This window comes from Herminiimonas sp., assembly GCF_030655415.1.
In genome coordinates, this window is record NZ_JAURVN010000010.1 from 1 (window position 1) to 57,671 (window position 57,671).

The following is a 57,671-nucleotide window of genomic DNA, read 5'->3' on the forward strand; positions in this document are numbered from 1 at the left end:
GAAAAGGTAGCTGGGCCAGTGTCGAAGAATTCAATAAGTCGCAACGACGGTGGTCCATTGCCGGCGTAGTACTCCTCGTCGCGTCAATTGCAATTAATGTCCTGCTGGGGTTTTACAAAGAGGGGCATAAGACACCGTTACCAAGAAATGAAGCAGTGGGAGGAATGGATTTGTCCATGCCACCAATCACATCAGAGAACGTGGCACCGGTTGAACATGTGCATGATGAAACTACCTTGGCTAACGTAGATAAAGAGGGAGTAGATTTATTAGAGACACGCTACGGTGACCTCACAACCAATGCGCAGGCCCAACTCATCCTCAATGGCCGTTTAGTAAAGCCAGCAGTCCAGGCGAATTCATCACTCTCGATCAAAGAGTCGTTCCGTATTGGAGAGGATCATCTTGTCCTTGTTGAAAATCGTGGTGGATCGGCATGTCCCGCACTCTTTAATTTCGTCGCAGTTCGGGCGAACGGCGCGCAGAGCTACCCGACATTCGGAACATGCACTGATATTTACCAGGTCGAGCGCATTGATAACTCCGTGGTCTTGACCATGCAGGGAGAGAGTAATCAGGCGCATCGATACGTATTTGTAAACGGCCTGCTTATAGACAATGGCAAACAAGTAGGAACGCAGCCAGCAAAAGATTTTTCTGTTGAGGCTGTCGTTGACGACCCGGACGGTTTCACAAACGTACGTGCACAAGCCAATGGAAAGAGCGCCATCATTGGGCGTGTCGAGAGTGGAGCTACATTCCAGACCCATCCGCAAAATTCGGATTGGTGGAAGGTGCAGACAGCAGGAGGCGCGGAAGGATTCATTCACCGTAGCCGCATCGTTTTACTGCAGCAGAGGTTCTAACATCCTTCAATCAAAAAGGCATCAGATAAGAGCCGTTCAGAACTTGCAATAACCCAACCCAAAATTAATCAAGACCGCTTCGGCGGTCTTTTTTATTTCCTTCTTCATATTCAACATAACAGGAACTGCGTCCCTTTCATGGTGGACGCACTCCTCTATCTGGAGGTCTTATGACAACTACCGTCAACGCATGCGCAGAGAAACAAGGACCCTATTCTCTGCGACCTTGGAGCGAATTTCTGCATGACCTAACAGCAGTAGATACGTGGATTGTGCACAGAGCGATTCAAATCTTGGATGAGCATGTGATCAAGCATGGCCCGAAGCTAGCTAGTCCACAGGACGTGAAGGACTACTTGCGACTGCAACTGATCAATGAACAACGAGAGGTGTTTGCGGTGCTGTTCATGGATGTTCAACATCGCGTGATTGCTTATGAACCACTGTTCTTTGGAACGATCCATCAGACGTCTGTCTATCCACGAGTAATCGTTCAACGCGCGATGTCGTTGAATGCTGCATCAATGATCTTGGCACACAACCATCCTTCTGGTAGCACAAAACCGAGTGATGCCGACAAGCAACTTACCAATCGGCTTAAATCGCTTCTGGAGTCGATCGACGTACGCGTACTAGATCATTTCATTATTGGTGATGAAGGCACATTCTCTTTTGCTGAGCACGGACTACTCTTTTAAACCCTATCTAACCACTAAACATCTAATCATTTTTTACATCTCTACCTATGTTATGCGAGACAGTAATACAGGTAATTGATGATGGAGATAGTGATCGTTGAATAACAAGAGCTACTAGAGGGGTGATATAAGGACGCGCACTTAACCTTTCTCCAATATTCTTTTAAAAAACATCCTGTATTCACTTCATCTCACACGCAGCCAGCGAATCAACTCGCTGGCTTTTTAACGTCGACATGAGGACAAATACAAATGGCAAGCTTCCATCACTCCATCAAGAGCGGCAAGAAAGGTACAGCAGCAAATCACGCTGCTTACATAAGTAGAAAGGGTAAATACAATCAACGCGATGACCTCGTGGCAACCGGGCACGGCAACATGCCCAAATGGACAAAGGACGATCCAAATGCATATTGGAAGGCGGGAGACAAACACGAACGTGCGAACGGTGCAGTGTACCGGGAGCATGAAATTGCACTACCTTCCGAGTTGAACCTTGAACAAAATCTGAATCTGGTCAATGACATAATCGCCAGCATCGTGGGCGATAAACCCTATCACTATGCGGTGCATTCACCTCGATCATCGATTCAAGGGGCAACCAACACACACCTGCATTTAATGTTTTCTGATCGTTTGGATGATGGCATTGACCGTTCACCCGAACTATTATTCAAGCGATACAACTCGGCACAGCCGGAAAAAGGAGGATGCAGGAAAGACAGTGGTGGAAAGAGCCCGATTGAACTTAGGGAAGAGATTATAAGAACGAGGCAGATGAGTGCGTATCTTCAGAACGATGCACTTGAAAGAAGCGGACATACAAGTAGGGTGGATCATCGGTCATTGAAAGACCGAGGCATAGCAAGGCCTCGAGAACGTCATCTGGGACCTGCACGTGTGCAAAACTTAACGCTTGCGGAGAAGCAGCAATTAATTGAATCAAGAAAGCTTTGAAATTAATCGTTCACTAGTTTTGAAATGCCTGCGATTCCTGCGATTAATCGCAGGAATCGCAGGCTAAATGAAAAATTAGAATTGAATTCTTGCATTGGTTGGACTAATAATCTCCTGGCGAATACATGGGAGACCTACTCTCTGATTTTATTTTAGCTTCCAATACATCCTCCCAAAACTGAGGATACTTAAAGTAAATATGGTTGGCATCACGGTATGAATATCCCATATAAACATGGCCGGTTTTAATGAGAACATTCAAAGCAGGCTCTAATTTTTCCTTTGCACGAATTGCATTGGGACCTCGGTTCATCACCATGTTTTTTGGGAATGACATTTTATAGCCGTCATACCACTGTTTTTGCAAATACTCGAGAAGCGTTTTCGCATCTAGCGTCTTTTGCGATGGAAACACTATTTTATATTGATCTGCATACCAATCCATAAGTGCTACGGCAGGTTCCAATACATCACCTGTAATTTCACCATCCCTGCCAGAGAAAAGATGAAAAATTGCCGCTATGCGACTTGCGTTTTCCATCATTTTGGATCCAAAGTCTTTGATGTCGTGCAGGTCACGTCCGTGTCCGAGCCTCGCTTCAATCATATTATTCTTTGCATGCCAAACTTGCTCCGCCTCCTTACTAAACGCTAAGATTATTCGATTGGATTCGGCAGATTCCCACCCAGCTTTCATTTTTTCAAGATACTGGATTACCCGTTCATGAAACAGAAATAGATAAGGCATCGGTCTTTTAACATTATTGCGTCTGTCGCCGACTATAGACTCTGGTTGACATACTAGGCATCGCGCGAAGTAACCAGATGCACGTAACATCAATCCATTCTTTTTGATATATTCCTTCCAAAGTTTGGGGGGGATCAGCATGGAAGATGCAATACGGCACGCCACTGCCCTCTTGCTTCGCCCCATTCTATCGACCATTAGCGTTTCTCCACTCCACGCTTGATTCAACTTTGATGGATTGGCTAACAGAGGTGAGTCCAGAATGACATATCCCTCTGGTGCTGAAAGGAAAAGTGAACGCCCCGTGCCTTCTAACATATCCATTAAGGGAGTCTCGGACATATCTTGAAAGCATATTCGGCGGCGTCGCCGTTTCATTGGCTTTTTCATTTCGTGAGAGCGCACCATTGCCTCTATTCCCTCTGTTGATTCATTGCGTGCAGCACTTCTTGATAATTGGCTATTTAAACCTTTCTTAAGTTGTTTCCAAATATTCAAATCGGCTTGAAAATGAATATCTGCTTCTTTATCTTCTTTGTCACAACGTTCATCAAACTCTTTGAACGGTTGACCCGCTGCATCATCCAGCCCAGATTTGCGATCCCCACTATCCGCAAATATTTTGATAAATAGTGAAAGCGGCGATATTTTTCCGTAAGGCAGTCGAACATCATATGACCCCTGAACCGTAGCTGACATGATGGCGAGGAATTGTCCGTAGGCCATTTCGATAGGCATCTCAACATTTGCAGCAACTTCAATAATTGCTCTTTGTATGTCTGATGGAAAATGCCGTAATGGACTAGACTCGTCAAAAAAATAATTCATATCCGCCCTCACGATTATTTCTTTCTTTCACGACTGCTGAGCCATGCATCAACTTCATTTTCCACCCACCCTACAGAGCTCTTTCCTAGCTTCATTGGGCGTGGAAATTCACAATCAAAGTAGACGCTACGAGAATTGAGTTTGTTGTAAACCGATGCGGTGCACATATTCGTTTTGGCAGTCAAATCTTTAATACTCAGGATGCGCATGGATTGATTTGGATAATATTGCATTAGTCCTCCTTAAATGAATGGGAGGCCATGATCGCGCGCGTTGAGGAAGGTTGGAAAGGCTGTCGGGGGCCTGATTCCCCGACTAAAATAGTCGGGTTAGAAGTTTTTAGATTTGATTGGAAAGCGGATAGGATGGTTGCGGCTACATAGATGATGTAGCGCGGAGATGCCTTTAACCAGAAAAAGAATTTATTACTTATTTTTGGTTTTAATTAAATTGAAGTGATTTGCGACGTCAGGTTCGCTGAGGTAGTTCTCAATGGTGCGATTTCTATCCTCTTGTTTAGCCATCCTTATGCCTTCAGTCTTTGCAAAAGCCATTACATCATCTTCTATAGCTCTAACAGCATCGGCAAGGGACTCCCATCCATCTAACGGCTTCCGTTGAAATGACAGATTTTGAGCGTACTGCTTTACTTTTGCCCATCCCGTCAGCTGCTTTTCTCTATTCTTTTTACCTTGCTCACTTGCCACTTTTTTCGCTGCATGCTTTTGCAAGTCCATTAGCTCATCATTAGACAAATCGCTCTCAGCTAAACCACGGAATTCAGCCAACGATCTCCCTGAAGTTACGTAACCACTCCAATATAAAGCGTCGGTGACGTATGACCATGCGAGTTCTGCATCATTGTCGGATAGGCTCTTTTTGTGGCGATACAAGTATGTAGCTGAAACCAAAATCGGTCCAAGCGGATGGTAAGCGATGTCATGCTCAGAAATTGACTGTAGTGATAGCAGGTGTTTGACAATCAGGAATGGATCGTCCAGCGTATCGATATCATTTAAGCTTATGAGTTCGAGTATCCCAAGAAATCCGTGCTCATCGTGAGACGGACTAAGGGACATATAACTTCGCCGTAATGTCGCTTGTACAGCCACGGCAAAAAAATGAAAATCTTTCAGAGAGCGATTATGTTCATGCACGTTCGTCATCCATTTGTTCAGCTGATGGGCCAAGTGATGGGCCGAAAAAGAAAAAATCCCGCAACTCGTTGAAATTGCGGGACTTTTTTTTAAAATTTGGCGGAGAAAGGGGGATTCGAACCCCCGGTAGGCTATGAACCTACACACGCTTTCCAGGCGTGCGACTTAAACCACTCATCCATCTCTCCTGAATTTGTTCTTCGCAGTGCTGCTTTTTAGCGAAGTCGCCGATTATAGCAAAATTTTCTCTAAAAAGGCCCACTTTCCCGCTCTGCCCTGCCATTACGGACAGAAAAAAGCCGTCGCGGCTTGTGGCTGAGACGGCTTTTGCACCAGAGACAAGAATTTATTGTGCCTGTTTGAGCTGTTCCAGAATTGCCGGATTCTCTAGGGTGGAGATATCTTGCGTAATGTCTTCATCCTTGGCTAGCACGCGCAACAGGCGGCGCATGATTTTGCCGGAGCGGGTCTTCGGCAGGTTGTCACCAAAGCGGATTTCTTTCGGCTTGGCAATCGGGCCGATTTCTTTCGCTACCCAGTCGCGCAATTCCTTGGCGATCTGTTTGGCTTCATCGCCTTCTGGACGGTTGCGCTTGAGGACGACGAAAGCGCAAATCGATTCGCCGGTTGTTTCATCCGGTTTGCCGACGACTGCTGCTTCGGCGACGATCGGATTGGCAACCAGTGCGGATTCGATTTCTGCCGTGCCCATGCGATGGCCGGAGATATTCAACACGTCATCGATGCGGCCGGTGATGGTGAAGTAGCCGGTTTCTTCATTGCGGATTGCGCCGTCACCTGCGAGGTACGTCGTGCCGCCGAGTTCTGGCGGGAAGTAGCTCTTGGTGAAGCGCTCTGGATCGTTCCAGATATTGCGGATCATCGATGGCCATGGGCGCTTGATGACTAACAAGCCACCTTTGCCATCCGGCAGATCGTGACCTGCATCATCGACAACGGCTGCGGTAATGCCAGGCAAAGGCAAGGTGCAGGAGCCCGGCACCATCGGTGTTGCGCCAGGCAATGGCGAGATGACGTGACCGCCGGTTTCTGTTTGCCAGAAGGTATCGGCAATCGGGCAGCGCTCGCCGCCGATATGTTTGTAGTACCACATCCATGCTTCTGGATTGATAGGTTCGCCAACCGAGCCGAGCAGGCGCAGGCTGCTGAGATCGTATTTGTCCGGATGCACTGCTGGATCGGCTTCGGCCGCTTTGATCAGCGAACGGATCGCGGTCGGTGCGGTGTAGAAAATCGATACTTTGTGCTTTTGAACCATGTCCCAGAAACGGCCAGCGTTCGGGAACATCGGTACGCCTTCAAACACGATCTGCGTTGCGCCACACGCCAGCGGGCCATAGGTAACGTAGGTGTGACCGGTGATCCAGCCGATATCGGCGGTGCACCAGTACACATCTTCCGGCTTGATATCGAAGGTCCATTTCATCGTGAGCATGGACCACAACAAATAGCCGGCGGACGAATGCTGCACCCCCTTTGGTTTGCCGGTCGAGCCGGATGTGTAGAGGATGAATAATGGATGTTCTGCACCGACGGCTACCGGTTCGCATTCTGCCGCCTGTTTTTCAACGAGGTCGTGCAACCAGATGTCGCGATCTTTGACAAAGGTGACGTCGCCACCTGTGCGTTGATACACGACGACATTGCGGATCGTGTCGCAACCGCCCATGGTCAATGCTTCATCGACGATGGATTTCAATGGCAATTGACGGCCACCGCGTACTTGATAATCGGCGGTCAGCACGGCGACTGCGCCGGCGTCGATGATGCGTTCTTGCAGCGATTTGGCGGAGAAGCCACCGAACACGACGGAGTGTGTTGCGCCGATACGCGCGCAGGCTTGCATCGCGGCGATACCTTCGATCGACATCGGCATGTAGATGATGACGCGATCGCCTTTTTTGATATCCAGCGATTTGAGGCCGTTCGCAAATTTGCAAACGTACTCGTACAACTCTTTATAGGTAGCGCGTTTGACTTTGCCGTCATCCGATTCAAAGATCAGTGCGACTTTGTCCGCGTTGCCGTTGGTCAGGTGGCGATCAAGGCAATTCCACGACACGTTCAGCTCGCCATCTTCGAACCATTTATAAAACGGCGCGTTGGATTCATCGAGCTTTTTGGTGAATGGCTTCGTCCAGTGAATGTTCTGTTGCGCGAGGCGCGCCCAGAAACCTTCGTAATCGTCGGACGCCTCCGCACACAAGGCACGATAGGCTTCCATGCCGCTGATTGCAGCGTTGTTGACGAAATCTTGGGGCGGATTAAATACCCGCTCCTCCTGTTTGAAGCTCTCGATGCTGGACATTGTCCCCTCCGTTACGGATTTTATTTGTTACTCACAATATGCTTCTACTCTTACTGAAGCCTTACACCAATCTGACGTTCAATTTGACTTTGGAACCAGCGCAAACAATTCAAGTCGAAAGTTGCCATTCTACCGAGGTGCACCGCAGCAAAAAGCGTGGGCGCGTGTAAAATGCAGGCTTCTATTCGTCATCTATTACCACATCAAATCTAAATGAAACCATCTTCTGCCGTCGACGAATCAAAATCAAAAAAACGCATCCATCCACTGGCGAGTTTTATTTTCATGACGCGCTGGCTGCAGCTGCCATTGTATATTGGTCTGATCCTGGCGCAATGCGTCTACGTATTTCACTTCTGGGTAGAACTGTCGGATTTGATCGGTGCGATTTTCGGCAATGCTGATTCGCTGAAACATATTCTGGACGTCGTCACCATTCCCGGCGCACAACGAGCAGAGAAGCTGACCGAAACCACCATCATGTTGGTCGTGCTTGGTTTGATCGACGTTGTGATGATCTCGAATCTGTTGATCATGGTGATCATCGGCGGCTACGAAACCTTCGTCTCGCGCATGAATCTGGAAAGCCATCCAGATCAACCAGAATGGTTATCGCACGTCAACGCGTCGGTATTAAAAGTCAAACTCGCAACGGCGATCATCGGCATCTCGTCCATCCATTTGCTGAAAACGTTTATCAACGCTTCGTCCTACGATGCAAAGACGCTGTACGCGCAAACCGGTATTCATATCGTCTTCCTGGTGTCGGCATTGGCGATTGCTTACGCTGATCGCATCATGGCGGAAACCAATTCACTGAATCAGCAAGCGCACTAATTCAACTCATTGAATCAACTTATTGAATCTACGTAGCCCAACCTAGTTCCACTAACGTTCAAAGCCGATACTGCCATGACCATCATTAAACAAGACGATTTGATCGAATCCGTTGCCGCTGCTCTGCAATACATCAGCTACTACCATCCGCAGGATTACATTCAGCACTTGGCGCGCGCGTATGAAGCAGAACAAAGTCCGGCAGCCAAGGATGCGATTGCGCAGATCCTGACCAACTCGCGCATGTGCGCAGAAGGCAAGCGTCCAATCTGCCAGGACACCGGCATCGTCAATGTCTTCTTGAAAATCGGCATGGAAGTAAAGTTCGAAGGTTTCGGCAAAACTTCAATCACCGATGCAGTGAATGAAGGTGTACGCCGCGCTTATAACGACCCGGATAATAAGCTGCGCGCATCGATAGTGGCCGACCCGCATTTCGCGCGCAAGAACACCGGCGACAACACACCTGCCGTGGTACACATGGAGCTGGTGCCGGGCAATACGGTGGACGTGCAAGTCGCGGCAAAAGGCGGCGGCTCGGAAAACAAAACCAAATTCGTCATGCTCAATCCTTCCGATTCGCTGGTCGACTGGGTCATGCAAACCGTGCCACTGATGGGCGCAGGCTGGTGCCCACCGGGCATGCTCGGCATCGGCATCGGCGGCACAGCAGAACGCGCAATGCTGATGGCAAAACAAGTGTTGATGGAAGACGTCGACATGTACGAGCTGAAGCAACGCGGCCCGCAAAACAAAACTGAAGAATTGCGTATCGAGTTGTGCGACAAGATCAATGCGCTCGGCATCGGTGCGCAAGGCTTGGGTGGTTTGACGACTGTGCTGGACGTCAAAATCATGATGCATCCTACGCACGCGGCATCGAAGCCAGTGGCGATGATCCCTAACTGCGCGGCAACACGTCACGCGCATTTTGTGATGGATGGCTCCGGCCCGGTTTATCTCGATCCGCCATCGCTGTCTGATTGGCCGGATGTGAATTGGGCACCGAATACCGAACTGTCGAAACGCGTTGATTTGAATACGCTGACCAAAGAAGAAGTCGCCTCGTGGAAGCCGGGTCAAACTCTGCTGTTGAACGGCAAAATGTTGACCGGTCGCGATGCTGCGCACAAGCGTATTCAAGAGATGCTGGCCAAAGGTGAAAAGCTGCCTGTCGATTTCACCAATCGCATTATTTATTATGTAGGTCCGGTTGATCCGGTGCGCGATGAAGTCGTTGGCCCAGCAGGCCCGACTACCGCAACCCGCATGGATAAATTTACCGAGATGATGCTGGCGCAAACCGGCTTGATCTCTATGGTCGGCAAAGCCGAACGCGGCCCGACTGCAATCGAAGCAATCAAGAAACATCAATCGGCGTATCTGATGGCGGTTGGCGGCGCAGCATACTTGGTATCGAAGGCAATCAAGACTGCCACCGTATTGGGCTTCGCCGATCTGGGGATGGAAGCGATTTATGAGTTCGACGTGACCGATATGCCAGTCACCGTCGCGGTCGATTCCACCGGCACTTCCGTCCACAATACCGGACCGAAGGAATGGAAAGAGAAGATCGAAAAAATTCGTTTGAATGAAATCCCAGTGTCAGCGGTTTGATTTTTCTTCTTATCCAATCACGCATTTAATACACGACGACATTGAGCTTCTCCGCCTACCCCGATCCTGTTGCTGCTGAAGCGCCTATCGGTATTTTCGATTCCGGCGTCGGTGCCTTGTCCGTCCTGCGTCACGTACAAGCACGCTTGCCATCTGAGCATTTGCTGTGTTTTGCTGACTCGGCTTACGCGCCATATGGCGGCAAATCGGATGCAGAAATTATCGAACGCACGCTAGCCGTTGCCAGCTTTCTGGTAACGCAAAAGGTCAAGGCCATCGTCGTCGCCTGCAATACCGCGACCGCGGCAGCCATCGACGCCTTACGTCAGCAATATCCTGATTTGATCGTGGTCGGCGTAGAACCAGGCTTGAAGCCGGCGGCAGTATTCAGCAAGAGCGGCAAGGCTGGCGTGCTGGCAACCGCTAGCACCTTGGCAAGCCATCGCTTCATTGCGCTGCGCGACCAGATAGCAGAAAGCACTGGCGTCACTTTCTTGACGCAAGCGTGCGTCGGTCTGGTCGATCAAATTGAAAAAGGCGAACTATCCTCGCCAGAAACCGCGCTGATGCTGGAGCGGTATGTCACGCCCTTGCTGCGCGGTGGTGCCGATACGCTGGCGCTAGGTTGCACGCACTACCCTTTTGTTCAGCCCTTGATTGAAGCGATTGCAGAGCGCGAGAGCGCTGTGCCGGTGACGATCATCGATACCGGCGAAGCCGTATCGCGCCAACTGGAAAGATTGCTGCAGCAACGCGGCTTGCAACGATTTGAGAATATGCCGGGTTCGCTGGCAGCATTTACGACTGGCAGCCAAAGCTCACTGGAAAATGCCTTCGCAAAATTGCTGAATTTGCATCCTCAAGTCACCGCGCTGAAGGCACAAGCGACGGCCTAAGCCAGAGTGATATTTGGCATTGAACGACTAATTTTTACTGCTTTGTTTATTTGATTTGCCAGCCGCGTATGAATTTTGTATAATGCGCAGCTGTCTTGCAAAACATCGCAAGTCGCTCGTAGTAAATCAATGGTGGCTGTAGCTCAGTTGGTAGAGTCCAGGATTGTGATTCCTGTTGTCGTGGGTTCGAGCCCCATCAGCCACCCCAAGAATTTTAGCCGTGCCCTATGTGAAAACATGCGGCACGGCTTTTTCTTTGATGCGTCAGATTTGTGGCGTCAGATTTAGGGTGCGAGCTTAGTTGATATCTTCATCCACAGTACTCGCGTGCTTGGTGTTGCTACCTTTTTCGCCCGGAATCGTTTCGTAATGAATCGTTGGGCTATCAGCGCGGCTCTCGCTATCGCGTAGCTCTTCATCGACATGACCAGTAAAGCCGGTGCGATTATCAAATCCGCCGCCGGTATCCGCAGACACCGTATTCGCTGCAACATACGAATCGCTGACGGCCTGACGTGCAGCATGATCTGGATAATCATCGGCAGAGCCGGCGTCTACTTTGGCAAATTTTTCTTCTAGATCGTTATTGGTATTTGGTATCGAGCGCATGATTTATCTCCTAAAGATGATTCCATCTGAGACTGCTGTGCGGACAAAAACTTTATGACTATCCGTGGCGGCGTAACACGTCGTTTTGATCTTTTTCGGGTGCTACAGTTGAATCGTTGTTACGCACTGGCGGCCCCTTTTCCTTGCGCGCTTTATCGACGCGGGTATCGACCTCATTCAGTTCAGCATCGATTTTTTGTAGCGGCGAATCTGGATTAGTTTTTTGATTACTCATTGATTTCTCCTTAAGACGAAATGACCAACTTTGATCTTATTCTCTTTGAGGAAAAGCGCTATCAGAGAAATAGATTTTCTCTTGTAGGACAAGCCAACGATGAACCAGAGCAACTGTGCACTCAAGAAACAAGCAACAAATTGCAGACGAAAAAAAACCGTCGCAAGCGACGGTTTTTAATTTCGCAAAGATGCGATTAATGTCCGGACAAAGCCGCTTCAGCAGCAGCGTTTTGTTTGCGGATTTTTTCTTTTTCAGCTTCTTCAGCGCTCAATGGAGCAGCTGGAGTTGCATCAGCGGCAGCAGGTGCCTCTACGGTTGCTGCTGGAGCTGCTTCTGTCGATGCCGATTTTTCCGAGTTACATGCGGTCAACGACAATGCCAGCAACAATGCTGCGAATAACGAAATTTTCATCTTGTTCCTAAATATGGGTGAGTGTTTTTTCAGACAAGGATCGCTGAAGAAACATGAGGCTGGCGTAGTTGTAATGCTCACGCCAAGCCACTAATTTATGTGCCCACTATAGTTAGGTGTAGCTGATCGGTAAATTGTGGAAGTCACCTAGTAGCCGCCAAAATTTAGATGTAAAAAAACCCACATCGCTGCGGGCTCTTTCATATTTTCATCAGCGTTTTTCCGGCCGATGATCTAGCAAAGTCAACTATTATTGGTGACCTTGTTAGGCTGCTTGATTGGGTGCCCATGTTGAGCAACATCTGCAGTTTGGCTGGCACGTGCATTATCAATCGCTGCATACTTCTTTTGCATAAGCCGTTCCATCTCTGTCACATCCTGTTCAAGCACCGGATTGCCAGGTGGATTTGCGTGATGATTATTTTCATCATTGCGATCGACTTGCTTCTTTAAATTAGGCATGGTCATCTCCTTGGTGTTTTGTAGACGTACCATAGCATCGCTACCCACGCAGTTGAATAGGACTAGCGCGCAATGGCTTGTAGGACAGAACGAAGCTGCACTATTTTCATGCAAGATTTCAGCATCCAGCAGCAAGGGTTCGAATATCAGGCTGCGTTATCATGGTCGCTTATTCTGTAACCCATTCCTACCCGCCATGACACAAATGCTGCTCGATACAAAGTTACTGGAAAATGTATTACAAGAATTTGCAGATGCTCGCAACTGGCAGCAATTTCACTCACCCAAGAATCTGGCGATGGCATTGACCGGTGAAGTCGGCGAGTTGGTGGAAATTTTTCAGTGGCGCAGCGAAGAAGAATCGTGGCAAGTTGCACAAGCGCCGGAGACCGCAGAACATGTGCGGCAAGAGTTGGCTGACGTTGCGCTGTATTTGATACGTCTGGCATCTGTTTTGAATGTCGATCTGAACGCGGCAATTCAAGACAAGCTGATCATGAACGCAAAGAAATACCCGCCACTGTAAAATTCGTGCTTGAGTATTTTTGCAATCATTATTGAATGCGATCAAACCCGCGTTGCTATAAAGTTATTAGCCAAGCTGTTACGCCAGTGGACACACAAGTTGCGGCACAAGTTCTTACAGCCGATATTTATTTTTTAGTTTTAGCTTCGCGCACGCGAGCAAGTTATAGATCAATCATCATTTCCATGACCGACACACCTTTCAGCAAACGTAGTAATCCCGCCAGCACTTTCACCGAATGGTTGCGCGAACAGAATCAGGAAAACTGGGACGCCGCGATCAATCATCGTTTTATCGATGAGTTATTTGCCGGCACTGTCGCTGACGATGTGCTGCAACATTATCTGGTGCAGGACTATCAATTCATCGATCGCTTTGTCGCACTGTTAGGAGCCGCGATTGCGAGCGCAGATCTTTTCACTTCACGCGTACGCTTCTCACGCTTTGCCGCGATGATTACCAGTGATGAAAATACGTACTTCCTGCGTGCCTTCGATGAACTTGGCCTGGTCGATAAATATCGAATCACACCGCCACTGACAGAGCCAACCAAAGCATTCCAGGCGTTGATGACGGAATCGGCTGAAAGCCGGATGTATCCACTGTGCCTGTCGGTATTGGTCGTTGCCGAATGGTTGTACTTAAGCTGGGCTGATCGCCCGGATGCAACATTGCCTGAACGCTTCATTCATGCGGAGTGGATTACGCTGCATAACAATCCGGCGTTTGCCGACTTCATAGGCTGGTTACGTTCAGAACTTGATCGCACCGGACCTTTGCTGGATGCGCAAGATCAAGCGCATTGCGCCGATATGTTCGGCCGCGCAGTTGCGCTGGAACGGGCATTTTTCGATCACGTCTACACACCGCTCACCTATTCTTGAATCTCTGCTCGCTCGCAGATTAAAACGCGAGCGGCTTGCAATCTTCGTTAAGGAACATCATGTCTTTTACCGCTGAAATCTGGCAAAAAAACGCCGCGCTGTTTGAAACCATACGCACCATGCCGTTCAATCAAGAGCTGGCTGACGGCACCTTGAGTCAAGAACGCTTCCGTCATTACATGATTCAAGATGCGCATTACTTAATCGCCTTCGGTCGTGCGCTGGCCGTCGCTGCGGCAAAAGCCGACAATACAGACGAGATCGTCCAGTTCGCGAATGGCGCACATACAGCGATCATCGTTGAACGCAGCTTGCATGCGGATTTCATGGAGCAGTTCAATGTCAGCCCGGCGACCTTTGCGGCAACGCCCTTGTCGCCGGCGACGCATCATTACAGTAGCTACCTGATTGCGACGGCGTGGAGCGCGTCTTACCCCGTCGCATTGGCTGCTTTGCTGCCCTGCTTCTGGATCTATGCGGAAATCGGCCGCGACATCCTCGCACGCGCCGCCAAGAACAATCCCTACGATTCGTGGATCAGCACCTATGCCGGCGAAGAATTCCACGCAGCAGTACGTGGTGTCATCGCGACTGTAGATCGTGTCGCTTCAGTTGCCAGCGCAGAAACGCGCCGCGACATGCACATTGCCTATACGCATGCGGCAAAACTGGAATGGATGTTTTGGGATTCTGCGTATCGCCTGGAGCAATGGCCGGTTTAATCACACCGAAAAAAACAATTTGTGAATGAATAGCATCAGGCCCGGTCGAACTCAGACACGGGCCTTTTTTACATGTGTTCTATGCAGATAAAATCCCTTATGATTTGCACGTATCGTGGCATCGTTATCGAGCCAGATCTACGTAGACATTCATCGTGAATCGCTAAATTTCTCTCACCACACAGGAGTGCACCATGGACGAAGAAAGCTTCAACATCAGCATGCGAAAATTCTTGAAGACGGTTGGCGTCGGTTCACAAAACGCCATCGAAAAAGCGGTGGAAAAAGCGATCGCCGAAGGTCGCATCAGCGGTACAGAATCTTTCCCTGCGAAAGTTACGCTGGAGATTGAAGGCATAAAACTGAATATCACTTTTGATGGGGAAATTCGCTTGCAGTAACTTTGCAGATTCTGCGGCGATCTTGCGCTGCAGAATGAAACGAAGGTAATCAGATACCGTCAATCAGGCGCACAGCAATGTCCGCCTGATTTTTTATTCGCGCTTTAAAAATATATTTTCATTCCCACTGCAATTAAGTGACAGAGCGCACAGAAGACAATCAGCCGAAGGTTTATTCTGCATCCTCTTGATTCAAACGATGCAAGCAAACACTTAATTACGGAGCATAAAATGGGTAGCAAATACTATAGAGGTTGGCTGGTCAGTGCGTCCGTACTTGCAGTTCTGTGCTTTTATATGGCTTTTTGAAAAGCTTGAGAAGACGAGCGAACGCGCGCCTGAGGGTAATGCGCTTGAGACAAAACAAGCCGTAAAATTAAGTCAAAAATTCAATGTCAGAACTCTGTTTCACTATTATTTAAAATATCAAAACAAAAGCAGCAGGCCTGATTTTCACAGGCCTGCTGCTTTTTTATGTATTTGAAAATCAGCGTTTAGGTCTTACCACTTATAAGGTGGAATCGCCATGGTCACCAGAGTATTGACCTCTGTCTGCGCGACGAATTTTTCAGCGCTTGTTTCCGCCGATACAGCAGCTGGATTCAACACGATGAACAAGCCACCAGCTACAGTGACGGCACATATAAACAGTGAGATGAAATGGCGTTTCATAATATCGCTCTCAATTCTTAAAAGTAGAGATCATTTCGAAGAAATGATCAGACAGCTGCTTCGTTTGTCATATCTGACACTGCAATCTGCGGGCCGAATGGCAGAACGTTTCCGCTCTCTGCAGCAGATTTCCCCAATCCCTTGGCAATCATTCTGGAATCCAGCCACGGATTCCTACGCACACGCGCTCTGGAATTCTCGGCACCTAATTCGGATACGAACTCTGGAGTGAATATGCGCGATTCAGTTTTTTTATATCCGACGAGGCTACTGCGTACAGCATCGCCCAGATATTTCATGGCTTTGTAACGTTTGCGGCGCAATACGCGCTCAACGGCATCTTCATGACGTTCTGCAATCTCGGCACAAGCCTTGATATAACCCGGCCACTCAACTGCGACTCGTTCTTTGAGTACAGCTGAGGCATCCGGTAAAGTTGTTTGAAGAATAGACATCATGCACCTCCTGATTTATTTCTTTCAATCGTTTGGTCGTATTCAGAGTGTCGAAATTCTGATTTTGGCCTTGCCTTTTTTCTCATTCAAAACGAGAAGGTCTGTTGCGGCATGGGAAGGATCGTATCTGCATGGCGGCTTTAGCAATATAGGACAGCGGCGCGAAAGCTTGTAGGAAAAGAGGAAGACTTTCGGCAAGAGAATAAATGTCTTATTGCAAACTTATTTTTAGGTGTCTTTAGTGCGCAAATCAGAGTTGCTTAGCCCTGCTTAATCAGGCTCCAATAGGACTCGCAGAACGGGTGTATCCATTCATGTGTACATGTATTTAGCCAATTTGTTGTACTCTTCTTTGCTCTGCATAATTTGAAATCGCTCCATGTCTGCCGACGAAGCCGCCGCACAATCTGCATCCCCTATTCCACCCCTTGCCATACCGGCCTTATCGCTCGCCGCCTTCGGTAGCGCGATTTCGCTGCGGGTGACAGATCCATTGCTGCCACGGCTGGCATCGGAATTTGGCATGTCGCTCGGCAATGTTTCTTATGTGATTACAGTTTTTTCGATTGCGTATGGTTTCTCGCAGTTGTTCTTCGGCCCGGTCGGCGACCGCTTCGGCAAATATCTGGTGATTGCCTGGGCGTGCATGGCCTGCGCCTTCACCGCACTGTTGTGCGCGCTGGCACCTAATTACCCTTTACTGATCATTGCGCGCCTGACTGCCGGGGCGACCGCTGCCGCCATCATTCCCTTATCGATGGCGTGGATAGGCGATGTGGTGCCGTATGACGACAGGCAACCGGTACTCGCGCAGTTCCTGATCGGGCAGATCATTGGTATTTCCGCAGGCGTATTGCTGGGCGGATTGGCGGCCGACTATTTCAGCTGGCGTCTGCCCTTCTTCGGCATCGCCTTCTACTTTGTCTTCGTCAGCTTGACGCTGTTTGCCTTCAATCGAAAACTGCCGGCCTACGCGCTCACCACGCACAAAGTCGCAGGCTCAGCCTTGCGCCGGATGATCAATGAATTTGGGCAAGTATTGGCCAAACCGTGGGCGCGCATCGTGCTGGTGACGGTATTTTTAGAAGGTGCATTTTTGTATGGCGCGTTCGCATTCATCGCTTCGCATCTGCATCGCGTCCACAATATTTCGCTGACCAATGCGGCCGCGCTAGTGATGTTGTATGGCTTGGGCGGTTTTCTGTATGCGACCACTTCACGCCGATTGGTGCGCAGTCTCGGTGAAAAGGGATTGTCACGCTGGGGCGGCATTATCGTTGCGGCAGCGTATTTGACGATTGGCCTTGCACCGGCCTGGTATTGGGCGATTCCCGCATGTTTCGCTGCAGGCCTTGGCTTCTACATGTTTCACAACACCTTGCAGATGAACGCTACGCAAATGGCGCCTGAACGGCGCGGCGCGGCTGTGTCCACCTTCGCTGCCTGCTTCTTCCTGGGCCAATCAGCCGGGGTCGGTTTGGCCGGACTTGCAGTGGAACAATTTGGTACCGCAGCGGTGATTTGCGTAGGAGCAATCGGTGTGGTGCTGACCGGACTCACTTTCAGCCGTTTAAAGCAAAAAGAGGCTTCCTGAACGTTCCGCATACATAACCACTCTTACATAAGTCCGTCATCGCCTAACTTGCCCGATCTGCTGTTAGCGATATACTAAGAGTGTACTTATCGCTAATCAGGAGGCCTTATGTATCGCAAGATTCTGGTCGCTTACAACGGCACATCAGAAAGCCGCTCCGCCTTGCAGGAATGTATAAGGCTGGCTCCTGATCCCTCAGCAGAAATTCATCTGCTCGCAGTCATCAATCCCCCACCCTCGGTCGTCATCGGTGAATATGCGATGGTCGCGATGGTCGGCATAGAAGAAGAAATTCTAGCCGAGAAGAAAAAAATGGAACACGAGTTGAGCGAAGGCGGCGCTTATCTGCGCGCAGCCGGCTTGCAAGTCCAGACCCATATTGAAATCGGTGAGCCGGTACCCACGATTGCAGACTTGGTCGATAAGCTAGGAATAGAACTGGTTATCGTCGGCCATTCACGTCATCAATCGCTGGCGATGCGCTGGTGGCGCGGTGCCACTGATGCATTGCTGGTTGAAAAAATACGCTGCAGCTTGTTGGTAGCGACTGATCCTAAAAAAGATGAAAAATTGAATTAATAATGCCGTTCTGCATTTTGAATATTAAAAATGCAAGACAAAGAAATCGCAATTGTTATCGCTTGAATAATGAAGTGATGACGAAGCCATAGCAAAGCATGTAGCCATCAAGAAATCGATACAGATTGTTACGAATTTTAAGTAGTCGAAAATGCTTGTGAAGCGTTAAATGTCATTATCAATATCGAGATTGCCATGAAAAAAATTATTGCACTGTGCGGGTTGGCAAGCGTCCTGACTATGGCAGCGACGTCGGCAATGGCCGGCGGTGTGAACTGGTCGGTCAATCTGGGCGTGGGCGGTTATTACCCGCCACCACCAGTTTATTACTCGCCACAGCCCGCCTACAACAACTATTCCAATTACTACGCACCACCGGTTATTTACGGTAGCCAGGTTCCTGTTTACAGCGCACCGCCACCAGTCGTGTATGCACCTGCACCGGTAGTTGTTTATGGCGGAGGATATTACCCACCTAGACCACGCTATGACAATTACTACGGTCCTCGCGGCGGTTACTATCGCGGTGGACCTCCTCGTGATTACCGAGATTACCGTCGCTGATATTTATCTGCGAATATAAAAAATGGCTAGTCGAATTGACTAGCCATTTTTATTTGCTACGTGCATTAGTTTGAAGCATTAGACACATTGATTACCAACGACCACGGCCGCGATAACCGCCACCACCGTAATAACGCGGGCCATAATAACCACGCGAACGATAACTAAGTCCAAAATTTACAGCCGGTGCAACATACACAGGTTGTGCCGCATACACCGGACCGCCGTAAACCGGTTGGTCGTAATAGCCAGTGTTATATGGGACGACTGCGCAGCCACCTAAAGCCGCGAGCCCTGCCAGCGAAATGACTAAACGCTTCGCTATACGTGCATTGAATGTTTTCATCGAAACAGCCTTTCTTCCAATAAGTGAAAAGAAAAAAATGCATCGTCTGTATGAGTGCTTACTCATGCACGCGTGCTTCTTTCTATTCCACTGCAAAAAATGCGCTGTAACGTTTGTAGCTCTAACAATATTGCGGCTTGTTGCGTAGTCATCTGATTGATGACTACGCCCTCCCAAGCTTGACGTTTTTACGCGTGCATTCAGTTTTAAAAAATTACTTAGCGACGATAATCACCGCGATCATAGCCAATGTATTCGCCGCGACGTCTATCATTTTGATAACGATCGCGATAGTCGTTGCGTTGACCATAGTTGTCGCGATAAACCGGTCTTGCATACACTGGCGCTGGACGATAATAAACAGGCTGTGCTTGTTGGTAATACGGTTTTTGCTGGTAATAGCCTTGCGACTGGTGACGTCCATAATTACGATCGTCGTTACGGCCACTGGAAGCACTGGCGCCAACTACTGCGCCCAGCACGCCGCCAATAATGGCTGCATCTTGACCACCAACACTATTGCCGATCACGGCACCGACTACTGCACCTAATGCCGTATTGACACCGCGATTATCCGCAGAAGCTGTCGTCGAGACTGCGGCTGTCGCCAGCAGAGCAATACCTATCCATTTTTTGTGCAGCATGATTGACTCCTGTAAGCCGTAGCGAAAACCAGATTTGGTTTATAAATCGCTTCGGCATGGAATCACTATATAGATCGCGTTAGGGAAATCCACGGGAGAAATAGTCTTTTACAACTGTAAAGAAGTATGAAGACGATGCGGATAAAAGGAAGAATGTCGTGCAGAAATACAGGAGAAAATCATGATGGAAATTGCATCAATTCTCCTACGGAAAATTAATGCAATTCACGAAACACTGAAGACGCAATATTAGAGATTAGCTTCGGAAACTATTTTCCACTGCGCGCCTTCTTTCGCCCAGTACTGGCGTTTGCGCGTGACGTGTTTGCCTTTGCCGATCACAGCTTCTTGAGTAAAAGCTGCAACGATCATTTCCTTTTGATCTTTGCCATCAGGATAACGGAACAAAGTCACGTCGCGCAGAGCGACATCAATTTTGCGCGCACCCAAAGTAGATTGCTGTAACTTGGTCAACCAGCCATCCAGAGTCTGGCCGCGTGGTGCTTTAAAGCTGCGCGAATAATGACGGCGCAAGCGATCTGGATCTGTACTTTCGACATCGACGCGCCATGATTCCAACATCTTGTTGGCGCTGAGTTTGTCGGCTTCCCATTTTGCCTTTGAGACAAACTTCAGATCGTCGCTGATGATGACTGGCGTATTGCCGACTTCAACCGTTGCCGACAACTCCTTCAAATCAGCATTGGTGAGAACCACGCAACCATCGGAGGACAAAGGTGGGCGACTGTAACTATCCGACGGCACGCCATGCAACCAGATCCCCGAGCCACTGCGACCATTCGCCTTGTCCCATTCATTCGGATAATTAATAGGCAAGGCACCAGGACCGTAAAAATCAGGCAGCTTTGCACCGGCTAAACGTGCGGTGATGTAGTAGACACCGAGCGGCGTCTTTTGATCGCCTTCCTTGAATTTCTCGACACCGAGTTTGCCTTGGCTAACGTAGTAATCGCTGACCAGTTTTAATTGGTCATTGCTACGCTCATACACATAGAGACGAGAACGTTTGGCATCGACCAGCACAATTTTTTTCTGATCATCGCGCATTTGCAGAATGACGCGCGGAATCAGGTTCGGGTCCGGGCGCTCGCGCAAAGACTTCAAGCGTACGATCGCTTCAGCGCGCAGATTATTGAGTTTGTCAGGCGGCGCATTAGGCGCGGCGCCAAAGGTCTTGATAGTTTGCGTATGCAGCAACAGCAAATCGCCGCGTACCAAATGGCCAAGCCGGAAGGTTGGATAGGCCGCAACCAAGGCATCGGCCTTGGCTTGAGCATCGCGCAAACGATTTGCAGCGAGGGATTTATAAACCTCGATCAGCATGATTTCCGGATCGAGGCGTGCCGGCACACCCGGTTTAGTGCCGCTAGCAAAAGATGGCACTGGCATGCTGGCACCACCAGCGACCAGTAAGCTTAAAGCGGCGGCACCTGTCCAACATCCAATACGACGTGCGATTAAGCGCAACTTGATTCTAGAACCTGCCATTAGCTACCCGCACGCTCCTGCTTGATCTGCCATTTACCAGATTGCTTGACCAGCACCATCGTTTTGCGGCTGTTAGCTTTGGTACGGTCGGAATCATAAATCTGACGGAATTTTACGGTCGCGGTATTGCCACTTACCGTGACTTGCGGCGTTTCGATTTTTACGCTGATACGACCTTTGTCTTCGATGCGAGCACGACGTTCATCCGACCATGCTTTGCGCGTTTGACCGGCGGGCAAATCGAAGTCGGCGGAGTAAGCATTCAGATACGCTTTGACGTCGCGTGCGCTCCAGGCTTTCGCCCATGCGTTCACAGCACTCATGACTTGCTCGCGCTCAGCTTCGGCAGCGGCATTGGCTTTAGCCTTGGCTTCGGCTTCTTGTTTTTGTGCCTGCTTTTGCTGTTCTATTTTTGGATCTGGTTTGGCTTCGACTTTTACTTCAGGCTTCGCTTCAACCTTTGGCTCGATCTTAGGCACTTCTTTCACAGGAGGCTTAGGTTCAACTTTAGGTTCGGGTTTAGGCTCGGCTTTTACTGGCGCTGAAGGTGCTGCAGCAACCACCGCAACTTTTGGATTGGTGCCGCCGCTTGTATTGCCAACCAGCGTACGCACCATCGTCAATTTGGATTTGGCACCGCTATTGGTGTTATCAAGTTGCAGTGCTTTGTCGTAGGCTTGGCTCGCCAGCTTGGCGTGTACATCGCCCAGATTTTCGTAAGCGGTGGCATACGTTGGATTGGTGCGTATCGCCATATCGAGCGCGGTGCGGGCTTTTTCGTATTGGCCGCTGGATGCATATAACACGGCCAAATTATTGTATGGCTCAGGCAGTGTTGGATAGTCTTCGGTCAACTTGCTGAAAATCGCGATCGCTTCTGCCGACTTGTTCTGCTCGGTCAGGATCACGCCCTTCAGAAAACGCATTTGCGCGTCGCGTGGATTTTTAGTCAAAAACGCATCGGCTTTTGCCAATGCTGCAACATGCTGACCCGAGCGCAATAATTGCGAAACATCGGATAGATCATCGGCCATCGCGGGGAAAACACAGAATCCTGCCAGAGACAAAGCCAAGGTCCGGCTCAACACGTAACGTAAGCCTGAATTGAAGGTGCGACGTGGCGCGAATAACATGGTTTTCCTTATTATGGTTATGAGATAAATGCGCACAGCCAATATAGTACGACAAACCGCGCATCTTCCCCAACCGATTGCGATACAGCGATGTGGCGCGATGGCTACGTTTTGAGAGGCGCGCAAGCACGCGAAAAAGCTGAAGTCAGAAGATGTGGCTTAAAGGATGGATTTTCCGGGATTCAGCTGCGTACGGCAAGCAAATCAACTTATCTGATCGAAGGCATACGCGAACGGTTAAAACCGTAATAAAAAACAGCCGCCCTGAATGCACCAAGAGGGCGCAAGGCTGATTTGCCTGACGCCCTCCTGCATGAGAAAACAACGGCCAAGATTTACCCGACCAAGCTGATGTATGAACTTACTCTGCGCTCTGCGCTGCCTTTGCCAAAGCATTCGGAACACTGGACAAGGCATACGAAATTTGCAGCGTGGCCGGTGCAACTGCGCCGGTAGAAACGTTACTCACGGATGCCACTGATTTGCCAGCCTGCGGTGCGAACATGTGGAAAACATCTTGCTGAACATTCCAACCTGCCACGCCGACAAACAATGCCAGGCCAGCTGCAATCGAGGTCCACATGCGCGCGCTGGATTTGGCTTTGTGCGGCACTGACGCACCGGATTCAGCCAACACTGCAGCAGCGCGTACGCGCCATTCTTCATGTTGCTCGCCTCTATCGCTGATGCGCGAAATCAAATCGCGCGCCATCGCTTCTGCTTCAGCTTGCTCTTGATCGGATTTAACTTGATCGGCTTTCGATAATTCCAGCGCAGCGCTAACCGCTTTTGCTTTCTCTTCTGCCGCCGCCAATGCTTCACGTTCTGCTGCCAGCTGCGCTTCTTGTGCCAAACGTGCTTCGGCTTCTACGGCGAGGCGTTGTTTGGAAACTTCAGCCATTTCCATTTCAGCAATGGCAGTCAGTTCCGCTTCAGTGCAGGCTTTTTGTTCGGCCTGCAATTTTTCCTCGATTGCGGTCAGGGCGATTTCGCTGGCTTCCAGACGTTGCTGTTCCAACAGTTGTTGTTCTTCCAGCAGCGCCAAAGTGCGTTGTTCAGCCAACGCACGTTGTTCTTCGACTTGCGCCAGTTCGCGTGCATCGAGTGCCTTGCGCTCTACCGCTTTCATTGCGATTTTTTGCGCTTTGACTTGCTGCATTTCAGTCGCCAGCAATTTTTTCTCTGCAATCAAAATCACTTCTGTCGCATGACGCATCGCTTGTTGCGCCTGTTCTCTGCTGCGCAAAATTTCTGCCTGTTCTTTTTCAGCCCGAATTCTTAATTCTGATTCAAGCAATGCAGCTTTCTCTGCTGCGATCTTCTCTTGCGTGACGCGCAACATGTTGGCAGCGCCTTGCAGACGTTGCTGTTCAGCCTGCAGCTTTTCTTCAATCGCATCCATCGCTTTTTTCTCGATATCGGCGCGGGCACGTTCTGCCTTGGCCAATTCGACGGCTTGCTTCGCTGCGGTTTGTGCAGCTTGCGCGGCCAGACGTTGCTGTTCTGCCTGCTGTGCAGCAGCTTCCAGCATTTGCTTTTCTGCCTGCAAAATAGCTTCATTGGCAGTGCGCGATGCATGATCAGCATCTGCTTGCGCCTGTAACAAACCGGCTTTTTCCTGCTCCTGCAAAATAATCGCTTCAGCTTCAGCACGCGCTTGTTGTTCGCTGCTCAATTTTTGCTGAATTGCCGCCAATGCTTTTTGTTCAGCCAAACTACGTACACGTTCAGCCTGAGCCAATTCCAGTGCTTCTGTCGCGCGCTGTTCAGATGCCAATGCACTCGCTTGTTGCAGCTCTGCCTTGACTCGTGTTTGTTCCAGCACTGCGCGACTTGCTACGCATTCCGCTTCTGCTGCTTCACGAATTTTGCGTTCGTTCAATTCACGTTCGCGCAGCAATTCCATCTGTTGCAGATCGGCTTGAATGCGCGCTTCTGCTTCCGCTTTTGCAGCGGCTTCGATCTGGCATTTTTCTTCCAGCGCCTGCAAGGCCAATGCTTCTGCTTCGGCGTGTTCGCGTTGCGCGCGTGTCAGTTCGACCATTTGACGAACCTTGCCCAAAGCCAGATGCGCTGTTTTTCTTTGCAATGCAGTCTTGGCTTTAGCCTGATCCAGAATATGCTGGTTGGCGATCAACTCAGCCTGACGTGCTGCACCTAATTCTTTATCAGCTTGTTCTTGCTGTACCAGCAAAGCAGCATTTTCTTCATTCGCACGTGCACGTGCTTCCGCCGCAGCACGTGCGGCGTTTTCTTTTGCAATACGCGCTTGTGTCGATTGCATTTCTTTTTGCACGGCTTGCGCAAGCTCACGCTCAGCGACCAGTTTCTGCTGAGTGATCGCCAATGCTTTTTGCTCATCTTGCAAACGTTGTGCTTGCACTTTGGCCAACGCGACTGCTTCACGCGCTTGCGCCAATGCAGCTTCTGCGGCTGCGCGTTTCAGATCAGCTTGTTCTTTGGTTTGTTCAAGTTTGAGTTTGAGCGCTGCGCTTTGTGCTTCTTCAGCGGCCAGGGCTTTTTGTGCTTCTTCTTGTTGTTGCTGCAACAAACTTACTTGTTCTTTGCCGGCTTCTGCACGCGCATTCGCGGTAGCTGCGGCTGCTGCTTCCAGCTGTTTCTTTTCCTGCAATGCCAACAAGGTGCTTTGTTCTGCTTCCAGACGTTGATGTTCTGCGTTCGCCAAGGCCAGCGCTTGCTGTGCTTGCTGCGCCGCGACTTCAGCCATCTGCTGTTGCAGAACGGCGCACTCAGCTGCTTTATCGACTGCAAATTTTTCGGATGCGGCGCGAGCGCTTGCCATTTCCGCTGCAGCGCGTTCCATCGCTATACGTTGTTCTGCCAATTCTCTGCCGCGTTGTTCTTGCTCAGCGCGCACACGTGCCGCCGCTTCGGCCTGCTGTTCAGCGATGACGCGTTGGCGTGCTTCTTCTTCGCCGCGTGCTTCAACCGCGATGCGCGCGCGTGTTTGTTCATCCGCTTGGTGTTCGGCTTCTACACGGGCAATTGCCGAAGTCTGCAATTGTTTTTCAACTTGAATCCGCGCTTCGGTCGCGACGCGCACACGTTCATCTGCTTCACGACGAGATTGGGCGGCGACCGCTGCAATGGTTTCTATATGTTCACGACGTTCTGCTGCGGCACGCATTTCAGTTTCTGCATGCAGACGCGCCTGGATTGCTTCGAGCGCACGTTGTTCCGATTCAATACGGGCTTGTGCAATCGCATGTTGCTCTTGCTCGGTCGCAGCGCGTGCCAATGCATCTTCACGGGCGCGCACTTCGGCTGGAACGCGGTTCAGCATTGATGCCAGCGCTTTGGTATCGGCTTCTTCGCGTTGTTGTGTCAACACCAACGCATCGCGGCGTGCCGCAACCAAGGTTTGATTGGTTTCACGCGCGCTTCTTTCGCGGCGTTCATGTTCACGCGCCAAATCAGCGACGTGCGATTCCAGACGTGCACGTTCTTCAGCTTCTGCTTTTGCGGCTTCAGTCGCGATATGCGTGGCGCTGATGCGCTCTACCATTTGCTGACGTTTGACATTGGTTTCTTGCGCCAGTACTTCAGCGGCTTCTGCTGCTTGCGCGCTCAAGGCGCTTTCTTCCGCGATTTGATCGATTGTCCGTTTGCGTGCCAATTGCTCAGCTTTGGCGCGGCCGATGGCGATGATGCCGAGTTGAGTATCAGCTTCGGTACGGGCGCGCAGTTCGGCGATTTCCTTATTGACTGCGACGGTACGTGCTTCGCTGGCGGCACGTGCTTGGCGTTCTACTTCCAAGCGAGCGCGGCTGGCGGCGATGGCTTCTTCAGCAGCTTTGGCGTTGCGGTTGGCTTCTGCGATGGCGGCGGCATCGGCTTGCACGCGATCTTCGGCAAGTGAGCGTGCATGCGCTTCGGCGTAGGCGCGATTCTCGGCGGTGACTGTGGCTTTGGCTTCTGCTTCCACACGAGCGATGGCTTCACGAATAGCCTTCAAATCCATACCTGCTACGCGCGCGCCAGTCTTGGGCGCATCGATCACGGTATCAATGAAGTCGTCATTGCCAGCATCAGCTGCTTGCAGTGAAAAGTCTTTACGCAGTGCCTGATTCTTTTCCATCGTCATCCTCGCTTGAGAGTCAATTCCGCTGACCTTGCTTACGCCAGTGGGAATTTCTTAATAAGCATTATCGGAGGATGGGTTGTTAATCAGGCTTGAAGAAGAAGGGGGAAATCCTGCTATTTCGGCGATATGGAGGATGTTGCGCCGCAAAAGCCAGGCCGGTTTTTACGGTCTGGCGCTGGCTAATTGCTCCAAAATCCCGCTAAACCTGTCCATTCTGAACGGTTTGACAAGAAAGTAGTTCATCCCGGCATCCATGCAGGTGTGTATATCTGACAAGGTCGCCGCCGCCGTCAAAGCAATAATAGGCAAGTCGGATACAGGTGCCGGCATGCCACGAATGGCACGGGTCGCCGCCAGCCCATCCATTTCGGGCATGTGCATGTCCATCAAAATCAGGTCGAACTCACTTTGTTGCACGGCCAATACTGCTTCATGGCCGTTTTGGGCAACTTGCACGGTATGCCCGGATTTTTTCAGCAAAGCGACGGCTACCTTTTGATTCACTGCATTATCTTCAGCCAGCAAGATATGCAGGGAACGGATGGCGATTGGGGTTGTGTGACTAATAACTGCGGCCTTTTCATGATTCGCCACCGCAGGTAAAAACGTCAACTCGAACCAGAAGCGGCTGCCCTCGCCCACGGTACTTTCCACGCCGATACGGCCACCCTGCATCTCGACGATTTTTTTGCAGATCGACAAGCCGAGGCCGGTTCCACCGAATCGTCGCGAAATTGAATTGTCCGCTTGTGAAAACGATTGGAACAAACGTGCCTGCGCTTCCGGTGTAATGCCGATACCGGTATCGCTTACGGTAAATCGCAAAAGTATCTGCTCGTCGCTCGCAGGAAGTTGCTCGATCTTCAGCGCGACGCCGCCCTTCTCTGTAAATTTCAATGCGTTGTTGATCAGGTTCAGCAAGACTTGCCGCAAACGTCCGACATCGCCAAGCAACGTGCGCGGCAGGTTGTCGGCGTAATCAACATTCAGCGACAAACTTGCACTATCGGTTCTGGCACGCATCAAATCAATGACGCCATCGACCGTCTTGATCAAGTCGAAATCGCCAGACTCAAAATCCAGATTGCCAGCTTCCAGTTTCGAGAAATCCAGAATGTCATTCAAGATCGTCAGCAAGGCTTCAGCTGAATACTGCGCCGTTTCCAGCTGTTCTTTTTGCTCGTCATTCGCTGCCTGCATCAGCGCCAGTTGCATCATGCCGAGCATGCCGTTCATGGGCGTGCGGATTTCATGACTCATGACGGCCAGAAAATCTGATTTGGCGCGATTGGCTGATTCGGCCTCTTCTTTTGCCAACGATAATTCACGCGTACGTTCAGCGACCTGACTTTCCAGATCGCGACTTAAATTTTCCAATGCAACGATATCGTCATAGGAACGCAGGGCAGAAATGACGCAAGTCAAAAGCTTTTGGCGCGTCAATTCGGTTTTGGATTTGTAATCATTGATGTCGTAATCAACCACCACATCACGTTCCGGCGCTTGTCCTGGCTGTCCGGTACGCAACACAATGCGCACACGACGATTATTCATTTGTTCGCGAATTTGGCGCACCAGCCTCAAGCCGGCATTTTCTTCTTCCATCACCACATCGAGCAAAATGATGGCGATGTCGTGATGCGCAGCGAGCATATCGCGTGCTTCATGTGCCGAATATGCATGCAGGAACTCCAGCTTGCGTCCCTTGAAATGCACATCAATCATTGCGACTGCCGTCACTTGATGAACTTCTTCCTCATCGTCGGCAATCAGAATTTTCCACGGAGCTTCAGTGCTGCTCAGGCCGCCTTCTTTTTCAGGCGCAAATGCAAAATCATCAAACATGTGGCGCCTTACGCTAAACGCTGTACAGCTTGCGCTTCAGCTGATGGATTTATTAATGGGGCGGCCGATGCAGACGCGACAGGATTGCGCGGAAAACGCACAATGAAGGTGGTGCCAACGCCAACCTGGCTTTCAACCGTGATCTGTCCCTGCAAGCTGCCGGTGACCAGATTATAAATAATGTTCAAGCCCAAACCACTGCCGCCACGTCCACGCATGGTGGTGAAAAATGGATCGAAAATTTGGGTGAGATTCTCTTGCTCAATACCGATGCCGTTATCGGAAAACCGCAATTCGATCAAATCGGTTTCCACTCCCTTTGCATAAACATTGCGCACCACAATCAGCATTTCACCCGATCTATCGTCAGGGAAAGCGTGCAGCAATGCATTCATCACAAAGTTGGTAATGATCTGCGCCAAGGCACCAGGATAAGTATCAACTTCTATCATGTCGTCGCAATTGACTGTCATACGATGTTCGGACCTGCGCAACATCGGACTCAAATTCGACAGCACTTCATTGATGTAAGCCTTCAAGCGAAAGACGCGTCGTTCCTCACTGGTTTGATCCACCGCCACGTCTTTAAAACTTTGAATCAGTGTCGCTGCGCGTTCCATATTCGACAGCAGCAATTTGCTGATGGTGGTCGCGGTGCCGACGTACGCATCCAGATCCGAGCGCTTCATGTCACCGCTTTGGAATAGTGATTTAAGACGCATCGTTTCTTCCGCCAGCGTGGATGCGCCAGTCACACCGACACCAACCGGCGTATTGATTTCATGCGCGACACCGGCCACTAACTGGCCGAGAGAAGCGAGCTTGGCGGCTTCCACCAATTGCTTTTGTGTGAGTCGTAATGAATTCAAAGTATCGTGCAACTCGGCATTTTTTTGGCTGAGCGCTTGGGTACGTGCTTCGATTTTTTGTTCAAGGTCGTTGTACAGTGCGGCGTTTTCCAGCGAGATCGCAATCTGCGTTGATAGAATCTGCAGCAACTCTGCATGCTCAGCGGTAAATGCATCGACTGCCAGATTATTTTCCATGTACAGCATGCCGACCAATTGCCCCTGCTTTTGCAAAGGCAGACACATGATGGATTTCGGCTGTTCGCGCTCTATGTACGGATCGCCATTGAATTGACTATCGTGAGCAGCATCGCCCAACACAACTTTTTCACCAGTGCGTTTGACGTAATTAATGACAGAGAGCGCCAGGTATTCGCATTTTTCTACAGCCAAGTCCTGCTGCAAAGTAATCGCGTCGGCATTGATTTCTGCCTGCACAAACAGACGTCCATGCTCCATCACCAGCAAGGCGCCTTTTTGCGCGCCAGCATTCTCAATCAGCAAATGCATTAATTTCGACAGCAGTTTATCGAGTTGAATTTCACCCGACAAAGCCTGCGATGCACGAATCACCGTTTGAATATCCACTTGCCGCTCGCGCGCTTCGGCCAAGCCACGCGTATCTGCGCGTTTGTGCGCAATCACGCGCGCCAGCAATGCGGAATGAACGGCCTCAAGTTGCAGCGCCTTCGCAAACGCGCCCCACTCTTCATACTTGGCATGCGCTTGCTCCAGATGCATGCGCGCATTGATTTCTTTACCGACGCTGAGATAAAACTTGCCAGCCAATTCATGCGACAAGGCTTCATCATTCAGGAAGCCGTTATCGCGCGCGCCCTTGATCGCACGTTCGTAGAATTCTTCTGCCTGCTTATATTTACCGGCAACGCGCAAGCGTTCCGCTTCCACCATTTGCCATTTATGCAGATAGTTCATGGGCGCATTCTCCGCCCATGGCTTGAAGCGCGCCTGCATCGCCTTCACGCTTGCCAAAGCCTTGCTGCTATTTTCATAAGGACGGCAGCGTGCCAGTTCGGACAGCGAATGCACCCACATCAAAAATCCCGAAGACGGGGTACCAAAATCAAACCCCGGCAAGGCGATCGCTTCTTTCGCATGCAAATGTGCACTGCCAAATTCGCCGAAATAATATTCGCCTATTGCTTGTATCGTACGCACATAAAAGACGCCCCAAGGATCGGCCGCATTCTTGCGCGCTAATGCGTAATCTTCCTGCTCGCGTCCTTGCGTGATATCAGTAATGGATTCACCGACCAAACGTGAGAACAGCAAAGCCCACGGAATCATCACGCCCAACAAGGCCGCGTAGTCCATCTTGCGATAGATATCGAGATCCTTGCGTATCGTGATCAACGCGTCCTGTACATTGCCACCAGACTGAAAGCGAATCGCATCCGAGAATGACAGCGCAACCATCGCGCCCGGCCTGTCGCCGGTTTCCATCGCATGGACGTAGGTATCCAGCAAAGGCTCCAGCGACAAACGCAAGTGTTCGCGATGATGACGAATAATGCCGTGGAAGATACCGACCGCTCCCAGCAATCGTTTATGACCACCGAGTTGTTCAGCAACCTTGCCGAATTTGTAGCCTTCTTTGTGTTTGCCGAATTTGCCGGCGAGCGTACGACCCCATACGGCGTAGGCATAGGCAGAGTTCGGCGATGAGCCGCAGCGTATCGAACGACGCACGATCTCTAACGCGACCCACAACACCACATTGGAACCGGCAAGATACGTAAAGCCGTAACCAAGAAATGCCATCGTCGCATGCAGTTGCAATAAATATTGCGGGTCTGTTGCGGGCGGCAAATCGGCCAAGTCCAGAATATCCCTACCGCGCAATGCCAGCTTGAGTCGTATCCGTGCAATGCGTATATCTTTTTCGCAGAGATCGACCGGCACCTTGATGCCGGAAATTTCCAGCATTTCAATCCCGGTGCGCATCAATTCCTGCGGCTTGTAAATCGCACCGTAGCAGCGGATCAAGTAATCCTTGGCGGCGATAATTTGATATGGCGTCGCGCTCTTTTCGCAGACGATCTGACACAAGCGTTCCATCTCGCGATAATCAGCGCGCGCAAAAGAAACGTTGATCAACTCCATATACAACTCATGCATGAAGTCAGGCTTCTTGCTCCAGTCGTCATCGCTACCGAACTCGTCTGCAATTTCGATGCAATCACAATGCACATCGAAGGCGGCTGATTTGCGCGCCTTTTTTGCCGCCAGCAAATTCAGATTAGCCAGCTCGTCTTTCTCTAGCTGTTGCCCCAACAAATTTCGTCCCTGATTCAGGTGATCGACGATGTTGAATATTTGTTCTTCCTGCTCGGCTGATGACAAACTATTCAGCAGCAAGCGGCCTATCTCCAGATGCACCGCATCTGTTTCATGTTTGGGGACACCTTCATACGCGGCTTGCTGCACCCGATCATGCTGAAATTGATAAGACGTAGGCGCCAGCGCTACTGCTGCAACCGTATGTTCGGCGGGAATGATCAGACCGGTTTGCAAAGCGTCGTGTAGTAACTCGCTGATTTCCTGCTTGGATTTTTGGCTGACGGTTTCCAGCGTTTGCAGATCGAAACGGTTACCGATACATGCGGCAATCATCAACAGTCTTTGCGTAGCTTCCGGCAAGCGATGCAACTCTCGGGTCAACAATTCCACGACGTTATCGGTAATATTCGACGCCTTGATCTGCTCGATATCCCAATTCCACGAACCATTTTCGAACTGCAATAAACCGTCGCTGTGCAAGCTCTTGATGAACTGGCCGATGAAGAATGGATTGCCCAGAGTTTTGCGATAAATCAGTTGTGCCAGCGGCCGCGTTTCTGCCGCATCGCGTTTGAGCGTATCGGCCACCAGCTCTTCTATGCTGTCTTCCATCAAAGGACTGACTTCGACGATGGTCACGATCGTACTTTTGCGAATCAAATCTATCGTCAGATTCAAGGGATGCGCAATATCGACTTCATTGTCGCGATACGCACCGACCATCAACAAACAAGGATCGTCCAGATCTTTCATCAACAGCGTGATGAGTTTCAACGAGGCCGCATCCGCCCATTGCAAGTCGTCGAGAAACAAAACCACCGGATGATCAGAGTGCGTAAACACGCTGACGAAATTCTGCATCACATAGTTGAAGCTGTTACGCGTCGCACCCGGTAATGGCACTTGCGGCTGCTTGCCGATAATGAATTCCAGCTCGGGGATCGCTTCAATAATCAACTGGCCGTTTGGTCCCAGCGCCTTCAATAACTTGTTACGCCATTCGGCAATCCGCGCTTCGCTCTCAGTCAGGATTTGCCGCATCAATTCGCGGAAGGCGTCATTGAAAGCTGAATAAGGAATCGTGCGTTTGAACTGGTCGAATTTGCCGGAGATGAAATAGCCGCCCTGCGCTACGACAGGTTTGTGGATCTCATTCACCAGCGACGATTTACCAATGCCGGCGTAACCACTGACCAGCAGCAACTCGGCACCGCCGCTTGCGACACGTTTAAACGCATTCAGCAGGCGGCTGTATTCATAATGTCGGCCATACAATTTTTGCGAAATTTGCAGGCGATCACAGACATCGCTTTGTGCCAGTGTGAAGGGCTCGACGACGCCTGACTCAGCGAACGCCGATTGGCAACGCTCTACATCCTTGAGCAAACCTTCCAGACTTTGATAACGGTCTTCCGCATTCTTCGCCAATAACTTCAGGACGATATTGCTCAAGACTTCTGGGATCGCAGGATTGAGGCGGCTAGGCGGCAATGGTTTTTTAGCGATGTGGCTGTGCACCAGCTCCATCACGCTTTCCGACTCAAAAGGCAAATTGCCACTCAGCAGTTCATAGAACACGATACCGAGCGAGTAATAGTCGCTGCGGTAGTCGACCTGCCGATTCATGCGGCCGGTTTGTTCGGGCGAACTATAAGCAAGCGGCACGGTGGCATCGTTGCGCAACTCAACCGAACCGTCTTGCAGCAAACGTAAATTAGCCAGGCATAAAGCCTGATGCAGATCGGTGAGCTGATGCACTTCGCGCAAGCCATGTATCAATGCAACAAACAAAGCGAGCGCGGCACCCAAGTCGTACGGAATATCTGTTGGCGTTGCGGCTAGTTGTGGCTCGGAATCAGATGCGATCGATGGACGAAAAAACATGGAGCGATGCAAGCCGGTTCTGACCGGGCCTGCATGCTTCGACAATGTTGACCAATTCGATGCTTGTGGAAGTTTGATGTGATGCTCCGCTGATATTCAAACTGACGAAAACGTCTCGCTTTTTCTTGCCAAAGAAATAATTACAGTTGATGATAGACAAGTATTACTCGGTCCACCGCCCCACGTAATATAGCTTGAAATGTCTGCTGCGCAGCAACGATGTGGTATCAAATCAATAATAAATCATGTCCAAAAATGCACTAGCTCAGGAAATCATTCCAGCCCACGAGATCGAAGACACGCGCGACCTGGCGGCCCGGCTCCAAGCCAAAATCATTCGCGACAATCCGACCGGCATCATGCGCCGCGATGCCCACCCCAAAATGCATGGCCTGGTTAAAGCCGAGTTCACGATAGAACCCGACTTGCCGCCTGAATTACAAGTAGGCATTTTTAAAGAAGCGCGCACTTATCAGGCATGGATACGCTTTTCAAATCAGGACGGCACCATCCAGCCCGACACCTCGCGCGACATACGCGGCATGGCGATCAAGCTGATGGGCGTTGAAGGCGATAAATTGCTGGAAGCGGAAAGAAACGCGCAGACGCAAGACTTCATCGTCATCACCACCAATGTTTTCGTCACCGCAGACGTGGCCGAATTCGACGGCTTGATCAAGGCCATGACCGGCAGCACCTGGGCAAAGATCAGCTACTTCGCCACACACTGGCGCGTGATCTGGAACCTAATCAGGTCCTTGAAAAAATTCGCCAACCCACTGCAGACTCGTTACTGGAGCACGACGCCGTATCTGTTTGGTGAAACAGCAGTCAAGTATTCGGCGATCCCCCGCGTGACCAATCCTGATGAAATTCCTGCAAATGCCGGACCGGATTATTTACGCGAGGCGATGGTGCGGCAGTTATCGCAACGCGAAGCCGTGTTCGACTTCACCGTGCAACTGCAAGTCGATGCGAGCAGCATGCCGATAGAAGATCCCGGCCATGAATGGAAGGAATCGGAATCGCCCTTCCGCAAAGTCGCCACCATACGCATTCCGCAACAAGAATTTGTTAGTGAAGCGCAACGTAACTTTGGAGAAAATCTGTCTTTTACGCCTTGGCATAGCTTGCCTGCACATAGGCCTTTAGGCGGTATCAATCGTGCGCGCAAGATTGTTTACGATGCGATTTCTACGTTCCGGCATGAGCGGAATAATGTGGTGCGGCGGGAGCCTACTGATTGGGAAATTTGATTGCAATCTTTGACTGGGCTAAAAACCCTTGCATCAACAAATAGGGTGAGCATTAACTTAGAAGTATTCGCTTCATTTTTACTGCCACCAGTATTTTTTAATAATTTTAAGTAAGACCTGTTGTTCTAATTTAATTAAGACCCCCACAATTTTTAACAAGGTTAATAATTTATGCGTCGCGATGTTTCACTTATCCAAAGAGTTTTTCTAATCTGTATCGTTGCAACACTATTAAGCGCTTGCGCAACAGGGAAAACTACCGCTGAATTGCTTACCAAAATCGAGCCGAATACTGGCGTTGTACTTCTAAAGATGGAAGGCAATCGACTTGCCCTGTCTAGCAGCTTATCTTGGGATGAAATCGTTATTCGATCTACTACTACGAACGAAGCGTTTCGTCTCAAAAATCAAACGTCATTTGGCTCAAAACGCTATGTCTTTATCGGACAAGTTCCACAAGATAAGTACAAAATAGAAGAGTTATCCGGTTTCTTTACGGGACTATTCACCGACTGGCTGATTAATAATACCTCTTCCACATCAACTGAAGAAAATCTGGGGACATTCACAGTACAAGACGGCCAGGTGACGGATCTAGGTATTTTGATTGTGTATATGCCAATCGAAAATGATCGGCGAAAAATGCAAATGACAAAAGTAAATTCGAAACTTGAACTAGAGGCGACTTTGCGGCGGTACGTCCCTGAAGATGCACCTAGACTTATCTCCAAACCGTTCCTAACTTGGGATATACCTTCAATTATTGATACAAAGTTCCTTGATAAAGCGCAAAGCAATGTATTAACAACAGGTAAACCACATCATGCCGATGATGGAACTTACTGGGTTGGAGCGGAACTCGGACAATTATTAAAGAGAAAATCCAACGGGGAATGGCTATCAATAGATACCGGGTTAAAGATGCCTGTATTTTCGGTGCTCTCAATAAATAAAGACACAGTACTAGCAGGGCTTGATGATGGAGTTATATTAATTACGGGAGACCAAAAAAACTGGAAAGACGTGTCTTTACCTTTTGGAGGAACTGTCGTTGAGTTAGGACGCTTGTCGAGCGGTGAGCTTGTCGCAATCTCTAAAGAAAAGGGGGCAATAAAAATATTTACATCCCCATGTTGTGGCCAAATCAAGTGGAACATGCTGCGCGAAGTCCCATTCGAGAACACGTATCTGTCATTTGCGCAGGTAACTCCCAAAGATATTTTCTTTGTTGGACTAAAAATGAAGGCATTTGGCTCTGACATTACCCGCTATCGTTACGATGCAACAAACAAGGTGTGGTCGGATGGCCCAAGCAGAAATTTGCAACTCCGCACCTCCTTGGATAAAGACATTCTTTGCGGCGGTGATTTTTATTCAAAAGATCATGGCATTACCTGGATCAAGCCTGAAAAACCGGGAGGCGATATGGTCTGCCGCGACGCTAAAATAATGTACGACCACAAACTAAGTTCGATCGGTTGGTCTAGTAGTGACTTTGAGTTGTTCCGATCACAAGATGGCGGGGTGAGTTGGCAAAAGGTTGGCGACAAACTTCCGCGCTATTCTGGAAATATTGCGCTAGAACTCCGTCAATTTGTAGGCTATGTGGAGCCATTGCAGAAACTTGGGCATCTGCTAATTAAAACTCATGATGGCCGAATTTATGGCTCGCAGGACGACGGCATCCACTGGAAACTTGAGAGAGAAGTCAGCGACGCTTCCAGTCCACTAGTTACCAGATAAAAAACTTACAGATTAAGGTGGGGGGGAAAGAAGAAGAATCTATTACCTTTTTTCCTGACTTGGAGGCGCATGAAATATAAAGGGTCTAGTTATAAGCTAGACCCTTTTCTATTTACGAACGTGACAGCAATACAGTTTGGGTGACATTCGAACTATCGATTTAAAACGGACACTCACTGATACCAAAAATTCGCCCACCACTAACGGGGTGATCAAAATCCACTCCTGTAGCATGTAACAAAAGTCTACCGGCCATACGCTGACTATCAGACGTGCCATACAGATCACAACCCAGAATAGGATGTCCCATTCCTGCACTGTGAATTCTCAATTGATGAGTACGCCCAGTACTTGGTGTGAACAGGACCCGCGTAGTATCCGGCCCGATCCGTCTCTCCAAAACCTGAAAATGACTACTAGCAGCCTTGCCAGTTTCAAAACAAACTTTCAGTTTCGGAAAATTAATAGGATCTTTGGCAATCGGTAACTCGATATCGCCTTCATCTGCAGCTACGTGCCCGTCCAATATCGCCTGATAGGTTTTCACCACAGTACGTGCTTGAAATTGTCGATTGATATTCGCCGCGACCGCCTTGTTGAGCGCGACAATCATCACTCCCGAAGTACCAAAATCAAGCCTATGCAAGAGCAAAGCCGTCGGGAACTGCTGCACCAAACGGTAATGCACAGAATCCAGATTGAGCGGATTTTTGCCTGATAGCGACAACAAGCCGCTGGGTTTATTGATCAGTAATATCGCGTCATCCTGATAAAGGATGGCGATGTCTTCGGCACACGGTGGTGCCACAAAGGTATCTATGCGGGCATTCATTATGACGAATCATAGCTTGATACGATCATCACTCTGCAAAACGTAGGCTGCAAATCAGCGGGGAATCGCGGTAAAGATTAACCCCGCGACTCCCTGTGATTGCCTATTGAATCTACTATCTTTGCTCCGGCATCAAGTTGGATCGACGATCCCTTTGGCAATCATCCGCAATGCCGTCATGCTGGGAATGAAGAAGTAATCACCGCCACGGGTTTCCACCAGGCGTGGAATTTTGTTGAGGAAGTATGGCGCATCGTCGCTGTCCTTCTCTACTTCCAGCACTGCACGGCTCGACAAATCCGCGCCATGATTGCCGAGAATGATTTCCTTGTCGTTACCCGCGTGGAAATCGTTGCCGTAATTGATCCACTGCTGCTGCACGAATTCAAACTGGCGACTGATGCTGGCGCTGATCATCATGATGACGATGCCGTGATTACCATCGTCACGCTTAGGATCCTTGACATCGCCGTAAGGCAGGCCACGGCGCATGACGCGACGGCGATTTGCCAATGCGCCTGGTGTTTCAAATGCATTCGGCGTTGTCTCTAGCGAGGCACGTGGATTGATGCGGCGCAGATGCGAGCTGAATGGACATTTCGCGCCATCCTTATCGTTGTTGAAGGTGAAGCCACTCAACATCTTGTCGCGCTCGACCGGGCTCGCGTCCAGGAACTTGGCATCCCATGCGGTCTTGCTCTGTGCATCCGGCGCATCCACCAAAGGCGCGCCATTATCACGCCAGCGACCAACGAACTTCGCCGCGAGCAGTTCTTTGCCGCCCGGATATTTCGCGCCTTCTTGCTCAAGATACGCGTTGAAGGTGCCGACGTTTTCATGCAGCTTGCGATACACCATGAAGGTGCCGTTGCGCGACAATAATTGCGGTGCTGGTGCTTCTGGATATTCATCGGCTTCGTCACGATGGCCGAGGATAAATTCACCTGTCGCGAGCGGCGCCCATTTGCCATCCTTCATTTGCTTGCCGCGACCGATGACGCGCTCCGGCCTGCCCGGCAATCCTTCAAATACCGGATCACCGATACCGTCGGTATAACCAAAATGTTCCTTGCTGGTCGGCTTGCCATCTTGCATCACCACATGCACGTCCTGGAACGGCAAATTATCGACACCGTTGTCACCGCGATTACCTGACAAAATTGCCACGCCATCGGCGCTACGCGTGACCAATTCTTGCAGCCATTCATAACGTTTCTGCATATCGGCAGGCGTTTGACCATTGATCGAAATCCAGATGTGTACGTCTTTGAGCCAATCGGTTTCGCGATTGTCGCGCCAGATCGGGTCCCAATGTTCGGGCGCGCTGCGACCGTCATCACCGAGAATATCCTTGCGCTTTTTCATCCCCATGACGAATTCCATAGGAAAGCCGATCAGCGATGCGCGCGGCAATTCGAGTTGCTTCAAACCCTGATAAGTGAACGCGATGTTGACGGTCGCCAAAGGCTTGCGGATCGGATTAACGCCGTCATCCCATCTGACGGCGGTCGTGACTTCTTTGGTTACCTCGCCGACAAATTCCCGAGCACGTTCGCCATCACGAATATTCAAGAAGACATAGCGCGCCACCGGAAAGTTATAACGACCGTAGGCTTTGATTACGTTGCCCTGAATGTCTAGCAGATCTAACTGTTTTTCCACGATGTTTATCCTTTAATTTCTTACAGAGTGGATTGACCTGGCGCCCACGCCGGCCCCGCCAGATTGAGCGGCTCAACACGCTGAATGAATGCTTGATAGGCCAGTTGCAATTCCGCTGCTGGCAAGCCTTGATGCTCGGCGGCGAAACGCGAAAGCTCCTGCTTCAGATAAAGCGCTTTCAATTGTTCTGGCAAAGGATCGTCGTTCGATCCGACAAAGAACAAGGCAGCACTCAATTGGCATTTCTTGATGTAGACCACAAATGAATCCGCATCGGTGACTTGATCGAAGCCGTAACAGAATTGCCAGATGTGTTTGATGTCATCGCTGATCGCGTCCCACATGCCGCGCAGATAGGCATCCAGATCGCCATGCAGGTTGCAGGAGAAAACGATATATTTGGATTTAAGGTGATCTTCTCTAGGCAATGCCTTGCGGCGAAACTTGTCTGAAAAAATCGACATGAAGTCATAAAAGGTACCGCCGAATTCAGTGCCAGCCAGGGACTCGTAGTACACGTCGTCCAATACAAAGTAGCGGCACAAATAAATTTGCGGCACTTTGGCCATCGGGCTGTGTTCGAGCAAGCCCCAGTTCTGCAAACGATGTCTGACTTCATCACTGTAAGCAGTGCCGTTGTGGTGACCTTTTTCGATAGGACACAGGCAGGTTAATGCGTAGGCGTTGCCGCTGGTATTGGCCATGTCATTCTCCCTTTGCCTGATCTGCCAGACTGATAATCGGCAAGGGCTGCATGGTGCCCATATCGTGCTGCAGACTACGCAACAAGGCTTTGTAATTTTTCAGAAATTCATCTGGCGGCGCGCTGTTGTACTTGGCGTCGAAAGCCAGCAATTGGGTTTTCAAAGTCTTCGCCGATTTGATGTCATTCGCTGCCGCCATTGGATATGCGGTGTAGTAATGATCGGTTTGAATCTGATTGAACTGAATGTATTCGTGGAAAGGCGTCAGCGGCACCGAGCGTGGATAACGGATATTCCATTTCCAGAATAGATCGAGGCCACTAGGGATCGAGAACGTGAACGAATCGACGTACTGCGCCCAGCTACCGTTGAAATTACTGAAGAACAGCATGTAGGAATAATTCAGCGTTTCCTTGGGCTGATGCTTGCTCAAATGCGGGAACTGCTTGCGGCCGATGATGACCCAGCGCGCGTAATGAATCAGCGACAGCGTAATCAAACCCTTGAGCGTCGATGGCATCTTGAGCGCCACCCAGAAGATAACCTTGTTAATCCAGGTCATATACCAGCGGATCGGTGTGATCACGTTCATGGCATACGCTTTTCCAGCGATATTCGACATGCATTCTCCCCTTGCAACATCTGACACAATCACATGAATACCAGCTGGCAAAGAAGACGCAAAATCACAGCAGCGTTCTCAGCCTCTGATATTTACTTTTGGAACAGGCGTCAAGCTGATGCTCTTGTACGTCTTGTTTACAGTCTTGTTGTTCTTGCGTGTACTTCGTTCGTAAGGATCGATACGATCACTGACGAACACTCCCTGATTGCCACCGTTACGGATGTTGCTGCCTGCTTTTTTGATTCGAGTTTCTCTTGCACCTTCTATTGATTGCAGGCTGCCGAAAGATTACATGATTGAATGTATTTTTTGCAATAAAATAAACAAGCAGATAAATGAAAGATTCCCCAAACAGCTGTAGCAACGCTCCTTGAACGAAGTGCGGACGCGCTGGCCTCCAGAAAAATACCAAGAAAGCCACAACGACTATGCAACGAGATGATGAGCTGGATGCAACACAGGAAATGTTTGGTGATGATTTCGCAGAACTTGCGCATTTATTCCTCGGCGATAGTGCTAAACGGCTAGCCCTGCTGCGCACAGCGATCGCCGACAAGGATGCGATTGCAATCGGAAAATTGGCCCATATCTTGTGTGGCAGCGCAGCGTCGATAGGTGCCACTGCACTAGCGGCTTTATGCGGCGAACTGGAAACCAAGGTAAAGAACAAGGATCTGGATGATGTAGTTTTGCGTTTGAATACGATCGAGGGCGAGTACGCCCATATCAGCGCAAAATTGCATCGCATGCTGAAAGCAGATAGCGAAATAAATACACCCGGCGCAGATCAATAATATCAAGCCCCGGGTTAATATCGGCTTAAGCCATATCATCCAACAAGGCTGGAAAGTATCAACACATGAACCAAATCCCTGAATCAAAAAAGAATCATTTGTGGCGTAAAACTGTTTGGCACACCGATCCGGAACAATTTCCGCTGGGCCCGCATCATTCGGTGGAAGTGTATTGCTGCGAAGAGTCGAACGGCTACGCTGTCTGGTATGCGCGTCGTCTGGCCAAAGATGACAGCAGAAATAGTGCGGGAGTTGAAAACGGCGATTACCTGCTGCATTACGTTGCGAAAACAAAGCGCGATGATGCGATTGAACAGGCGGTATTGCTGGCCAATAGCGATGCGTCCATCGACAAGGTAATTGCTACGCTAGACGGATTGGCAAAGACTGCGCAAAAAATTTAAGAATGGATAAGCGGTTTGTTTGAATCAGGTTTATAGACTGGTTCAGCTATTAAGCAATCGCTGGTTTTACCAAGGTGCGGAATTGATTTTTACCCGCAGCCTTGGCTTCATACATCAGACAGTCGGCACTGTTCAAGACGTCTTCATAAGTGCGCAAATCGGGATGTGGCAACACGCAAATCCCGACACTCGCGCCCAGCTTCAAATCCTTGCGCGCCAGTGGAATATCGGCAATCGCTCGCAGCATTTTAGCCACCACCGCCTCTGCACTTTTCTCATCAACGATATGGCGCAACAGCACGCCAAATTCATCGCCGCCCAGGCGCGCCACTTTGTCCGATATCCGCACGCAATGCGTCAAGGATTGCGCAACTTGCTGCAATATCTGATCGCCTGCCGCATGACCGCAGGCATCGTTAATCGCTTTGAATCCATCCAGATCCAGCAGCAAGACGGCATTCACTTCATTGGTGTCTGAGCCCGAGACAAAGAGTTCGTCCAGCACATGCGCAAAACCTGCACGATTCAATAATCCAGTCAGATAGTCGTGCTTGGTCGCTTCTTCAAAGTGCGCCGCGCGCAACTCAGACTCACGCTTTGCGAATTCCAGTTTCTGCACGAGTGCTACTACGTAAAGTGGCACCAGCACGTTCACCAAGACGATACCGCCAGCAACGGAAGGAATCGTGCTCCAATCGTCAGAACAGTAAAAAGCGATGGCCATCAGCGGGCCACCGATGATGGATGACAACCACGTATATCGTGTGCCGTAGCGCAAACCGCTGCCTATCGATCCGAGTGCAGGAACCCACGCCACCAGACCCGCTATAAACCCGGCCAGATACATGCCCAAGGCAGGCAAAGCCTGATCAAGTATTGCGGCGATTGTGCGACGTAGGGTGACGCCGATCAAAGAGAAACGGACGACGAAGATCCAGATAAACGCATAGGCGATGTAACCCGCTGCGCCTATCGCCACACTTTTGGAGACGCTGTGCCATTTAAAATGCCAGGCCAGCATCATGTATAGGCAAAACGGCGTGACGTTACACGCACGTAATTTGGCTTGCGCGAACTCGCTGGCGGCTTCGATTTTATTGCTCGACAGACTGCTGAACCAATGAAAAACATTCATATCAACTAGTCTAGTGGTGTGATTTTATGAAAGCGAATGTCGGGAATTTTGCTGAATTTTAAAACTTGCAAGAATGCTACTTCGTGCGAGCCACGCAGTGTGCCACAAGGGAAATCTCTTCACAATCGCGGCAATGTTTTGAGTCGAAGACATATAAGTTACACAACACATTTATACGCCAGCATCGCGAAAAAAGTGAATATTTTGTCGCAGCAAGGCACCTGTAAGCTTGATCGTATTCAGCTACCTAGCCAAGGTTTCAAGCCAAGCCGCTCAATCCCACAACGGCGCTTCATCCATCAACGCCACTTGCTCACGCAATTCCAGTATCCGATCTTGCCAATAACGTTGGGTGTTAAACCAAGGGAACGCCACCGGGAACGCCGGATCATCCCAACGTCGCGCCAACCACGCCGCATAGTGAATCAGACGCAGCGTGCGCAAGGCTTCGACCAAATGCAATTCACGCGTATCGAATTCGGCAAAGTCTTCGTAACCCGCCAGCAGGTCAGAAAACTGTCGCACCATATCGCGTCGCTCGCCGGATAACAGCATCCACAAATCCTGTATCGCCGGTCCGGTGCGGCTATCGTCAAAGTCGACAAAGTGCGGCCCGGCATCGGTCCACAATACATTTCCGATATGGCAATCACCATGCAGACGCAGATTTTTTACATCGCCAGCTCTATCGAAGCAACGGCGCACGCCATCGATCGCCTGCGCAATCACGCTGCGGTAGGCTTCCAGCAAATCAGGCGGAATGAAATTATTCGCCAGCAGATAATCACGCGGCTCTTCGCCGAATGTGACGATATTCAAAGCAGGTCTATGTTGATAAGGCTGCAAGGAACCGACCGCATGGATGCGCCCAATAAAGCGCCCCATCCATTCCAGCGTTGCCGGATCGTCAAGCTCCGGTGCACGACCACCATGTCGCGTGAAGACTGCGAAACGGAAGCCGGAAAATTCATGCAGCGTTTTACCATTCGCCAATGTCATCGCCGGCACGACCGGGATTTCTCGCTCGACCAGTTCCGCGACAAAGGCATGCTCTTCCAGAATCGCATCATCGCTCCAGCGCGCCGGTCTGTAGAACTTCGCAACCAGCGGCGGGCCGTCTTCAATACCGATTTGATAGACGCGATTTTCGTAACTATTCAGAGCGAGCAAGCGGCCATCGCTGTACAAACCGACGCTTTCCAGCGCATCGAGTACGCAATCGGGCGTGAGGTTCGTAAAAGATGGTGTCGAAGACAATGCAGGGGATTCATTCATCTGCGCATTGTACGGTGCAAGCACAATTTTCATCGACACGTTTCCGCTGGAACACAAGTCACTGGAATCCAAGTACAGCATCAGTGATTTCCGCAATCGCACTTAATTATGGCGCGTCATGCTGATACACTTCGGCTCTGCACATCCACAAAGAAACTCATCATGCATCTCGACCAGCCCCTCTCCGATAAAGAATTCGACGAACTCGATAAATTCCTGCTGTCCGATCGCACCGCCGACGACTGCATGGCGATGGACTCACTGCACGGCTATCTGACCGCACTCATCGTCGGCCCGGAAGAAGTCCCGCTGGCCGAATGGTTGCCTCACGTCTGGGGCGAAGATGCAGAAGCCATCCCAAAATTCAAGAACGACAAAGAATACGAACGCATCGTCGCGCTGATCGCCCGCTTCATGAACGAAATCGCCATCACGCTGGAAGTAGCACCTAAAGAATACGAACCGCTGTTCTGCGAACACGAGTGGGAAGGCAAACCGGTATTAGACGGCGAAGCCTGGGCCTGGGGTTTCAACCTAGGCATGAGCCTGCGCGCAGAAGCGTGGGAAGCTATCCAAACTTCAAACATTGCGCCGCTGATGCGTCCTATCTATTTGCTGGGCGCAGAGGAAATCGAAGAAGAAGAAATGGTATTGGTCGATAACCCGGTCAAATGCCACAAACTGACAATCGAAATCGAAGCCGCCATCCCAGAAATCCACAAGTTCTGGCTGCCACACCGCAAGTCAGCAGTGAAAACCGTACAGCGTGAAACGCCTAAGGTTGGCCGTAACGATGATTGCTCATGCGGTAGCGGGAAGAAATTCAAGAAGTGCTGTGGTGCTGAAACCAGTGCTGCGCCTGACGCTGAACCAAACGAAAAATAAAAGCGTTTAGTAAACGTAAACAAAAAAAGCTGCGTAAGTTGACGCAGCTTTTTTTGCATTAGAAGTAGCCGTTGCTTTTACCCGCTGTGACGCTGCCGTTTGTGCGGAGCAGAAAATGGGAAAAGAAGTGAACGTTGTTTGAGCGCAGCGAGTTTCGTTCGCTTCCCATTTTTTGATTGCACAAACGGGAACCCGAAGGGCAGCGGCTTGCGGTCGCCTTTTTTGGGTTACCTTTTTTGGCGAAGCAAAAAAGGTAACTAGCAGCCGGGCTACCCCCGGCATCTGCCCATCAACTATCAACAAACTTCAGCCCAAGCGCCGAACTCAAAAACAGAAATAAAAAAACGGACGCCACCATCGCATCCGTTCATCTCTTACCCCTTAAGGAATTACCATCAAGGAAATTACTCCTTAATGAAATGCTCCCGGTAATACCGCAACTCTTCAATCGACTCAATAATGTCAGCCAGCGCAGTATGCTTCTGATGTTTCTTGAAACCGCTAGCCAACTCAGGCTTCCAGCGCTTGCACAATTCCTTCAGTGTCGACACATCCAGATTGCGGTAGTGGAAGAATGCTTCCAGCTTAGGCATGCCACGCGCCATGAAGCGTCGATCCTGACAGATTGAATTGCCGCACATAGGCGATTTGCCTTTTGGTACGTAAGCCTTCAAAAATTCGATCAATGCATCTTCTGCCTGTGCTTCGGTCACGGTCGAGGCCTTGACGCGTTCGATCAAACCCGAACGGCCATGCGTGCCTTTGTTCCATGCATCCATGCCATCCAGCGCCTCATCCGATTGATGAATCGCGAACACTGGGCCTTCGCCGATAATGTTCAATTCCATGTCGGTTACCACTACTGCAACCTCGATGATGCGGTCGTTGTCCGGATCGAGCCCGGTCATTTCCATATCGAGCCAGACGAGATTGAACTCATTCGGGCGCGCAGGTGCGGTTGGTGGTGTTACTTCAGCAGCTTGTGACATAATTGTTTCCCTTAGACCGGCGTAATCCGTCATTTTCTCACAGGAAAAGAATGTCATCACTTGCGTTTACTGTTTTGTTTATCAGCTTCCTGCTTATTAGCCTGGTAGTTCGCTTCTGGCTGGCATCACGGCACATCCGCCACATTCTTGTCAATCGGGCTACAGTGCCTGCGCAATTTTCCGGTCAAATTTCGCTGGAAGCGCATCAGAAAGCCGCGGATTACTCGATTGCGAAAACCAAGTTTTCGCTTTTTATCGTGTTGCTGAATGCTGCGGTGCTGATCGGCTTTACGTTGATGGGCGGCTTGCAATGGCTGGCGAGCGCATCGTTTGATATTTTCGGTGACGGCTGGCGTTATCAGCTTGGTCTGGTGCTGGCATTTGCATTGATCTCTGGCCTGGTTGAATTGCCTTTTGATTACTTCCGCCAGTTTGTGCTGGAAGCGCGCTTCGGTTTTAACCGCATGTCGCCTGCGCTATTTTTTACCGATTTGTTTAAAAGTACCGTGTTGTCACTGGCGCTCGGCCTCAGTCTGGTGTGGGTCACCTTGATCTTGATGGAAAAAGCCGGGGCCTTGTGGTGGTTGTATGCGTGGGTCTTGTGGTGCGGCTTCCAGATGTTGATGCTGGTATTGGTGCCACTGTTCATCGCGCCGATGTTCAACAAATTCAAACCGCTGGAAGATGAAAGTCTGCGTACCCGGATTGAAAACCTGATGCAGCGCATCGGCTTTGCATCCAGCGGCTTGTTCGTGATGGATGGTTCGCGCCGCAGTGCGCATGGCAACGCTTATTTCTCAGGCTTTGGCGCCGCAAAACGCATCGTGTTTTTTGACACCTTGCTGGAACGTCTGGCACCACATGAAATTGAAGCGGTGCTGGCGCATGAGCTCGGCCACTTCAAACTCAAACATATCGTCAAACGCATTGCCGTCATGTTTGCGTCATCGCTGGTACTACTCGCGCTGCTCGGTTATTTGAAATCGCAAGCATGGTTTTATACTGGCCTGGGCGTGGAACCGATGATGGGCGCCAGCAATGATGCGATGGCGTTGATTTTGTTTGCGCTGGTGTTACCGGTTTTCTCCTTCCTGTTGTCTCCACTGACTTCGCTCAGTTCGCGCAAACATGAATTTGAGGCTGATGCCTTTGCTGCGAAGTACACCAATTCACAGGATCTGGTTTCGGCACTGGTCAAACTGTATGAAGACAATGCATCGACGCTAACGCCTGATCCATTGCACTCGGCGTTTTACGATTCGCATCCTCCAGCCAGTGTGCGTATCAACAAGCTACTGGCTATTTGAGTCAGCCCATCATGAGCAACGCTGCCGACTTACTCAAGCAAAAATGCCGTCATCAAGTGACGGCATTGAATGCAGAAGAAATCGCGCAGCGTTTGCAAGCTGTCTCCGCTTGGAAACTGCAGGATGAAAAAATCGTCAGGGAATTCATCTTCCCTGATTATTACGACACGCTCGCTTTTGTTAACGCGATCGCTTACGTCATCCACGCCGAAGATCACCATCCCGAATTAGTGATTACCTATAACCGCTGCATCGTCAAATTCAATACGCATTCCGTCAACGACGGCAAAGGCGGCTTGTCGGACAACGACTTTATTTGCGCGGCCAAATTGAATGCAGTCTTCGAACGATCGTTCGCTTAATTAATGACCAAACCTATAGCCGCACTTAAAGGCACTGTCACAGGCACTGTCATCGCAGCACATGGCCGACACTATCTAGTTCAAGCCGGCGAAAAAAAACTGCAATGCGTCACGCGCGGCAAGAAAAGCGATGTCGCTGTTGGTGACATCGTCAAACTCAATCTGACGTCCCCCAACCAAGGCGTGATCGAAGAAATCACTGAACGCAAAACGCTGCTGTATCGCTCTGACCAATACAAATCCAAATTACTGGCAGCCAACGTCACACAATTGTTTATCGTGGTGGCGACTGAGCCCGGATTTACCGATGACCTCGTCTCGCGCTCATTGGTCGCAGCCGAAGCGGCTGGCGTAGCCGTGCATATCATCTTGAATAAAATCGACGTCGTCGCCTCGCTGGAAAGAACCCGCAAGCGCGTCGCGCTGTATGGCGGCCTTGGTTATCCGGTGCATGAAGTCTCGGCCACCGCGCAGCCGGAAGAAACCGTCGCTGCGCTAATGCCTTTGCTCGAAGGCCAATCGACGATCCTGATCGGCCAATCCGGTATGGGCAAGTCGTCGATCATCAATTTGATTATTCCGGATGCAGATATTGCCGTGCGTGAAATCTCCGCAGCGCTCGATACCGGCAAACACACGACGACCTTCACGCGCCTGTACACGATGGATGAAAATACTTCCATCATTGATTCGCCGGGCTTCCAGGAATTTGGTCTGTATCAATTGACCGAAGGCATGCTGGAGCGCGCTTTCCCAGAGTTCGAACAATATCTGGGCAAGTGCAAATTTTATAATTGCCATCATTCCAATGAGCCGGAATGCGCGATCCGCACAGCGGTGGCAGCCGGCGATATCGCACCGATGCGGCACGCCTTGTACCTGCAGTTATTGCATGAATCATCACAGAAGCTTTATTGAAACCATGCAAGCGCCACTGCGGGTGGCTTTTTCGGGTCAAAATCCCTTATAATTGAAGCAGTTACAACATTCGGCGGCAGGCGGCAACCTAGTCGCCGTTTTCAATTATGGCAATCAAACACTTTCTGCAGTTTTCCGATTTGACGCTGGACGAATTCGATTACTTGATCGAACGTACCCGCATAATCAAAAGTAAATTCAAGAACTACGAGCCCTACCATCCACTGGCTGATCGTACGCTGGTGATGGTGTTCGAAAAAAATTCCACCCGTACCCGCTTGTCGTTTGAAGCGGGCATGCATCAGCTGGGCGGTGCCGCTATTCACCTTGCCACACGCGACAGCCAACTCGGCCGCGGTGAACCGGTAGAAGACGCCGCGCAAGTGATGTCACGCATGTGCGACGTCATCATGATCCGTACTTTCGGCCAGGAAATCATCGAGCGCTTTGCTGCGAATTCGCGCGTGTCGGTGATCAATGGCTTGACCAATGAACATCATCCTTGCCAGGTGCTGGCCGACGTATTCACTTACATCGAGCACCGTGGCTCGATCAAGGGCAAGACAGTTGCGTGGGTAGGCGACGCCAACAACATGCTGTACTCGTGGTTGCAAGCCGCGGAAGTTTTCGACTTCCACGTTCAGGTTTCCACACCGCGCGGCTACGATATCGATCCGAGTCTGGTTGCGCCCGGCAATACGCATTACACCGTACATGCAACGCCGACTGACGCCTGCACAGGCGCACATCTGGTCACGACTGACGTCTGGACCAGCATGGGCTTTGAGGAAGAAAACGCCGCACGTTTGAAAGCATTCGATGGCTGGATCGTCGATGCCGCCAAAATGCAGCGCGCACAACCTGACGCATTGTTCATGCACTGCCTGCCGGCGCATCGCGGCGAAGAAGTTTCAGCCGAAGTGATAGACGGACCGCAATCGGTGGTCTGGGAAGAAGCGGAAAATCGTTTGCACGTGCAAAAAGCGTTGCTCGAATATCTGGTCCTCGGCAAGCTCAATTAATTTTAGCTTCAGTTTTATTTAAATTTAATCCACATTCATTTCAAGTACGCGAAGCGAACACCATGTCGAATATTCTCCAATCTGTTCCAGTGAATCAAAAAGTAGGTATCGCATTTTCCGGCGGCCTCGACACCAGCGCAGCCTTGCACTGGATGCGTCAAAAAGGCGCGATCCCTTACGCATACACGGCAAATTTGGGTCAGCCTGACGAAACCGATTACAACGCGATTCCAGAAAAAGCAAAAGCATACGGCGCTGAACTCGCGCGCCTGATCGATTGCCGCGAACAACTGGTGGCTGAAGGTATCGCGGCATTGCAAAGCGGCGCATTCCACATCTCGACCGCAGGCGTTACTTACTTCAACACGACACCACTCGGTCGCGCTGTCACCGGCACCATGCTGGTCGCCGCGATGAAAGAAGACAACGTTGATATCTGGGGCGATGGCAGCACGTTCAAAGGCAACGACATCGAGCGCTTCTATCGCTACGGCTTGTTGATGAATCCAGCGCTGCGCATTTACAAACCTTGGTTAGACGATGCCTTCATCAATGAACTCGGCGGCCGCAAGGAAATGTCCGAATTTCTGGTCAAGTCCGGCTTCGACTACAAGATGTCGACTGAAAAAGCTTACTCGACAGACTCCAACATTCTGGGCGCAACGCATGAAGCGAAAGACCTCGAGTTCCTGAACACAGGCATGAAGATTGTCGAGCCAATCATGGGCGTGGCATTCTGGCGCGATGACGTCGAAGTTAAACGCGAAGAAGTCACCGTCCGTTTTGAAGAAGGTCGTCCTGTTGCATTGAACGGCGTGGTCTACACCGACCTGGTCGAACTGATGCTGGAAGCCAATCGCATCGGCGGCCGTCACGGCCTCGGCATGAGCGATCAAATCGAAAACCGCATCATCGAAGCGAAGAGCCGCGGCATTTACGAAGCGCCAGGTTTGGCGCTGTTGTTCATCGCTTACGAACGCCTGATTACCGGCATCCACAACGAAGACACCATAGAGCAATACCGCGAAAGTGGCCGTCGCCTCGGTCGCCTGTTGTATCAAGGTCGCTGGTTCGATCCTCAAGCCATCATGTTGCGTGAAGCTGCACAACGCTGGGTCGCACGCGCGGTCACCGGTGAAGTAACGATCGAACTGCGTCGCGGCAACGATTACTCGATTCTGAATACCGTGTCGGAGAATCTGACCTACGCGCCAGAACGTCTCTCGATGGAAAAAGTGGAAGACGCACCGTTCTCGCCAGCGGATCGTATCGGTCAATTGACGATGCGCAATCTGGACATCACAGACACCCGTCAAAAACTCGGTATCTACAGCAAAGTTGGTCTGTTGACTGGCAACTCGTCGGTTGCGTTGCCAAGCTTTGAAAAAGACAAGAAATAAGAAACGAATAATTCCTTCAAACTTAAACTTACAGATCATGACTACTCAATTCGATAATGTTTCCGTCGTCAAAAAAGCCAACATTTATTTCGATGGCAAATGCGTATCGCACACAGTTTTATTTGCTGACGGCACCAAGAAAACCATAGGTATCATTTTTCCATCGACGTTGAAATTCAACACCGGCGCTGCGGAAATCATGGAACTGAATGCAGGCAAATGCCGCATTCGTCTGGCGGATGCAACTGAGTGGAATACCTACGAAGGCGGTCAGCAATTCGAAGTGCCGGCAAATTCGAGCTTCGATATTGAAACGGTAGAAACACTCGATTACGTTTGCCACTTCATCTAAAAACGTAAACACGCCACAACGACAAAGACCGGATAAGCCAACCGGTCTTTGTGTTTTTTTGCAGACCGCATTGCCGAATATCACGGAGTAACCATGTCTTCGAACGCCCCATCGGCGCCAGCCGCGCAACCTACTTCCCGCGCTATCGTCCTTACCGGCGACCGCCCAACCGGTCCCTTGCATCTCGGCCATTACATCGGCTCGCTGAAATCTCGCGTCGAACTGCAAGAGACAGCACAGCAATTCATTCTGCTGGCCGATACGCAAGCCATGACAGATAACGTCGGCCGTCATCAACGCGTCACCGAGAACGTACTCGAAGTCGCGCTCGATTATCTTGCCGTTGGTATCGACCCTACCAAGTCCACGATTTTCATTCAGTCGCAAATTCCTGAGCTGTATGAACTGTCGATGGTGTTGCTGAATCTGGTGACGGTGTCACGCCTGGAGCGCAATCCGACTATCAAGGAAGAAATCCGCTTGCGCGGTTTTGAGCGTGACATTCCGGCCGGCTTCCTGACCTATCCGGTCAGCCAGGCAGCGGACATCACCGCTTTCAAAGCGACACTGGTACCGGTCGGTAACGACCAGTTGCCGATGATCGAGCAAACCAATGAGCTGGTGCGCAAATTCAACAGCGTGGTCGGCAAAGAAATTTTGGTCGAATGCAAGGAACTGCTGTCAGCAACCAGCCGCCTACCCGGCATCGATGGCAAGGCCAAGATGAGCAAGTCGCTCGGCAATTCGATTCCGCTCGGCGCTACCGCTGCAGAGATCAAGAAGGCCGTCAATGCCATGTACACCGACCCGAATCACCTGAAGGTGGAAGATCCAGGCCAGGTCGACGGCAATGTGGTGTTTGCCTTCCTCGACGCCTTCGACAACGACAAGGCCGCCGTAGAAGAACTGAAAGCGCATTATCGTCGTGGTGGTCTGGGCGACAGCGTTGTGAAGCGTCGTCTCGAAGCACAACTTCAAGCCATGATCGAACCGATACGCACCCGCCGTGAAGCGTTTGCACAAGACAAAGGCGAAGTGCTGGCCATGCTCAAAAACGGTACCGAGCGTGCCCGTGCAGTCGCAGCGAAAACCTTGTCGGAAGTGAACGCGGCGCTGGGCCTCAACTACTTCGATTGAGACATGGCGTTGCACAATCATCTGACTGAATAGAGAAAAGCCCGGCTTCGTCATGATGCTGGGCTTTTTTTCAAGGACAAAACGTCTGGTTCAGATAGAAGATTCTGCAATGCGAATTCTGCGACCGAGTATGGACGGCCTCACCTGCATTCCACCATAATGGTGTTTTGAAAATCAGCTGATATTTGCTGATTTGAGTTGATTCATATATTGGACTGTTGCTCGTAACAGCCCTCTGTCTACCAGGAAAGAAAAGCATGATCCTTGGAATTGATGTCGGCGGCACACATACCGATTCGGTATTGATGCAGAACCGCAAAATCATTCGTAAGTCAAAAGTCCTGACCGACAAAAACGATATCCTGGGTTGCGTGATGCGCGCGACGCAAGCTGTCGTGACCGCAGACGATATTAAACAGCTGAAGCGCATCGTGCTCAGCACGACGATTTCCACCAATGCAGTTGCGCAGAACCAGCTTGATCCGGTCGGTCTAATCGTCATGAATGGACCTGGCGTTTCGCCCAGGGATTTGCCGCTCGCAGACCAAACGCAATTGATCGCGGGTTACATGAATCATCGCGGGATTGAAGCGGAAGCCATTGAGGACGACGAACTCGAAGCGTTGAAGCAACAGTTCGCCAAAGACAAAATCGAACACCTTGCGATCATCGGCAAATTCTCGACACGCAATCCGGTGCATGAGCAGGAAGTGGGCGCATTCTTTGACAGTCAGGCCGCGCACGTCTCACTCGGCCATCACCAATCCGGCGTGCTGAATTTCCCGCGTCGCATAGCGACCACTTACCTGAATGCCGCGATCTGGAGCCTGCACAGCCGCATGGTCGATCAACTGGCCAGCTATCTGCAAGAACTCGGCGTAGATGTACCGCTGTTTATTTTGAAGGCGGACGGCGGCACTATCGGCGTCCAGCAATCGCGTAACTATCCGGTGCAAACGATTTTGTCGGGACCAGCTGCAACTATCATGGGCGTGCTGCCGTTCGTTTCATCTACGCAGGATTCCGTATCAATCGACATCGGCGGCACGACGACCGACATCGCATTGTTCGCTGATGGCGCACCTTTACTGGAACCGAAAGGCGTGGAGATCGAAGGACACAAAACCTTGATCCGCGGTTTGCTGACGCATTCGATGGCGCTCGGTGGCGACAGTCATGTTCAGCTTGTGAATGGCGCATTGCAAATCGGCCCAGAGCGCAAAGGTTCGGCTATGGCATTCGATGGTCCGGTACCGACGCCTACCGATGCGCTGATCGTGCTCGGTCTGGCCGATATCGGCGACAAGGCCAAGGCATTACGTGCGATGGAAAGTCTGGCTGATATTTTGCAGCAAACGCCTGAGCAAGTTGCGAAAGCAATCGTGGATAGCATGTGCGCCAGCATCGCCGCCAAAGTCACGCAGATGGTTAGCGAGGTCAATAGCAAACCGGTTTACACTATTCACGAACTGCTGGAAGGTAAAACGCTGCACCCGCAGCAATTGATCGCAGTCGGTGGACCAGCGCCCTATCTTGCCAAACAAGTCGGCGAACTGTTGCAACTGCCTGCAGTCGTGCCGGAGAACTCAGACGTCATCAATGCCAGCGGTGCAGCGATGGCGCGCACCACAGTCGAATTGAATTTGCTGGCCGACACGGAATCGCAGCAGCTTAGTTTTGCTGAAGATGGCCGCAAGGTAAAAATTTCGTCGCGCGCGACCGTCGACGATATCGTCGCGATTGGTCAGGAACGTTTGCTTGAAATCGCCAGAGCCGCAGGTGCACGCGATGAAGATCTTGAAGTGGAAGTCGCCGACTGCCAGTCATTCAATGTCATTCACGGCTATGCAACCACCGGCAAGAATATCCGTGTCCGCTTGCAGATCAAACCCGGTTTGATCAAGCATGAAGCATAAGAGCGAGCAAAGCATGAGCAAGAACAAATCTGAGGAAAACATCGTGAAGAAAAACACAGGATTGGTATTTTTCCCGGCATTCGATTATGCGATTTCGCCTACGCATCCGGAACGCGAAGAACGCCTTTTGTACACGCAAGATCAAGTGTTTGAAGAAGGTTTGCTGGACTTCGACAACATCAAGGAATTCAAACCCGGCGTTGCCACCGCTGAAGATATTCAGCGCGTGCATTTCTGCGTGCCGGGCATTGATGAAATCGTGCATGCATCGCATTTGATCGCGGTCGGCGGTTGCATCACTGCAGCCGACAAAGTACTAACCAAGGAAGTCGATAACGCGTTTGCGCTGGTGCGCCCTTGCGGCCATCACTCATTCCGCGTCGTGCATGGCAGCCGTGGCTTTTGCACGTTGAACATGGAAGCGATCATGGTTGAGTACATCCGCCACAAATACGGCGTGAAGAAAATCGCGATTGTCGATACCGATTGCCATCACGGCGATGGTTCACAGGACATCTTCTGGCACGATCCGAACACGCTGTTCATATCGATGCATCAGGATGGCCGCACGCTATATCCAGGCTCAGGCTTCCCGGATGAACTGGGTGGGCCGAATGCGTTTGGCGCGACGATCAACTTGCCTATGCCGCCGGATACATGCGAAGAAGGTTTCTTGTACGTGCTGGATGAAATCGTGATGCCTATCGTGAATGAGTTCAAACCGGATCTGATCATCAATTCTGCCGGCCAGGATAATCACTATTCCGATCCGATCACGAACATGAAATTTACTGCACATGGTTACGCAGTTCTCAACCAGCGACTCGCACCGGATCTGGCTGTACTCGAAGGAGGCTACTCGATAGAAACCGCTCTGCCCTACATCAACACCGGCATTATTTTGGCGATGGCAGGCATGGATTTCAGCCACATTCAGGAACCTGATTACGACGCGGAAAGCCAGAAACAGCCGCCCGCTATTACGGCTTATCTGAAGAAATTGAAGGACGCGACATTCCAACACTGGAATAATCGCCATGCGCTACGCGATCAGGTCTACCCTGATCAAGAGTTCCACAAGCGCAATTTCAGCGTGTATTACGACACCGATGGCATACACGAAAGCATCAATGAAACCGTGCGTTCCTGTAAAGATTGTGGCGGCACCGTCGTCATCGATTCGCGCTGCGACGAAACACACAATCACATTCTGGCCGTGCAGATTCCACGCTATACCTGCGCACCATGCCGCAGCTACGGCGAAGAACAATTCGATAAAGCAAAAGTTGGGCGCGAAGCTGGACGTTATACGCAGGTGTTCTTGCAAGACAAGGACAACGATCGTTATTTGTCCAAGTAAGAGGCTTTAAATAATGTGGATACAGTGCCGGCTCAGCCTGAGTCGGTACTGTTAATTATGACGGTTTAGAAGTTAGTACAAGCGCGTATAAATTGCTTCAGCCATTACCCAGCGCATGCAGCGTATCCCTGCCGTAAGGCGACAGTAGCCACGCTACACAAGCACAATGCAGTAGCACCGTTATCCAGTAAATACGCCGAAATGAAGCTTTGCTGGTTTTATGTCGCAGAAAATTTTGCGCCAACCATCCTCCAGGCCAACCACCAAGAAAATCCAGTATGTGCAGATTGCTTTCGCTAATCCGCCATTCACCCTTGCGCGCCGCCGATTTATCAATCGCATACGCGGCAAAGCTCAGCAAGCTGAGCACGAAATAGCTACCCAGTACCGGCAATAAAATTTTCGACTCCATTATTTGGTCCTGAGTATCAAAGAAAGATTGGTTCGGGTTCGAGTTGCACATCGAAGCGTTGCGCCACATCGGCCTGTATAGCCGCAGCGAGTTGCGCAATGTCTGCGCCGCTCGCACCGCCGCGATTCACCAGCACGAGTGCCTGATTTTCATAGACGCCAGCAGCACCGGCGCTCTTGCCCTTCCAGCCGCATTGATCGATCAGCCAACCTGCAGCGAGTTTGACGCTACCATCCGGTTGCGCGTAGTTCACCAGCTGCGGATAAGTCGCGAGCAGCGCGTCACGTTGCAATGGAGTGACGACTGGGTTTTTGAAAAAACTTCCGGCATTGCCTATCACTGCGGGGTCAGGCAATTTGCGTGTGCGGATCGCAATCACTGCCGCGCCTATGTCTTGCGCGGTCGGCTCTGTAATCTTGCGCGCCGCCAGTTCCTGTGTGACATCGGCATAACGAATTGCGGATTGCCATTTTTTAGGCAAGGCAAAGGTCACATCCAGCACGACTGCTCTATCGCGCAAACGATGTTTGAATACGCTATCGCGATAGCCAAACATGCAGGCAGCTTTATCCAGCGTAGTTTGCTCGCCGGTTTCAAAATCAAACAAGGTCAGTGTATGAAAACGGTCTTTGATTTCTATACCGTAAGCACCGATATTCTGGATAGGCGCAGCGCCAACGCTACCGGGAATCAGTGAGAGGTTTTCGAGACCACCAAGATTATGCTGCAAGGTCCATTGCACAAACTGATGCCAGTTTTCGCCAGCGGCGGCACGTACGTAAGTTGCATCTTCGTCTTCGCCGACGATTTCGATTCCCTTGATTTCCATATGCAAAACCAGGCCGGGGAAATCCTTGGTCAACAGAATGTTGCTGCCGCCGCCCAATACGAGGCGCGGCATTGCAGCCAGCGTGGCATCACTTTTAACATCAACCAACATAGCGGCGGACGTAATCGGCAGATACGCATGCGCGTTTGCTTCCACCCCGAAGGTGTTATGGTTGCGCAGGGAAAAATCGTACTGAATCGGTAGAGAATGAGCCATAGTGGGCGATTATAATCGCTGCTCACCATCGGCAGGCTAGCCCCTCGGTTTTTTGTCCGTTAGAATGACGGACGAATCGTATGCACAATCTGAATTAACATCTGGCATGTCGCAGGCATCTGCCGCGCACCAGGCAATAAAAGGAAAATCATCATGCCGTCTTTTGATACCGTCTCTGAAGCCAATATGGTCGAAGTAAAAAATGCTGTCGACCAGGCAGGAAAAGAAATCACCACGCGTTTCGATTTCAAAGGCAGCGATGCCCGCGTAGAGCAAAAGGATCGTGATCTGACTGCGTATGCAGATTCGGAATTTCAGTTGAATCAAGTATTGGACGTGCTGACCAACAAATTGGTCAAACGCAATGTCGATGTACGCTTCCTCGATCGCGGCAAGATTGAAAAAATCGGCGGCGACAAGGTCAAGCAAGTCGTCAAGATCAAGAACGGTATCGAAACCGAAGCTGCCAA

At 50.4% G+C, this 57,671-nt stretch carries 54 protein-coding genes and 2 tRNA genes (1 of these 56 running past the window's edge); 29 read left to right on the forward strand and 27 right to left on the reverse strand.

Annotation, left to right across the window (positions count from 1 at the left end):
• From Q7T66_RS07720 to Q7T66_RS07730, 3 genes are all read left to right on the forward strand, one after another.
• Positions 1-866: SH3 domain-containing protein (locus Q7T66_RS07720; RefSeq protein WP_304932756.1), on the forward strand; the 866-nt coding region annotated here is incomplete at its 5' end.
• Positions 867-1,036: 170 nt separating this feature from the next.
• Positions 1,037-1,564 carry a RadC family protein gene (locus Q7T66_RS07725; RefSeq protein ID WP_304932757.1) on the forward strand — a complete coding sequence of 176 codons (528 nt, stop codon included), beginning with the start codon at positions 1,037-1,039 and terminating at the stop codon, positions 1,562-1,564.
• A gap of 252 nt (positions 1,565-1,816) precedes the next feature.
• Positions 1,817-2,521: a MobA/MobL family protein gene (locus Q7T66_RS07730; RefSeq protein WP_304932758.1), complete on the forward strand. Its 705-nt coding sequence runs from the start codon at positions 1,817-1,819 to the stop codon at positions 2,519-2,521.
• Positions 2,522-2,624: 103 nt separating this feature from the next.
• Here Q7T66_RS07730 and Q7T66_RS07735 read toward each other — a convergent pair whose 3' ends face one another.
• The 5 genes from Q7T66_RS07735 to acs form a co-directional block, all read right to left on the reverse strand.
• The gene (locus Q7T66_RS07735; protein ID WP_304932759.1) at positions 2,625-4,097 is read right to left on the reverse strand and encodes a YfjI family protein; all 1,473 of its coding nucleotides are present in this window, start codon (positions 4,095-4,097) and stop codon (positions 2,625-2,627) included.
• A 14-nt stretch (positions 4,098-4,111) separates the two neighbouring features.
• Positions 4,112-4,330 carry an AlpA family transcriptional regulator gene (locus Q7T66_RS07740; protein WP_304932760.1) on the reverse strand — a complete coding sequence of 73 codons (219 nt, stop codon included), beginning with the start codon at positions 4,328-4,330 and terminating at the stop codon, positions 4,112-4,114.
• Positions 4,331-4,522: 192 nt separating this feature from the next.
• Positions 4,523-5,287, reverse strand: a complete 765-nt coding sequence (locus tag Q7T66_RS07745) for a hypothetical protein (protein ID WP_304932761.1) — start codon at positions 5,285-5,287, stop codon at positions 4,523-4,525.
• A 64-nt stretch (positions 5,288-5,351) separates the two neighbouring features.
• A tRNA-Ser gene (locus Q7T66_RS07750) sits at positions 5,352-5,442 on the reverse strand.
• 158 nt (positions 5,443-5,600) lie between these two features.
• Complete coding sequence (gene acs, locus Q7T66_RS07755; protein ID WP_304932762.1) at positions 5,601-7,583, reverse strand: acetate--CoA ligase; 1,983 nt, start codon at positions 7,581-7,583, stop codon at positions 5,601-5,603.
• Between the two features lie 213 nt (positions 7,584-7,796).
• Here acs and Q7T66_RS07760 point away from each other — a divergent pair, with 213 nt between their 5' ends.
• From Q7T66_RS07760 to Q7T66_RS07775, 4 genes are all read left to right on the forward strand, one after another.
• Positions 7,797-8,420 (forward strand): YqhA family protein, encoded by a 624-nt coding sequence (locus Q7T66_RS07760; RefSeq protein ID WP_304932763.1) that lies wholly within the window; start codon positions 7,797-7,799, stop codon positions 8,418-8,420.
• 75 nt (positions 8,421-8,495) lie between these two features.
• Positions 8,496-10,037 carry a fumarate hydratase gene (locus Q7T66_RS07765; RefSeq protein WP_304932764.1) on the forward strand — a complete coding sequence of 514 codons (1,542 nt, stop codon included), beginning with the start codon at positions 8,496-8,498 and terminating at the stop codon, positions 10,035-10,037.
• 41 nt (positions 10,038-10,078) lie between these two features.
• Positions 10,079-10,933 carry a glutamate racemase gene (gene murI / locus Q7T66_RS07770; RefSeq protein WP_304932765.1) on the forward strand — a complete coding sequence of 285 codons (855 nt, stop codon included), beginning with the start codon at positions 10,079-10,081 and terminating at the stop codon, positions 10,931-10,933.
• 132 nt (positions 10,934-11,065) lie between these two features.
• Positions 11,066-11,141: transfer RNA gene (locus Q7T66_RS07775), tRNA-His, on the forward strand.
• 89 nt (positions 11,142-11,230) lie between these two features.
• Here Q7T66_RS07775 and Q7T66_RS07780 read toward each other — a convergent pair.
• The 4 genes from Q7T66_RS07780 to Q7T66_RS07795 all read right to left on the reverse strand — a co-directional run bounded on the left by Q7T66_RS07780 (position 11,231) and on the right by Q7T66_RS07795 (position 12,654).
• Positions 11,231-11,542, reverse strand: coding sequence for a hypothetical protein (locus Q7T66_RS07780; protein WP_304932766.1), 312 nt, complete (start codon positions 11,540-11,542; stop codon positions 11,231-11,233).
• Positions 11,543-11,600: 58 nt separating this feature from the next.
• Positions 11,601-11,777 carry a hypothetical protein gene (locus tag Q7T66_RS07785; RefSeq protein ID WP_304932767.1) on the reverse strand — a complete coding sequence of 59 codons (177 nt, stop codon included), beginning with the start codon at positions 11,775-11,777 and terminating at the stop codon, positions 11,601-11,603.
• Between the two features lie 196 nt (positions 11,778-11,973).
• Complete coding sequence (locus tag Q7T66_RS07790) at positions 11,974-12,192, reverse strand: hypothetical protein (protein ID WP_304932768.1); 219 nt, start codon at positions 12,190-12,192, stop codon at positions 11,974-11,976.
• 243 nt (positions 12,193-12,435) lie between these two features.
• Positions 12,436-12,654, reverse strand: coding sequence for a hypothetical protein (locus Q7T66_RS07795; protein ID WP_304932769.1), 219 nt, complete (start codon positions 12,652-12,654; stop codon positions 12,436-12,438).
• Between the two features lie 196 nt (positions 12,655-12,850).
• Between Q7T66_RS07795 and Q7T66_RS07800 the strand changes: the two genes are divergently transcribed.
• From Q7T66_RS07800 to Q7T66_RS07815, 4 genes are all read left to right on the forward strand, one after another.
• A complete protein-coding gene (locus Q7T66_RS07800; RefSeq protein ID WP_304932770.1) occupies positions 12,851-13,180 on the forward strand; it encodes a nucleotide pyrophosphohydrolase in 330 nt (109 codons plus the stop codon).
• A 185-nt stretch (positions 13,181-13,365) separates the two neighbouring features.
• Positions 13,366-14,064 (forward strand): TenA family protein, encoded by a 699-nt coding sequence (locus Q7T66_RS07805; protein WP_304932771.1) that lies wholly within the window; start codon positions 13,366-13,368, stop codon positions 14,062-14,064.
• A 59-nt stretch (positions 14,065-14,123) separates the two neighbouring features.
• Complete coding sequence (gene tenA / locus Q7T66_RS07810; RefSeq protein WP_304932772.1) at positions 14,124-14,786, forward strand: thiaminase II; 663 nt, start codon at positions 14,124-14,126, stop codon at positions 14,784-14,786.
• Between the two features lie 194 nt (positions 14,787-14,980).
• A complete protein-coding gene (locus tag Q7T66_RS07815; protein WP_304932773.1) occupies positions 14,981-15,187 on the forward strand; it encodes a DUF6494 family protein in 207 nt (68 codons plus the stop codon).
• Between the two features lie 501 nt (positions 15,188-15,688).
• Here Q7T66_RS07815 and Q7T66_RS07820 read toward each other — a convergent pair.
• Together Q7T66_RS07820 and Q7T66_RS07825 are read right to left on the reverse strand one after the other, a co-directional pair.
• Positions 15,689-15,859 (reverse strand): hypothetical protein, encoded by a 171-nt coding sequence (locus Q7T66_RS07820; RefSeq protein ID WP_304932774.1) that lies wholly within the window; start codon positions 15,857-15,859, stop codon positions 15,689-15,691.
• Between the two features lie 47 nt (positions 15,860-15,906).
• Positions 15,907-16,314 (reverse strand): hypothetical protein, encoded by a 408-nt coding sequence (locus tag Q7T66_RS07825; protein ID WP_304932775.1) that lies wholly within the window; start codon positions 16,312-16,314, stop codon positions 15,907-15,909.
• Positions 16,315-16,693: 379 nt separating this feature from the next.
• On the opposite strand from Q7T66_RS07825, the gene Q7T66_RS07830 reads away from it, so the two are divergent.
• The 3 genes from Q7T66_RS07830 (at position 16,694) to Q7T66_RS07840 (ending at position 19,051) form a co-directional block, all read left to right on the forward strand.
• Positions 16,694-17,908 carry an MFS transporter gene (locus tag Q7T66_RS07830; protein WP_304932776.1) on the forward strand — a complete coding sequence of 405 codons (1,215 nt, stop codon included), beginning with the start codon at positions 16,694-16,696 and terminating at the stop codon, positions 17,906-17,908.
• Between the two features lie 108 nt (positions 17,909-18,016).
• The gene (locus tag Q7T66_RS07835; protein ID WP_304932777.1) at positions 18,017-18,487 is read left to right on the forward strand and encodes a universal stress protein; all 471 of its coding nucleotides are present in this window, start codon (positions 18,017-18,019) and stop codon (positions 18,485-18,487) included.
• Positions 18,488-18,682: 195 nt separating this feature from the next.
• Entirely contained in the window at positions 18,683-19,051 is a 369-nt protein-coding gene (locus tag Q7T66_RS07840; RefSeq protein ID WP_304932778.1) for a hypothetical protein, read from the forward strand.
• Between the two features lie 91 nt (positions 19,052-19,142).
• On the opposite strand, the gene Q7T66_RS07845 is transcribed toward Q7T66_RS07840, so the two are convergent.
• From Q7T66_RS07845 to Q7T66_RS07875, 7 genes are all read right to left on the reverse strand, one after another.
• Positions 19,143-19,397, reverse strand: a complete 255-nt coding sequence (locus Q7T66_RS07845; RefSeq protein ID WP_304932779.1) for a hypothetical protein — start codon at positions 19,395-19,397, stop codon at positions 19,143-19,145.
• 218 nt (positions 19,398-19,615) lie between these two features.
• Entirely contained in the window at positions 19,616-20,041 is a 426-nt protein-coding gene (locus Q7T66_RS07850; RefSeq protein ID WP_304932780.1) for a glycine zipper domain-containing protein, read from the reverse strand.
• A 249-nt stretch (positions 20,042-20,290) separates the two neighbouring features.
• Positions 20,291-21,550: a murein L,D-transpeptidase family protein gene (locus Q7T66_RS07855; RefSeq protein ID WP_304932781.1), complete on the reverse strand. Its 1,260-nt coding sequence runs from the start codon at positions 21,548-21,550 to the stop codon at positions 20,291-20,293.
• Positions 21,550-22,683 (reverse strand): tetratricopeptide repeat protein, encoded by a 1,134-nt coding sequence (locus tag Q7T66_RS07860; RefSeq protein WP_304932782.1) that lies wholly within the window; start codon positions 22,681-22,683, stop codon positions 21,550-21,552. Before Q7T66_RS07860 ends, Q7T66_RS07855 begins: the two co-directional genes overlap by 1 nt.
• A gap of 361 nt (positions 22,684-23,044) precedes the next feature.
• The gene (locus Q7T66_RS07865) at positions 23,045-26,782 is read right to left on the reverse strand and encodes a hypothetical protein (protein ID WP_304932783.1); all 3,738 of its coding nucleotides are present in this window, start codon (positions 26,780-26,782) and stop codon (positions 23,045-23,047) included.
• Between the two features lie 168 nt (positions 26,783-26,950).
• A complete protein-coding gene (locus Q7T66_RS07870) occupies positions 26,951-28,633 on the reverse strand; it encodes a response regulator (RefSeq protein WP_304932784.1) in 1,683 nt (560 codons plus the stop codon).
• 8 nt (positions 28,634-28,641) lie between these two features.
• Positions 28,642-33,711 (reverse strand): AAA family ATPase, encoded by a 5,070-nt coding sequence (locus Q7T66_RS07875; protein ID WP_304932785.1) that lies wholly within the window; start codon positions 33,709-33,711, stop codon positions 28,642-28,644.
• A 200-nt stretch (positions 33,712-33,911) separates the two neighbouring features.
• On the opposite strand from Q7T66_RS07875, the gene Q7T66_RS07880 reads away from it, so the two are divergent.
• Positions 33,912-34,922: a catalase family protein gene (locus Q7T66_RS07880; protein ID WP_304932786.1), complete on the forward strand. Its 1,011-nt coding sequence runs from the start codon at positions 33,912-33,914 to the stop codon at positions 34,920-34,922.
• Between the two features lie 171 nt (positions 34,923-35,093).
• The gene (locus tag Q7T66_RS07885; protein ID WP_304932787.1) at positions 35,094-36,665 is read left to right on the forward strand and encodes a hypothetical protein; all 1,572 of its coding nucleotides are present in this window, start codon (positions 35,094-35,096) and stop codon (positions 36,663-36,665) included.
• 160 nt (positions 36,666-36,825) lie between these two features.
• On the opposite strand, the gene Q7T66_RS07890 is transcribed toward Q7T66_RS07885, so the two are convergent.
• From Q7T66_RS07890 to Q7T66_RS07905, 4 genes are all read right to left on the reverse strand, one after another.
• Positions 36,826-37,497, reverse strand: coding sequence for an RluA family pseudouridine synthase (locus Q7T66_RS07890; RefSeq protein WP_304932788.1), 672 nt, complete (start codon positions 37,495-37,497; stop codon positions 36,826-36,828).
• Between the two features lie 132 nt (positions 37,498-37,629).
• Entirely contained in the window at positions 37,630-39,159 is a 1,530-nt protein-coding gene (locus Q7T66_RS07895; protein WP_304932789.1) for a peroxidase, read from the reverse strand.
• A 20-nt stretch (positions 39,160-39,179) separates the two neighbouring features.
• A complete protein-coding gene (locus Q7T66_RS07900) occupies positions 39,180-39,863 on the reverse strand; it encodes a hypothetical protein (RefSeq protein ID WP_304932790.1) in 684 nt (227 codons plus the stop codon).
• 1 nt (position 39,864) lies between these two features.
• Positions 39,865-40,485 (reverse strand): hypothetical protein, encoded by a 621-nt coding sequence (locus tag Q7T66_RS07905; RefSeq protein ID WP_304932791.1) that lies wholly within the window; start codon positions 40,483-40,485, stop codon positions 39,865-39,867.
• A 431-nt stretch (positions 40,486-40,916) separates the two neighbouring features.
• Between Q7T66_RS07905 and Q7T66_RS07910 the strand changes: the two genes are divergently transcribed.
• Both Q7T66_RS07910 and Q7T66_RS07915 read left to right on the forward strand, forming a co-directional pair.
• Entirely contained in the window at positions 40,917-41,282 is a 366-nt protein-coding gene (locus tag Q7T66_RS07910) for an Hpt domain-containing protein (RefSeq protein ID WP_304932792.1), read from the forward strand.
• Between the two features lie 65 nt (positions 41,283-41,347).
• On the forward strand, positions 41,348-41,686 hold the full coding sequence (locus tag Q7T66_RS07915) for a hypothetical protein (protein WP_304932793.1): 339 nt from the start codon (positions 41,348-41,350) through the stop codon (positions 41,684-41,686).
• A gap of 49 nt (positions 41,687-41,735) precedes the next feature.
• Here the strand turns inward: Q7T66_RS07915 and Q7T66_RS07920 are convergent, their stop codons facing one another.
• Both Q7T66_RS07920 and Q7T66_RS07925 read right to left on the reverse strand, forming a co-directional pair.
• Positions 41,736-42,821 (reverse strand): GGDEF domain-containing protein, encoded by a 1,086-nt coding sequence (locus Q7T66_RS07920; protein WP_304932794.1) that lies wholly within the window; start codon positions 42,819-42,821, stop codon positions 41,736-41,738.
• 273 nt (positions 42,822-43,094) lie between these two features.
• A complete protein-coding gene (locus tag Q7T66_RS07925; RefSeq protein ID WP_304932891.1) occupies positions 43,095-44,096 on the reverse strand; it encodes a serine/threonine protein kinase in 1,002 nt (333 codons plus the stop codon).
• 162 nt (positions 44,097-44,258) lie between these two features.
• Between Q7T66_RS07925 and Q7T66_RS07930 the strand changes: the two genes are divergently transcribed.
• Positions 44,259-44,981 carry a UPF0149 family protein gene (locus Q7T66_RS07930; RefSeq protein ID WP_304932795.1) on the forward strand — a complete coding sequence of 241 codons (723 nt, stop codon included), beginning with the start codon at positions 44,259-44,261 and terminating at the stop codon, positions 44,979-44,981.
• Between the two features lie 404 nt (positions 44,982-45,385).
• On the opposite strand, the gene orn is transcribed toward Q7T66_RS07930, so the two are convergent.
• Positions 45,386-45,970, reverse strand: a complete 585-nt coding sequence (gene orn, locus Q7T66_RS07935) for an oligoribonuclease (RefSeq protein WP_304932796.1) — start codon at positions 45,968-45,970, stop codon at positions 45,386-45,388.
• Positions 45,971-46,020: 50 nt separating this feature from the next.
• Here orn and Q7T66_RS07940 point away from each other — a divergent pair, with 50 nt between their 5' ends.
• The 9 genes from Q7T66_RS07940 (at position 46,021) to Q7T66_RS07980 (ending at position 55,744) form a co-directional block, all read left to right on the forward strand.
• Positions 46,021-47,277 carry a M48 family metallopeptidase gene (locus Q7T66_RS07940; RefSeq protein WP_304932797.1) on the forward strand — a complete coding sequence of 419 codons (1,257 nt, stop codon included), beginning with the start codon at positions 46,021-46,023 and terminating at the stop codon, positions 47,275-47,277.
• Positions 47,278-47,288: 11 nt separating this feature from the next.
• Positions 47,289-47,639, forward strand: coding sequence for a 4a-hydroxytetrahydrobiopterin dehydratase (locus Q7T66_RS07945; RefSeq protein ID WP_304932798.1), 351 nt, complete (start codon positions 47,289-47,291; stop codon positions 47,637-47,639).
• A 3-nt stretch (positions 47,640-47,642) separates the two neighbouring features.
• Entirely contained in the window at positions 47,643-48,557 is a 915-nt protein-coding gene (gene rsgA / locus Q7T66_RS07950; protein WP_304932799.1) for a ribosome small subunit-dependent GTPase A, read from the forward strand.
• A 107-nt stretch (positions 48,558-48,664) separates the two neighbouring features.
• A complete protein-coding gene (gene argF / locus Q7T66_RS07955; RefSeq protein WP_304932800.1) occupies positions 48,665-49,579 on the forward strand; it encodes an ornithine carbamoyltransferase in 915 nt (304 codons plus the stop codon).
• Between the two features lie 62 nt (positions 49,580-49,641).
• Positions 49,642-50,979: an argininosuccinate synthase gene (gene argG, locus Q7T66_RS07960; protein ID WP_304932801.1), complete on the forward strand. Its 1,338-nt coding sequence runs from the start codon at positions 49,642-49,644 to the stop codon at positions 50,977-50,979.
• Between the two features lie 37 nt (positions 50,980-51,016).
• Complete coding sequence (locus Q7T66_RS07965; RefSeq protein WP_304932802.1) at positions 51,017-51,331, forward strand: pyrimidine/purine nucleoside phosphorylase; 315 nt, start codon at positions 51,017-51,019, stop codon at positions 51,329-51,331.
• A gap of 93 nt (positions 51,332-51,424) precedes the next feature.
• Positions 51,425-52,468, forward strand: coding sequence for a tryptophan--tRNA ligase (gene trpS / locus Q7T66_RS07970; protein ID WP_304932803.1), 1,044 nt, complete (start codon positions 51,425-51,427; stop codon positions 52,466-52,468).
• A 257-nt stretch (positions 52,469-52,725) separates the two neighbouring features.
• On the forward strand, positions 52,726-54,384 hold the full coding sequence (locus tag Q7T66_RS07975; protein ID WP_304932804.1) for a hydantoinase/oxoprolinase family protein: 1,659 nt from the start codon (positions 52,726-52,728) through the stop codon (positions 54,382-54,384).
• Between the two features lie 13 nt (positions 54,385-54,397).
• On the forward strand, positions 54,398-55,744 hold the full coding sequence (locus Q7T66_RS07980) for a histone deacetylase (RefSeq protein ID WP_304932805.1): 1,347 nt from the start codon (positions 54,398-54,400) through the stop codon (positions 55,742-55,744).
• A 97-nt stretch (positions 55,745-55,841) separates the two neighbouring features.
• On the opposite strand, the gene Q7T66_RS07985 is transcribed toward Q7T66_RS07980, so the two are convergent.
• Together Q7T66_RS07985 and murB are read right to left on the reverse strand one after the other, a co-directional pair.
• A complete protein-coding gene (locus Q7T66_RS07985; protein WP_304932806.1) occupies positions 55,842-56,156 on the reverse strand; it encodes a DUF1294 domain-containing protein in 315 nt (104 codons plus the stop codon).
• A 16-nt stretch (positions 56,157-56,172) separates the two neighbouring features.
• A complete protein-coding gene (gene murB, locus Q7T66_RS07990; protein ID WP_304932807.1) occupies positions 56,173-57,201 on the reverse strand; it encodes a UDP-N-acetylmuramate dehydrogenase in 1,029 nt (342 codons plus the stop codon).
• Positions 57,202-57,354: 153 nt separating this feature from the next.
• On the opposite strand from murB, the gene Q7T66_RS07995 reads away from it, so the two are divergent.
• On the forward strand, positions 57,355-57,671 hold the 5' portion of the coding sequence (locus Q7T66_RS07995) for a YajQ family cyclic di-GMP-binding protein (protein WP_304932808.1). Its footprint extends 169 nt past the window's final position; 317 of the gene's 486 nt are visible here — the first part of the coding sequence; the start codon lies at positions 57,355-57,357; its stop codon lies off the right edge, out of view.

Bases quoted from the DNA above. Each gene is read 5' to 3' on its own strand.
- Q7T66_RS07725 (WP_304932757.1), top strand. From the start codon at position 1,037: ATGACAACTACCGTCAACGCATGCGCAGAGAAACAAGGACCCTATTCT.
- Q7T66_RS07730 (WP_304932758.1), top strand. From the start codon at position 1,817: ATGGCAAGCTTCCATCACTCCATCAAGAGCGGCAAGAAAGGTACAGCA.
- Q7T66_RS07735 (WP_304932759.1), bottom strand. From the start codon at position 4,097: ATGAATTATTTTTTTGACGAGTCTAGTCCATTACGGCATTTTCCATCA.
- Q7T66_RS07740 (WP_304932760.1), bottom strand. From the start codon at position 4,330: ATGCAATATTATCCAAATCAATCCATGCGCATCCTGAGTATTAAAGAT.
- acs (WP_304932762.1), bottom strand. From the start codon at position 7,583: ATGTCCAGCATCGAGAGCTTCAAACAGGAGGAGCGGGTATTTAATCCG.
- Q7T66_RS07760 (WP_304932763.1), top strand. From the start codon at position 7,797: ATGAAACCATCTTCTGCCGTCGACGAATCAAAATCAAAAAAACGCATC.
- Q7T66_RS07765 (WP_304932764.1), top strand. From the start codon at position 8,496: ATGACCATCATTAAACAAGACGATTTGATCGAATCCGTTGCCGCTGCT.
- Q7T66_RS07780 (WP_304932766.1), bottom strand. From the start codon at position 11,542: ATGCGCTCGATACCAAATACCAATAACGATCTAGAAGAAAAATTTGCC.
- Q7T66_RS07785 (WP_304932767.1), bottom strand. From the start codon at position 11,777: ATGAGTAATCAAAAAACTAATCCAGATTCGCCGCTACAAAAAATCGAT.
- Q7T66_RS07790 (WP_304932768.1), bottom strand. From the start codon at position 12,192: ATGAAAATTTCGTTATTCGCAGCATTGTTGCTGGCATTGTCGTTGACC.
- Q7T66_RS07795 (WP_304932769.1), bottom strand. From the start codon at position 12,654: ATGCCTAATTTAAAGAAGCAAGTCGATCGCAATGATGAAAATAATCAT.
- Q7T66_RS07800 (WP_304932770.1), top strand. From the start codon at position 12,851: ATGACACAAATGCTGCTCGATACAAAGTTACTGGAAAATGTATTACAA.
- Q7T66_RS07805 (WP_304932771.1), top strand. From the start codon at position 13,366: ATGACCGACACACCTTTCAGCAAACGTAGTAATCCCGCCAGCACTTTC.
- tenA (WP_304932772.1), top strand. From the start codon at position 14,124: ATGTCTTTTACCGCTGAAATCTGGCAAAAAAACGCCGCGCTGTTTGAA.
- Q7T66_RS07815 (WP_304932773.1), top strand. From the start codon at position 14,981: ATGGACGAAGAAAGCTTCAACATCAGCATGCGAAAATTCTTGAAGACG.
- Q7T66_RS07820 (WP_304932774.1), bottom strand. From the start codon at position 15,859: ATGAAACGCCATTTCATCTCACTGTTTATATGTGCCGTCACTGTAGCT.
- Q7T66_RS07825 (WP_304932775.1), bottom strand. From the start codon at position 16,314: ATGTCTATTCTTCAAACAACTTTACCGGATGCCTCAGCTGTACTCAAA.
- Q7T66_RS07830 (WP_304932776.1), top strand. From the start codon at position 16,694: ATGTCTGCCGACGAAGCCGCCGCACAATCTGCATCCCCTATTCCACCC.
- Q7T66_RS07835 (WP_304932777.1), top strand. From the start codon at position 18,017: ATGTATCGCAAGATTCTGGTCGCTTACAACGGCACATCAGAAAGCCGC.
- Q7T66_RS07840 (WP_304932778.1), top strand. From the start codon at position 18,683: ATGAAAAAAATTATTGCACTGTGCGGGTTGGCAAGCGTCCTGACTATG.
- Q7T66_RS07845 (WP_304932779.1), bottom strand. From the start codon at position 19,397: ATGAAAACATTCAATGCACGTATAGCGAAGCGTTTAGTCATTTCGCTG.
- Q7T66_RS07850 (WP_304932780.1), bottom strand. From the start codon at position 20,041: ATGCTGCACAAAAAATGGATAGGTATTGCTCTGCTGGCGACAGCCGCA.
- Q7T66_RS07855 (WP_304932781.1), bottom strand. From the start codon at position 21,550: ATGGCAGGTTCTAGAATCAAGTTGCGCTTAATCGCACGTCGTATTGGA.
- Q7T66_RS07860 (WP_304932782.1), bottom strand. From the start codon at position 22,683: ATGTTATTCGCGCCACGTCGCACCTTCAATTCAGGCTTACGTTACGTG.
- Q7T66_RS07865 (WP_304932783.1), bottom strand. From the start codon at position 26,782: ATGGAAAAGAATCAGGCACTGCGTAAAGACTTTTCACTGCAAGCAGCT.
- Q7T66_RS07870 (WP_304932784.1), bottom strand. From the start codon at position 28,633: ATGTTTGATGATTTTGCATTTGCGCCTGAAAAAGAAGGCGGCCTGAGC.
- Q7T66_RS07880 (WP_304932786.1), top strand. From the start codon at position 33,912: ATGTCCAAAAATGCACTAGCTCAGGAAATCATTCCAGCCCACGAGATC.
- Q7T66_RS07885 (WP_304932787.1), top strand. From the start codon at position 35,094: ATGCGTCGCGATGTTTCACTTATCCAAAGAGTTTTTCTAATCTGTATC.
- Q7T66_RS07890 (WP_304932788.1), bottom strand. From the start codon at position 37,497: ATGAATGCCCGCATAGATACCTTTGTGGCACCACCGTGTGCCGAAGAC.
- Q7T66_RS07900 (WP_304932790.1), bottom strand. From the start codon at position 39,863: ATGGCCAATACCAGCGGCAACGCCTACGCATTAACCTGCCTGTGTCCT.
- Q7T66_RS07905 (WP_304932791.1), bottom strand. From the start codon at position 40,485: ATGTCGAATATCGCTGGAAAAGCGTATGCCATGAACGTGATCACACCG.
- Q7T66_RS07910 (WP_304932792.1), top strand. From the start codon at position 40,917: ATGCAACGAGATGATGAGCTGGATGCAACACAGGAAATGTTTGGTGAT.
- Q7T66_RS07915 (WP_304932793.1), top strand. From the start codon at position 41,348: ATGAACCAAATCCCTGAATCAAAAAAGAATCATTTGTGGCGTAAAACT.
- Q7T66_RS07920 (WP_304932794.1), bottom strand. From the start codon at position 42,821: ATGAATGTTTTTCATTGGTTCAGCAGTCTGTCGAGCAATAAAATCGAA.
- Q7T66_RS07925 (WP_304932891.1), bottom strand. From the start codon at position 44,096: ATGAATGAATCCCCTGCATTGTCTTCGACACCATCTTTTACGAACCTC.
- Q7T66_RS07930 (WP_304932795.1), top strand. From the start codon at position 44,259: ATGCATCTCGACCAGCCCCTCTCCGATAAAGAATTCGACGAACTCGAT.
- orn (WP_304932796.1), bottom strand. From the start codon at position 45,970: ATGTCACAAGCTGCTGAAGTAACACCACCAACCGCACCTGCGCGCCCG.
- Q7T66_RS07940 (WP_304932797.1), top strand. From the start codon at position 46,021: ATGTCATCACTTGCGTTTACTGTTTTGTTTATCAGCTTCCTGCTTATT.
- Q7T66_RS07945 (WP_304932798.1), top strand. From the start codon at position 47,289: ATGAGCAACGCTGCCGACTTACTCAAGCAAAAATGCCGTCATCAAGTG.
- rsgA (WP_304932799.1), top strand. From the start codon at position 47,643: ATGACCAAACCTATAGCCGCACTTAAAGGCACTGTCACAGGCACTGTC.
- argF (WP_304932800.1), top strand. From the start codon at position 48,665: ATGGCAATCAAACACTTTCTGCAGTTTTCCGATTTGACGCTGGACGAA.
- argG (WP_304932801.1), top strand. From the start codon at position 49,642: ATGTCGAATATTCTCCAATCTGTTCCAGTGAATCAAAAAGTAGGTATC.
- Q7T66_RS07965 (WP_304932802.1), top strand. From the start codon at position 51,017: ATGACTACTCAATTCGATAATGTTTCCGTCGTCAAAAAAGCCAACATT.
- trpS (WP_304932803.1), top strand. From the start codon at position 51,425: ATGTCTTCGAACGCCCCATCGGCGCCAGCCGCGCAACCTACTTCCCGC.
- Q7T66_RS07975 (WP_304932804.1), top strand. From the start codon at position 52,726: ATGATCCTTGGAATTGATGTCGGCGGCACACATACCGATTCGGTATTG.
- Q7T66_RS07980 (WP_304932805.1), top strand. From the start codon at position 54,398: ATGAGCAAGAACAAATCTGAGGAAAACATCGTGAAGAAAAACACAGGA.
- Q7T66_RS07985 (WP_304932806.1), bottom strand. From the start codon at position 56,156: ATGGAGTCGAAAATTTTATTGCCGGTACTGGGTAGCTATTTCGTGCTC.
- murB (WP_304932807.1), bottom strand. From the start codon at position 57,201: ATGGCTCATTCTCTACCGATTCAGTACGATTTTTCCCTGCGCAACCAT.